Source organism: Lysinibacillus capsici, assembly GCF_003367505.1.
Lineage (GTDB): Bacteria > Bacillota > Bacilli > Bacillales_A > Planococcaceae > Lysinibacillus > Lysinibacillus capsici.
Window position 1 is genome coordinate 1 of the sequence record NZ_PXXX01000022.1, and the last position, 56,389, is coordinate 56,389.

The window sequence follows — 56,389 nt, forward strand, 5'->3', positions numbered from 1 at the left end:
TGGTCTTTTTACTTTTTTTAGCTTACTGTAATATTAGATACATTAAGCCAACTGATAGAGCAATAGCGCCAGCTGAATAGGAATGTAAACGATTTTGGTAATATCCAAATCGTTTAAACCAACCAAAATTACATAGTATTGCTAATACCGTTAGGCTAGTTAGTATCAATAACGTCAAACATAATATGATCATATTGACTGCCTCTTGCATTTTAACACCTCCTTCCAAAGTGCAAAAAAAACACCTAACCGCTAAAAATGCCCATAAATAAATAGACATCTTAACGATTAGGTGCTTCCTAATCCAGATTTAAAAATCGCACTATTTGATTAATTTAATTATTACATAATTAACATTAAGCATCAAGGGTTTTTCCATTATTAGCTCAAAGTTCATCTATTTTGACATGCTTCTTAATGTCGCGAGAAAATTCTCTTTCATACTTTTTAACTTCATCTAAGTATTCAATAGCTGAAACCATTCTTGAAGAATCACTTGTGTCAATTGCTCCCGAAATCTCAAGTAATGCATAATGTAATTTATTTAACATTGTGATTAGTGTTTCATGAGTATCTACTACTTCATCGGCTGCTTTAAAAGATTCAACAGATTCAAGAAGCGCATCATTCGCTGGGATTAATTCGTAAGTAATTAGTAGACTAAAATCGTCAAGCGATATAGTACCTATATTTAACTCTTGCTGGTATTGATCTAGTAATGCATTATTATTAATAATTTGCCGTACTGTTACTTCCATAGAATCATAGTATTTCTGATATTGATATTCTACTGATTTGTTTGATTCTGAAGATGTCTTTTCAACAGGTGGGGTACTTTCTGATTTAGGTTTTGCATCTTCTTCTTTTTCAGAAGTAGTCCCACACCCGACTAATCCCAAACACAATACTAAAGACACGGTATAAATTATCTTCTTCATGTAGATTATCCTCCTATTATGTATGATTTTCATATGATATTATAACTATACCAAATTAACTATAATATGTCATTTATTTAAAAAATAGCGATTTTTTTATACTTCCATAAAGAATACAGTCACTTATCCTTTTCTTCTATGCCAGACAAGAACTCGCTAACAGCATCCATAATTAAATATATATTTTTTTGCCCATACTGGTGATAAAAGGAAGGTGAATCACCGATGTACAATGAAGAAAAATTAAAGAAATTTGCCGCAAATGTTAGTAAGCAAACGGAGAAATATGGACTACCAACTGCTCCAAAAAAGAAGAAGAAAAAGAAAAAAGCCGAGTAGACTATACCTTGTCCACTCGGTTTTATTTTTGTTTGATAAAGGGTATAAGTTTGACGGATGCCCTCTAGCCAAAACGATAATTCTACATACCATTACGTTTTATGACATTTTTGTGACATTTTTTATTTTTCTAAAAAAACAAAAATTAATGAAGAATTCAAGTATTAGAGAAATATTTCACAAAAATTATTACTTTAGTGCCACGAAATAATAGGAGCTACGCCATTTTATGGCGGTTGGTTGGCGTGGATTGGCGTGGATTAATGCATATACCTAAAAGATGTAGTGATCATCACGCCAAAAACTGGCGTGAAGTTACAATTGAATTTCTATTTATGGGAATGTTAGGATGAAATTAACTCGAGGTGCTTTACTTTTTTTCTATCGATAGAGAGGAGTGTTTATTATAGTGAAAGTAATAATTAAAATTATTATCACAATTTTTGGTGCAATCTTAATTTTTACAGACTTAAAAGAAAATAACACGTGGTTATTTAGCTTTTGGATTGCCATTGCATTATATATGATATTTGAAGGGTTTTTTACCAAAAAGAAAAATCCTCAATAATTCTAAGGAGTGTTAATAGTGAACTTAATTAAAAAAGGTGTAGGATATACAGTAATTACTTCTATGTTGTTAACAAGTGCAATGTTGCCTTTCGATAAAGCTTCGGCTAGTGAACTTGAAAATCAAGAAAGCACTGTTGTTATTCAACAACAAGCCAACCCTAGTATTCTTTCTGATTATGAAATCAACTTATTAGATCCTTATGTTAATTTTGATTTTGCTGGTAAAACTTTCTCAATTATTTCTGAAGCTAGTACAGAATTGAGTCCTGAGCTATACACTAAACTTGAAAATCAAATTAGCTTAGCAAATGCTCAAATCCAACAATTAGATTTGAATAGCCAAGCTGAGACTCAGATTCCGCAAGCAATGGCAGCAGCTAAATATGTAAATGGTAAAACTGACATCGATTTTCATTGGTGGGGTGCTACAGTATATTTATCTAGAAATACACTGATTGGATTAGGTGGAGGTATTGCTATTGGAGGTCTTTGGATACCTGAACCAGTTATTTCTAAAGTACTTGGTTCGCTAGGTATTGCTCTAGGTACAGCTGCATCTATCACTGGTGGAGTTAAATTTGACTATAAATATATTGGAGTACTTCCAGCTATGCTTCCGTTCGCAATTTCAAACGTTTCATTCCAATAAAATAATGGTTACATACTAAGTTGTCATATTAAGAAAAAAGCCGAGTAGACTATAACTTGTCCACTCGGCTTTAATTTGTTTAGCCCTTCTTGGCTCCGAAGCCTAATCGTTTCTTGCTTTCAACCTTTGTAATTTGCGGAGCACTAACTCCTTTTTCTGCTAACACTTCGCCTAATAACCGTTTAACACGCTCGTCAAACTGTTCTTCCTCTCGACGTTGCATCTTCTCACGTATTGCATTTTTAAATTGCGTTGCTCTTGGTACATCATGTTTCGCTAGAAATTCGATAATATCAGCATCAGCGTCTGTCAAAACGACCTCAACTCTTAACTTCGTCAACCGCAATCACCTCGTTAATTAATCCGTACTTGTAGTAACCTCTTACGTTTGCAGTTTCGCTATCTGGTACGAACTGAGCAATCTTAATTACACGCTCAAATTCCTCTTTTACAAATAGGTTTGCTGTACCGCCAGTTACATAAATTTTACGCATACGTGCGATTGCTTTATACGTAGATTTAACAGATTGAGCGATTTTGCGTGTGTATCGTTTACGTTCTTTTAATACGATGTTTGTAAGATCGATTGTCTCACGTCCGTTTGGTGACCATGTATACACTTCACGGGCATTTCCATCTCGAACTATACGTTCAACTTCATGATCTGTAATTTTATGTCCAAGTGCGATTACTTGATTGCGGATCTCCGTAAATAGTTCGTGTGATCCATCTTCAAGCTGTACTCGGTTCTTAGTATCAAGATTCATCTTTTCAAAAGCATCAACCAGTACAGTACCGCCTCCAGCGTCTACTACGCCTACATATCCTTCTTCAATATCGTTATCATCAACTATGTTGCCATCTGCTTCAACCATTACATCGATTGCTGTTCCTACTGGCTGCATTAGTACATAAACTTCATGTACGTTAATAACGTAAGTTGTACCATCGATTGTTGCACTGTGAATACCTTTTAACGAGTTAGTGATTTGCGAAATCGTTTCATCTTTCTCATAATCTTCTGTTGGCACGCCCGTTACAACTACTACGTCTAAGATGCCTTTAGAAGCGTCCTTGAAATCGCGAGCTAGTTCAGCTAATGCAAAATCAGCTAATAATTTAAATTCAAGTGTATCGTAGCGTTTATTGAAATCTAACGTGTCCGTCACGTTTTTTCGACTCACATCAAGTCCAGTTCCCCATACATAAGTGAAGTCAGAATCACGTTGACTTACATAATCACTTGTAGTTTTTTCACTTGTTCTTGATAGTGAAATCGCATCTCTTTTTCCATACTCCGTTACATCCACAAAGTAACTAGGTAAGACTTTTGTACCTTTTTCGCTCATTAATTTAACTTGTCGATTCCCCAAATCTAACGCAAATAAGTGCATTCAATCGCCTCCGAAAATGTTTTATACCGTAATTATAACATATTTTTACCGTAATGCAATAGTTTTTATTTATTTTACCGTAATTCATTACGTAAAATTTAACGTAAAATCGTACGGAGTTAACAAAAAAGCGCAACTCAATTTTCAGAGTTGCGCGTAGGGAATAGATGAAGTTTATGCTTGCATTTCCGTTTTTTACAGTGTAAAGTTGTGGTAACAAATACGAACGAAAATAGAAAAAGCCGGCTGTTGTAAGGTGTTGGTCGCACCATACAACCGTCAACCGCGACTCAGACTCGCGACTAACACTTGCCGACTTAATCGTATTACATAAGATACGCCTATTGTATCTTATTTATTCGGTTTCGTCAACGAAAAAAGCGTTATGTCGCTAGTAATTATGCGATGTAACGCTTTTTTCTATTTTCCTATAACGGGAGGCAACTGTTTTATGAAACTATTAAACACTGAATCTACGTACCAAATGTTACAACCATTTACAACGATTGAACAACTTAATGCGAATACGATTGCGATCCGCCAACAATTTGGAAAGCAACTAACAAAAGCAACGCGTGAGGTATTGGACGTGTTACATCGCTATGCTTCAAAATACTATGGTGTTTGCTATTTATCGAAATCGAAGATTGCGAACATGCTAGATATTAGTCGTCGTACAGTTATTCGTGCATGTGAATTACTTGAATCTCTTGGCATCATTGTACAATACGAATTAAAACGTCATAACGGTGACAAACGTCAATCGTCAAATGCTATCGTTTTCTTATCGCAAATTGCAGCGCGAGAAGCATTTGGACAAGTAGATGAACCAATGTCGGATAATATGCGTATTAATAACGATGTCACACCAGCATGTCACAGCATAGACGCTCCTCATAAGGCTCCAGAAAAAAATATTAATAATACATATGACACAGGAGAACGCGCTGTGCTTATTAAAAATGGGCTAGTAAGTAAATTACCAAAAACATTAAAGTACGCATTAGCACCGTTCTTTGATGCGGAAGAATTGTACGAAATGGTTGGTGTAGTGTATAAAGCAAAGGCGTCTGTTGATCGTGATATTCAGATAGAGGATTATGAAAAAGAGTATTATGATACAATTCTAAAAGTAACGAGTTCATACAAATTGGGTAAAGTACGTGACTTTGCTGCTGTTTTGTATGTAGCAATTAAAAAATTGACTCGTAACATAGCGTTCTCGAATTATTTTTTAACTAGTTAAAAAAGACGCCATAATTGGCGTCCATAACTTTTCCTAGTCTAATTCAAATGGGTATCTTTCGATATTTTGAGAGGAATATGCAGGGATTGGTGTAGCTTCAAAAGCTCCAGCCATGCCAGGTAATCTGTTTACTAATGGACTCGAAATACCAAATTCTTCAAATAAAATTTCTGCTTTAATATTATTTAAAGGTATTAACTTTACTCGTGCGATTTGTCCGTCTTTAAATATAACACTAGCATTTCTATAGCGATCATTATCTGCAAGAGCGTAATAATCTGCTATATCTGTGTTACTATCCTTGAAAATAAATGGTTTATTTATGTATGGGGCTATATCGGCATCCATTTCAAATTTTTTCAACACTTCTTCTTTTGTTAAAATTTTAATTTCTGCTGGTTTATTTTTGATTTCTAAATCTTTTGTTGTCTCAGAGTCTTTTTGTACTTTTTCTTCTTCTTCCGTAACTACAATTTCCTTATTTTTATCTTTTTGTTCGGTTGGATCTTTTACAACCTCTTTAACGTCGGATTTTTCTTCTGGCGGTTCAGGTAATATTGCGCCTAGTATGCAAAGTGCAACAAAAACTATTCCGATCCATTTCCAGACTACCTTTTTCTTATACCAAGCCTTTTCCTCATTCATATGATTACCTCCAATTGATATATTTACCTGTAATACATATATTTTACGACAAATTTCATAGGTATTTTGGTTTAATTATAAATAATTTATATAATTTGTTGCATATGACATATAGCTAGTGTGCTTATACAAGTAAGGAGGTTAAATAATTCCAATTTTCACGTTTTAAGTGCGCAGTCTTAAGTAAAGGAGAGAGCTAAATCTAGTTTACTTTGAAGATAAGATAATATTGATTAAGTATGCAATTTAGAAATTTCATGTCTGAATATAGTTTCTAGGTCATGTATAAAAATAAGGAGGTTGAAATGGAGAATCATAAATCTAAATTCGTAATGATTTCACAATCGCTAGTTCGACACAAATCATTAACTCATCGTGACAAAATCGTTTACATGTCGCTTTGTTTATTTACTGACAACATAAGTAAGCAGTCATATCCAAGTGCACAAACAGTAGCAGAAATAGCAAGTATAAGTAGAAGTAGTGTTTTTAGAGCATTGAAATCGTTAGAAGCCGAAGGATATATTCGAAGAGAGCAGCGAACTTTTGGGGACGGAAAACAGACAACAAATGTCTATTATTTGCTTGATAAATAATGATAGGAGTGTCAGGTTGAGTATGCCTTAGGGGTGTCAAACTAGATACACGAACTATACTACTTTCTTTTTAACTAAACTAATATCTTTAAAATATTAACGAGTTTTTATGCTAACGCATAAATCCTCTATGTCGCTATCGCTCCATATTATATATTTCAATAAACGATATTATCGCAATTTAAAAGGATTGCGCCAATAGTAATGATAAGGTGTTTATCATAATGATTAATATAAAATGTAATTTCGTGATTAGAAAGTATAAACTTGTATCCAATATGTTAATCAAATTAGTTGTTATTGAAGGAGGCATGACAAATTGGTAAAGAAATCAACACATTATAACGAAACACCAATCGAAAAATGGAACACCGCACACTTTCAAAAGTATTTACAAGAAAAACACGTTGAACGATACGGAATACATTATGTTAGTACAGGGGGGATAGTGGCAGAGCGTAATTTACTCGCAAAATATATCGGAACAACACGTAAGCCTGGCATGTATAGCAAAGAGACGGTTAAAGCGTTCATAGACGCGTGTTTCACGCAATATAAACCTACGCAACAATATCCTGGATTGTCGTTTTGGTTCATGGTGACGTATATGTCCCGGATGTTACAACAGGCAGAACTATTTGAAAATCGTAAGGAAGCAACAGAACAAGTAGGAGAAGAATATGAGGAAGTGATGGAATGGCTATAGTTCAAAGCTGCATACTTAACGAGCGAAATACAAAAGGCTGCTCAACATGTCCGCCTACATGTCCACATAAGATTGCCCTAGAGGGATTGAACGGCAAAGGAGGACGTATTGCATTAGCTGGCGCACCGCCAAGTTATAGAGGATTGACATTAAAAAACTCGCCTGCCCGTGATTCACAGTCAAAGGTTTATGATTTATTGGAGAAATATATAGCGACTTTTCAACGTATATTTGACGCAGAAAATAACCGTATTAAATCATTATACCTTTTTAGTGAGTCTCCTGGTACTGGCAAGACAACAACGGCAGTAGTCGCTATGAACGAATATATCATAGCAACATACTTAGGTGCGTTGAAACGCGGGATTCAGCCAACACAGCAACCTGCTTTATTTTTAGATGTTAACGAAATGCAAACTAAATACAACCTATCGAATATGACGAACAATGAAGAAGGACTAAATGAAATCAAAATGATGATCAAGCGAGCAAGTGTCGTTGATTTATTAGTCTGTGACGATATTGGAATACGGGGAGCATCCGAAAGTTTTAGATCATTAGTACATGCGATAATTAACGCCAGAACAACCGCAGATTTGCCCACTATTTACACCTCCAATGTAACAATAAATGAGTTGAAAACCGTTTTTGATGAAAGGTTAGCAGACAGGATTAAAGATCAATGTGCTGTAATTGCATTTGAAGGAGAATCTAAGAGGGGTAGACGATAAGGAGGGAGACGCTATATTAACGCAAATAAGTACAGCTATTGAGATATTGTTTATCGTGGTAGCGCTCATATTAATTTTTACAGAACAATATTTAAATTATAAAGATTATCGAAAAAATAATAGTAAAGAATGAATCAGCACCTTGATTGATATGTAAGGTAAATACAAATCTATAGACTCAAAGGAGGGGGATCATTTGAGCAATAACGGAACACTATTATTATCAAAAATACTTGATGATAATGATGTACAAGCACTAGTACGACACAATATCTTTCCAGATCATTTTAAAGTTGATGCGGATCGTAAGGCATACGAATTTATTCGCCAATATGCTGAACAGAATAGAGGGCAAGCACCTTCTTATGCAACAGTTGTCGAACACGTACCAGACTTTTTTTATGTTCCACAAGTAAGTGATAGTTATGAATGGTTAACGCGTCGTTTGTTAAATGACGCTGGACAAATGGAGTTCATAGATTTAGTTCAATCAGGCATACAGCCTTTGTTTGATGAACATAAAAATGATGTCCATACGCTCATTGACAAGCTACAGGAAAAGTTTGATAATATTAAATATAGAACAAATGTTCGGGAAAAAATAGGGACAGATGTCAAAAATGATACTTTAAAATTCCTTGACGAATTTGATCGTCGTAAAGAGGGGAAGTCATTTAAAACATGGAAATCAAATTTTTCAAATATTGGTGAATATGTTAGTGGAAATATGTACGTATTCTATGCTAAATCAGGGCGTGGTAAATCAGTAATTGCTTCAATTGAAGAAACACTTAATATGGCGATACAAGGCGCAAATGTACTCATATGGTCGATGGAAATGCCATGGTTTGAGGTGCTAGTGCGATTATATGTCGCACTCTCTGGACGAAAAGGCTTAACGCAAGTAAATGTCGCAGGAATTGATTTGTCGGGTGGTTTTAATGCAAACGATGTGAGGAACGGAAATATGGCGTATGAGTTCGAAATTGCCTTTCGTGCCTTTTTGGATACTCTTAATGACGAGATATTAGGAAACATTATTGTTCGAGGAGTAGATGATGATGATTTTAGTAATCGAACGCTCCGGCAGTTAGAAACGGATATATTACAAACACAAGCTGACGTTGTTATTGTTGACCCATTCTATTATTTGGATTACGAGAAAAACACCTCTAAAACGGCAGGAGGAGACGCAGCAGAGACTTCCAAACGGTTACGTAGACTTACTGGTACTCTCCAAGTCGTAACACTTGCAATCACGCAAGCAGATGAAGGTAAGGAGTCTAAAAACGAAGATGGTGAGCGTGAATTAGCGTTGCCAGAACGCGAGGCAGTTAAGAAAACAAAAGCATTGCTAGAAGATGCTTCAATGTTAATTGCGATTGATACGGATTATAAACAAGGACGTGGTTTAGTAGGGATTAACAAAGGGCGTAACGGTGGTGAAGGCGAGGTAGTTGAGATACTATATGTACCGCAAGTCGGAGTAGTTAGAGAAATGGAGACTGGTGAAACAACAGTAGAACATTTTAATTTTTGAAAAATATTTTATTAAGTTTAAATTCAAAAAAATAATGAATAGTATATGAAATATATTTGAATCCTAAATTTAAAAGTAAGGTAAGGTGGTACATTGTCAAAAATCAAAATAAGAGGGCGTGATATTTTTATTGACATCCGAGCAGAGTTAAATGAATTTGAATGGTTTAAAGCGAAGTGGTCAGATAACAAGCTTATTGCAGCATCGCCATTTAGATACGATCGTTCACCTTCTTTCTTCGTGTTATTAGAAGAGAAAGGGGAATATCCAGCTGGAACATGGGGTGATTCTGGAGCATATGACGAAGAGTGGAAGTCAGGTGGACTAGTGAAATTACTGTCTTTCCTTAGAAATGAAACTTATGAAGAAACACATGATTATTTACTATCAAAGTATGTAAATTCGCCAGCAAACAAGGATATCACACTTATATTACCAAGACTTCAGAGGGAAACTTTTAAAAGGGTTTTACAACATGATATTGTCGAGATACAAGCATCTCCGTACTTGACTAAACGTGGTATTTCAACCGAGGTACAAGCCGAAGCAAAAGTAGGGAAATCACGTCATTACGGCTTTGTTGCTATTCCTTGGTATTCACCAGACGGACAGTTATCTAATGTGAAATACCGAGCTACAAAAGGCAAAGCATTTTTCTACGAGCGTAACGCAAGACCTATTAGAGAGCTAGTATTTGGAGCAGATTTATACAATCGCTCTTATGACGATTTAATTATTTGTGAAGCTGAGATTGACGCTTTGTCATGGCGTGTTGCAGGATATAATGCTGTTGCAATCGGAGGAGTATCATTTACAAAACAACAAATTGATATAATTCGTAGACTCCCGTTTAAAAGGTTAGTAGTTGCGGGAGATAACGATAAAGCTGGAGTTAGGTTTAATGCAAAGATTATAGATGCGTTAAAAGGACGTCATAAATTAGCCGTTGTACAATGGAGTTATTTCTCGTTTAAAGATGCAAATGAGGTTTTATTAGCAAAAGGAAAAAAAGGTTTGCAATTTTTAGTAAACAGTGTTAAAACGACTAATCTTCCACATGTTCAACTATTTGGTCAATAGAGACTGATAGGTATGTACACAACTTATCTAACACGTGCATAGATACGTATCCATCGTCGTTGTTTAACTTAACAGCAGCTACCGAATCAATTTTTGCAAATTTACGTAAGTGTTGGAAAGATAGATTTCTTTCTTTCATTAAATCTCGTAGGGGTTGGTATGTGAACATAAATAAATCACCTCTTTAATAGATTATAGATAAAGTGGTTTACGTTACAAACCACTTTAAGTAAAATATTATAATATACATTTCCAAATTTAACTTAGATTCACATTTTAGTAATTTATTTTAAAAGATCCTAAGATTTGTTGCAAATTAGGATGTGTTAGTGTGCTTTATATAGTATAAGACGAAAATAGAAGGAGGAAGCAAATGCAAGAACTAACAATTGTATATCGAAATAGGTATATTATGAAATATATCCAGAAAAAAGTTAGTGAAGTATCACACATAATCACAGACACTTGTAAGTTGGAAGGCCGTATATACTCACAATTAGCATCATACTATGCGACTGGAAAGAGAGGATATAAGCACTCATGTTGGTTAGTTAACAGAGAAATAAAATTGGCAATGAATCAGTACAGGAAACAAAATGTAGTACCGTTTGATTTATTAGCAGTAAATAAAAATGATTATGGTGAATCGTTTGAGTTTCAACCGATAGACGCTTTGGCGAGCGTAGAAGAATCGGTAATAGAACTATCCTCTTTAAATGAAAGAATCCGCAGCTTGGCGGCTACGGACTCGGAAAATTTTGTTCTAAACGCTTGGATCGACAAAAAATCTGACAGCGATATTGCCAAGGAGTTGGCGCTCCATTTTGGAGGCAATTCTCGTAGTCTACGCATTTGGGTCCAACGTTTTAGAACGAAGTGTCAGGATCGGTTAGAAAAAGAGTGTGTCGCAAATAACCTCTTAATCAAACACGCATGACTATCAAACTTTAGTAATTTCGACAGACACACGCCTCAGAAACGAAAGTGTCAGTCACGCTAACCACGCGCACATACAGGCGACATTTTAAGTACGTTGTATGTAAATACCTATATTAATTCTATTAAATGACGGTTGCATATATGTATTTTATTTATTTTTATTGCCTATAGTCAACCGTCTTTAAAAAAATTATAGCACGAGTTAAGTATTTTTAAACCTAAAACGAATAAAAACCTATGGAGAGTGATGAAAAATGGGACAATCCTACGACTTGTATGAGAAGCATTCATGGGATAAAGCTACAACTTACAATAAGTATACTCACTTAGCTCAAGTATATTTTGACTATTACGGATGTTTACCAGATTATGAGGATGAAGCAGATCACAAAAGGTTTATGAAGGCAACTATATTAGCGTAAAAATAACGTAAAAACAGTGAAAGTAGGTTAACTTCTGCACGTCCGTCAATGTATCGAAAGAACTTTCGGTTTCCTTTTCATTACCTTCGATACATTCACGGACGGTGATATTCACTGTTCAAAAAAAATAACAAACGAAATGAGGACGATATTTTGATGAACTTTACAACAGGTGCAGATGCTTTGGCTGCATTAAACGCTAGTAGCGAAACAAAAAATAGCAGAGAATTTACTTCGTTAAAATCAGGCAGTAAGTTCATTGTTCGTGTCATTGATAAAGCAGCTGTACAAATGGCGTACAGCTACGGTATTTTCAAGCAAGTCAATTCGTTCGTGGCGAAAGAACCTTCTACTAAGACGCCAAACGGTTTTCCTACGGATAATCTAACTCCATGGGATAAAGCGTACAAATACCACAAGGATAAGTCCAAAGATTTTAACGATGAACACGGTCAAGAAGCAAGTAAATATCGTGCTAAACAGCGCTTTGCAATGGCGTTCTTTGACCTAGATAAAGGGGATTACATTATCGTAGACTTATCGAAAAAACAAGCGCAGTCTATTGCAACTGTAATCAGTAAAAACGAGAGTAAGCTCGGTAAAAAAGCCTTTGAACTTGAAAAAGTAGGTTCTGGAACATCAACGAGTGTTATGCTATCACCTCTAGATTTAGAGGACTTAACCGAAAAGCAACGTACAAACTTTGAAAGTGCTCCTACGGAGTTTGATCAATCCGTATTTAACGGAATATGGTACGAGCAGAATGAGGCCCAAATGATCGAACTTTTAAAGCAAGCAGGATTTGACGTAAGTTTAATAGGATATAATGACGCTTCTTCGACGCAAAACAAAGTTGCTGACGATGATCCGTTGCCATTCTAGGATAAATAGTCGAGGGATTATCTGATGAGTTATACGAGTCTTGATGTTGAGGAGGGAGCGTCACTTGGAACGCAAATTACCTTTAGAAAGACATAGAGAATTATTAGAAAGCACTGCCGAAAAAAGAAAAGGTAATAAAAATAGAGAATTTACTTCTTTATCTTCTCTAAAAATTGATATTCCCCTCGAAATTTACAAAGAAATTAAACGTCAAGAGGACAAGGAAGTGACGTAGAGTTGACGCAAAAGAATAATAGACTTTCTACATCTAGTATAGGTAGACATTCGGAACTTCTGGCGATGGCTGCGTTAATTGCTGACGGATGGGTAGTCCATGAGACTACCACTCCAGAAGCCCATGACTTACTAGCAATAAAGCAAGGTAATACGAAACGTATCCAGGTTAAGACGATAAAGCTACGAGAAAAAGAAAACACTCCTTACTATGTTATTCGTGGTCTGAAAAACAACGGTCAAGTATACGACTTATCGGATTGTGACGCTTTTATTGGAGTAGTTGGCGAACATGTTTATTTAACTGAAAATCGCGCAATCAGCGAATACTGGTGCAAAACAGACGAGGTATCAAAAAAGTGGCGACAATTGCCTCTTAAAATATCTGAAAATGCGTAAGTGGAGGTGTAACTATGCAATTAAAAATACAACTAAAAACGGTGCAACCATCCACGGCATTAAAGGACGCTAGTAAACGTAAAGCTGACGCAAACGAGTCGATTGATGAAGCATGGACTCGCATCCTAACTATGAAGAATAGTGACGCAGATTTACGTAAATTACACGAAGTCAAACAAGCAATGGAAAAAGGCGTTATAGGACGAGAAAAGGAGAGTGTCGCAAAGAGATTCAGTAAGGCGGAGGCTTTACGATTACACGTACTAATTCAACAAGAAAAGATTAATAGAATACGTCAAGACATGATCGAACAAACACCCGACAATTACTGGTTAGTCAATTCAAAGGAACAACTAGACGAATTGTGTAATTTGCTAGATAACGAAACAGAGATTTGTTTTGACGTAGAGACAACTGGAACTGACGTCTACAAAGACTTTATTGTAGGGCAAGTAATTTCAGCAGTTAAAGCTAACATTCATGCATATATACCGACCAAGCACGAAACAGACATACAGCAACTAGACCATGACTACGTTATACAGAAATTAAAGCCTTACTATGAGAAAGAGTCACTCGGTAAAATCGTACATAACGCAAAGTTTGATATTCACATGTTGCGAAATGAGGGTGTCGATTTACGAGGACTTGCATTTGATACACAGGTAGCCTGTCATGTTCTAAATGAAAATGAAGAAAGTAAGGCGTTGAAAGACTTAGCAACGAAATATTTAAGAATACCTTCGTTAAAATACAGTCAATTATTCGGTAAACTGGGCTTTCATCAAGTGCCAATGGATTTAGCTCTTGCTTATGCTGCTAAAGACGGAGACATTACAATTAAGCTTCGAGACTTTCAACGTCATCATTTAGAAAGAACGCAGTTGTATGAGTATTACATGACAGTTGAAAATCCGTTAATTCCTGTTGTGGTGGATATGGAACGTGCAGGTCTGTATTTGGATCAAGAGCGTGCCAAACAATTGGCCAATGAGGAAGAAATAAAATTAGTTAGTCTCGAAGTTCAAATGCGAGAATCTTTCGGAGTAGATAAAGATTTTAATTTTAATAGCACCCAGCAATTAAGGACATTGTTATACGATCAACTAAAACTTGATAAATATTTCAACAAAACAGACTTAAAACGAGGCGATAGTGGTTATTATTCGACAGATAAAACTGCTTTACAGATACTTGCTAATCATCATGATGGTGTAGCGATGTTATTAAAATATCGAGCAGCATCAAAAACTTTTGGTACTTACTTTGACAGTATGCCTCGTCAAGTACAGTCAGATGGTCGTGTACACGGCGAATTTAATCAGGACACTACAGATACAGGGCGTTTCAGTAGTCGAGAACCAAACCTACAAAACTTACCTGCAATTGCTAAGACAATGTTTATTGCTCCACCTGGTTACGTCATTCTTAGTGGAGACTTTTCACAACAAGAACCAAGAATATTAACACATGCCAGTGGTGAACCGTATTTAACGGAAATTTATACTACAGGACAAGACCTATATACAATGGCTGCGTCCAAGTTATTTAAGAAACCGCCAGAAGAATGTGGTGATGGTTCGAAATATCGCAAAATGATGAAAACAGGTATGCTTGCGGTTATGTATGGTACTGGTCCATATACACTTGGAAAGCAGCTAGGTATTACAAAAGAAGAGGCACAGGCGTTCATTGACGATTTTTATGCAGAATATACGTGTGTCCGAGACTTCATGAACGGGTTGGTAACTCACGCTAAAAAGCATGGATATATTCGTATGTTATTTGACCGTAAACGTCGTGTGCCTTTGATTAGATCAAGAGATTACCGTGAAAAAGCACGAGCAGAACGACAGGTTAAGAATAGTTACGTACAAGGTAGTGCTGCTATTCAAACAAAAAAGACTATGATCGAGGTTAGCAAACTGTGTAAGCGTAAAGGTAACTGGTATCCTGCGTTTAGTATTCATGATGAAATTGGCGTATATGTACCAAATACCATTACACCAGAAGAAGTAACAGAGTTTGAAGCTGTAATGTTAAATACCGTTAAATTAAGTGTTCCAAATAAAACAGACCTTGAAATCAGCTTACGTTGGGGAGAAGGTATGTCAGTAAATGAGTGGTTCGAAAACAAGGAGGGATAACGTGAGAATGACGCAAATTAAAATTAGAAAATTATCAAAGCCGAATTGTCGTCCATGCCAAGTATTAGGGTATGCACTTGCCGAAGAGATGGCAGAATTAGAAGCACTTGGAGCTACAGTAATAGAGCATGATATTACCCAGGAAACAGAGCTAGTCGAAAAATATAAAATTACGAGTGTTCCAGTGTTGATATTTGAACGAAATGACATTGAAATGGCGCGCATAAATGGCATTTGTAATATTACGGAGGTTTACGATGCATTAAAACAAGCAAGGGAGGGACGCTGAATTGACGCTAAATAATGACGCATTGAATGTTTTATACGGAAATAACTCACAGTCTTTATTCGATATTATGGAGGAAGGCGAAGAACTAGCACGCTCCTTTATCGAGCAAATGGACGCTTATTATGCGTCTCCATTATCTAGTTTTCAAGACAATATAATAGCCCGTAAATTTTACCAACAAAAGATAAATCATATAAAAATCGTACCGTATCCAATTGACGGTCGTGTAACGTTTGGTGCATCAGGAACGAATAAATGTGATCGGGAAATCTTCTTTAAAAACGCAAAGGTGAAGGTAGAAAAGACGCCAGATATTCCGTTTAGAGGACGTCAGCGTCGCGTAGGTAGCGCAGTTATTGAGTACTTACAGCTGGACATTGCACATATGGAGAAACGGCTTGGTAAAGACGCAATATTTACGTTTGCAACAACTGGAAATGGCGATTATGCGATAGAGGACGCTATGCAAGTACGTCAAGTAATAGAGCATAATGGCGTTAAATTTGCGATTACAGTTAAACCAGACGGAATCTTAAATTATGCGAACGATCCAACTCGTCGTTTTATTTTCGAATATAAAACAAAGGCGTCTGGCGTTGTTGAAATGAACGGAAAGCTCGATTTCGGTGGAGCGCAAGCTGATCACTTACGTCAAGTAACAGCAGAAGCAATTGTTTATGGAATCAACGAGGGCTTTATCGTCTATGAATCAATGCACAAACCATCGTGGTTTAGTGACGAGGAACGTAAATCAGTACCTAAAACACGTAAAACTTGGCACAACGGAAAACCATTGCCTGATTTTCGTGCAATGTACTTCTATATCACAGATGAAATGAAAACAGCTTTACTTGACGATTTAGCTAGGCAAGCTGAACTTGTATATAACGGTGAGATACCTGTAATGAACGTAGAAATGACATCAAAATGTGGTTTTTGTCCGTTTAAGAGTCATTGTAAATCAACCTTAACTAACGCAGAATTAACGCATTTAATCGAAGTAGAAAAGACTATGGCGTCATCAAATATGGCAGGTAAACGAGATCATACGAATTTACGAAACTATTTAGCAGAGGGTGTTTAATAATGATTCTTGCACTAGACACCTCATTAACTAAAACCGGCTGGGCTGTATTGGCTGTTCATGAAAGAAAAGCAACAATAGTTAGTTATGGCTTAATTAAAACTACTGCAAAGTTGAGCGATGGTGAGCGACTACGACAAATCGTAGATGGTATAAATGACCTTCTTAGAAAGTATGAAGTAGCCAAAGTCATACCTCGCGAGGCTGGAATTGTCCGTTTTAATTTACCTACTAAACAGATATTTAAGGCTCACGGAGCTACAGAATACGCTTTAGCTAACTATGAAATAGAAGATGTAAACATTGCAACTGTTAAAGCCTGGGCAAGACGTATTACAGGATCACCAGGGAGGCGTAACGATAAAGCAATGATTGCCGAAGCAGTACGTATTTATCTTAATGATACCAATTTACCCTTAAATAAAGAAGGGGACGAAGCTGATGCAATTGCTGTTGGTATTATCTATTTGAAAAATGAAGGAGCGATTGATTAAAGGAGGCTAATTAATGGCGCCAAAGCAACGCAAGCCTGCGGGCATTATCGCAACTAGCATCGCAGTTATCGGATTAACCCTATTCATCGGAGTTTCATTCGTAGCTGTTCCGTTACTTGCTCTTTTAGTAGGTATGGCTTTAGGTTATGTATTCGAACTATTTACTGGAAACTATTTGGTGCAAGCGTTCAATGCGTTAGGAATGACTAACGTTCAAACAGGTGACTTGCCGAAAGTGTTCGGGTTATTGGTACTGATTGCCGTTATGTTTAGAGGAAATATCAGCAAAGGAAAAGAGTCATGAGAGTCTACTACGCTAGTATGACGGGAAATGTCCGACGATTCATCCAAAAAACTGGATTAGATACAACTGACATTTCATGTAATCCAAATCCGAAAGAGCCGTTTGTACTCGTCACATACACTTTCGGATTTGGCGCAGTACCAAAAGAAGTTGACGCTTGGTTGACGCAAAATTATAAGTTATTAAAAGGGGTAGCTGTTAGTGGTAATCGTAACTGGGGCGATAACTACGGAAAAGCTGGTGACTTAATAGCTCGAAAATATAACGTACCTCTATTACACAAATTCGAGTTAGCAGGTACAGACGAAGATGTACAAATTTTTAACGAAAGGTTGCTGATGGTTTGCGATACTACGAATTAAATAACGAAATAATGCTACAAGGCGATAAAGATATTTACCAATATGAAAAAGATCAAGAAGCTACACGCGCTTATTTTTTGGATTACGTTAATAAAAAGACAATGTTTTTCCATAACTTACGTGAAAAACTTAATTACTTATTTGAAAACAATTATTACGAACAAGAATTATTCGATCAATACACATTTGAACAAGTAAAAGCAGTCTATAAACGTGCTTATGCAAAGAAATTCCGTTTTCCTTCTTTCATGTCCGCGTACAAGTTTTATAATGACTATGCGTTAAAGACAGATGATGGAGAATGTATTTTAGAACGTTATGAGGACCGAGTTGCAGTAAATGCTTTATTCTTTGCGAAAGGTGATCCGCAAAAGGCGATTGATTACGCGGACTTGCTTATCGAACAAGAATATCAACCAGCGACACCAACATTCTTAAATGTTGGACGAAAACGTAGAGGCGAATTAGTGTCTTGCTTCTTAACAGAGGTAGGTGACAGTTTAAATGATATTAATATGGCGGAATCAACTGCAAAACAACTCTCGAAGTTAGGCGGTGGCGTCTCATTAAACTTATCTAATATCCGCGCCAAAGGTGAAGCCATTAAGGGCATTAAAAACGTTGCTAAAGGCGTCGTAGGCGTTATGAAAATGCTTGACCATGCTTTCCGGTATGCAGATCAAATGGGTACAAGACAAGGTGCTGGAGCAGTTTATTTAAATGTATTCCACGCAGACATTAACGATTTTCTTGATACGAAAAAAATTAGTGCTGATGAAGATGTAAGAGTAAAAACACTATCTATTGGCGTTGTTATCCCAGATAAGTTTATTGAACTTGCTCGTGATAACAAACCAGCATATGTTTTTTATCCACATACTGTTGAGAAAGCAACAGGCGAACGGTTCTCCGATATTGACATATCAGCACGATATGACGAATTAGTAACTAATTCTGCAATCCGAAAAGACCGTGTTAATCCTCGTCAATTGCTTGAAAAGATTGCAGCATTACGCTTTGAGTCTGGCTATCCGTATATCATGTTTAGCGACAATGTAAATAAAACACATGCTTTAAATGGCACGATAAAATTCTCTAATCTATGTAGTGAGATACTGCAACGATCTGAACAATCTACTTATACAGATTACGGACAACAAGATGAAATAGGGTTAGATATTTCTTGTAATTTAGGGTCGTTAAATATTGCGAATATCATGCGATTAAAAGACTTCGAACGTGCAGTATCATTAGCAACAGATGCCTTAACAGTTGTGTCAGAATCAACGAATATTGCTAATGCTCCAGCAGTTTCAAAAGCCAATAAGGAAATGCGTTCAATTGGTTTAGGAGCTATGAATTTACATGGTTATCTTGCGAGTGTAGGTATTAGTTACGAAAGTCCAGAGGCGATCGAATTTGTAGATGTATTTTTTGCAGCAGTCAACTATTACTCTATTAAACGATCAATGGAATTGGCAAAACAAAAAGGGTCTGTATTTACTGGGTTTGAACAATCGAGTTATGCAGATGGTAGTTACTTTAAATCCTACTTAAACAATAGTTATTTGCTAAAAGACGAGTATATCAAATCATTATTTGACGGGATCGTGCTACCAACAACGGAGGACTGGCTAGAGTTAGCTTCTGATGTAGCTAAGTATGGCTTATATAATGCTTATCGCCTTGCAATTGCTCCAACAGGTTCAATAAGCTACGTACAATCAGCGACAGCAAGTGTTATGCCGATTATGGAACGGATTGAAGAACGTACTTATGGCAATTCAAAGACATACTACCCGATGCCTAACCTCTCTTATAAAACGTGGGCTTACTACAAAGAGGCGTATGAAATGGACATGCGCAAAGTCGTCGATTTAATTGCAACGATTCAACGCCATATAGATCAAGGCATTAGTTTTACGTTATTCTTACGTGACACAATGACAACACGCGATTTAACAAAGATTGATTTATATGCGCATCACAAAGGAATTAAGACGCTTTACTATGCACGAACAAAAGATACGGGCGCAGATATTTGTCTAGCGTGTCAAGTTTAAGGAGGATTCTACATGACTATTTATACGGCTGCGAACTATGCGGTAGATGACGACTCATTTACCCAGGCTTTTTTAAAGCAGAATCATTCACAATTCTGGCTACCCGAAGAAATATCGCTAACACCCGATTTATTGACTTGGAAAGCTCTTTCAAAAGAAGAACAAAAAGCATATATGCGTGTACTTGGAGGATTGACTTTACTTGATACAGAACAAGGAGTTGGTATACCTCGATTAATTCCTCATATTAAAGGGCATCAACGACAAGCGTTGCTTACCTTTATGTCAGCAATGGAAAACTCGGTCCATGCCAAGTCGTACTCTAACATCTTCTTAACTTTGGCAAATCGTGAGGAAATTAAAGAAGTATTCGATTGGGTACGGGAAAATCAGTATTTGCAAACAAAAGCTGACGTTATTGTGACGCAATATAAGGCAATCAAAAACAATGATGATATTTCACTTTATAAGGCGCTAGTTTCGTCAGTATTCCTTGAATCGTTCTTATTTTACAGTGGTTTCTACTACCCACTGTATATGTACGGACAAGGAAAATTAATGCAGGCTGGGGAGATCATAAACTTAATTATTCGTGATGAAAGCATACATGGTGTCTATGTCGGTTTATTAGCGCAAGAAATCTATAACCGACACTCATCAGATGTACAAAGCGAATTGTCTGCGTGGGTACATGAGACACTCGAAAAGCTATATCAGAACGAGGCGTTATATACAGCAGACATTTATGATGATGTCGGTTTGACATACGATGTACTTAATTTCGTTCAGTACAACGCAAATAAGGCATTATCTAACTTAGGATTTGACGCTTATTACACACATGACAACTTTAATCCAATCGTTTTAAACGGACTATCAACGAAAACAAAATCGCATGATTTCTTTTCAATGAAAGGTAATGGGTATAAAAAAGCAACTGTCGAACCAATTCAAGACTCGGACTTCTATTAGAAAGGAACGATTCTATGGTAAAAGACATCGAGCATCCCGATATAACGCACGCATTGCGAACAGGCCATGATCGGGAAACCTGGCGTAATATACAAAACGCAAAGCTGCTTACGGAATCAGTACCACGTGATTATTACGGAGACATTATTGACTTAAAGAACGACCATTACGTCGTGATTCCGACAGGCTATAAGATATTGCACAGTAACTTACAACGTTATTTGGAAGAAAGAAAAGGCTTCGAATTTAATTACGTATTCAGCGATTAGGAGGAAAACACATGGGACTGCCTAAAGATACGATGTTATACGGATTTGCTGAAAAATTGACGCGAGAACAATGTGAGTATGTCGATAGTATTTTTGATAATCAAGTAACGATTGTAAACGCAAAGGCTGGGAGTGGTAAGACTACACTTGCAGTTGCCTGCGCAGCACTACTCGGAAAACCTCTCGTATATATTTTCGCTCCAGTCGAGGAAGGCAAGATGGGTTTTCGTCCAGGTACTCAACGTGATAAAGAAGCTGAATACTATCAACCATTAATTGACGCTCTATATGAAATCGGCGAGAATCCGTCAAAAGTAATCTATGATGCTGAAAATATCGAAGCACAAAAGCGTGGCGACGTTTGGGTGTATCCTCGGAGTCACATCTTCGCTCGCGGGACGAATATCAAGGATTCGACGGTGATTATAGCTGAGGCCCAGAATTTTACGCGAGGTGAACTTAAAAAGGTCCTTACGCGAATTCATGATAGCTGTACGGTAATTATCGAAGGACATGACGGCCAGAACGACTTGCCAAATCCGAATAAGAGTGGATTTGTACCGTATATCGAACATTTAGCAGCTTATGAATTTGTAAATGTCGTGCGGTTAAAGAAGAACTTCCGAGGTCGTTTATCGACTATTGCGGATGAAATGACTTGGTAGGAGGGGATTTCAATGAAACGGTATACAATTGGCTTAAACGTAAACGATTCGTCAGAATTATTACAAGCAGCTACGGACATTCAAGCGTTCATTGATACGTTAGGTGTCGCAAGTGAGCTAGACATACAAGTGAGTGTTAATCCGTTATTGTCACAATCTGAAAATACTAACGTTATCGGGTTTGCGATGAAAACTGAGGAAGATTACGAGGAGGATGAAGAGTAATGAACGAACAACAAGCACAAAAAATCGAGAGAGTGGCAAAAATGTCGCCAATTAACGATAAACTAACAGAAATGTATGATATGCAAACGAAACTAGACCAACGCATTATTACCGAGCGAGGTATATCAAAAACGACTGACGAGTGGGTGGTCGGATTAACTATCGCAATGGAATCTGAGATTGACGAGATTCGTCGCGAGGTTAATTGGCGTTGGTGGAAAAATAGTAAGCCGATTGATCAAACTGCTTTGCAAGAAGAAATCGTGGACGTGTGGCACTTCTTATTATCTCTTTCTAGAGTAGTCGGAATGTCTCCGGACGATATTCATCGCATTTACATGGAAAAGAACGCTGAAAATCACGCAAGGCAAAGTGGTACTAGCGAAAAGGAAGGGTATGAGGTATCGAAATGAGTGGATGTCCGAATGAATTCGGTATTTACAGCAGAATGGTGACTTTAAAAATGCCAAATCATCTCTTTAAAAAGAACGGTGGGTACTATGTTGATAAAACGGAGTGCGATATTGACCAATGTTTAGTTGATGAAATCCGATTCTTATGGAGTAAAGGAGTTGTCACAACAGGTTCTTGTTGTGGACATGGAATAAATCAAGGAATGATTAATGTGTTAGAGTCAAGCGTAAATAAAATGATTGAATTAGGTTATGAATTACTAGACATTCCAGAGCCTTTCTGGAAATATTCGTTTATACCAAAATCTAAACACAAACAGGAGAAACTCAATGACGAAAATCGAACGCAAAATAAACGTACTAGACGATAAAGGGTATGTAATGATCCACGATGTACTTGGAACAGATTTAACGGTAGCAAATGCGGCTCGCGTAAGTTACGCAAAGAAGTCCGCAACATTGACCGATGGTGATAAGCGATTAATAGACTTTCTAGCGCGGGAGGGGCATACTTCGCCCTTCCGCCACGTGATCGCACAATTCGAATTTAATGCGCCATTGATGGTCGCTAGGCAACATTGGAAATACGTTGTAGGATCGTCAATGCTCGAAGCTACTGGAGATAATATGGATGCTTGGAACGAATCGAGTCGTCGTTATGTAACGGAAGAACCGACATTCTACGTACCACAGCCATATGAATGGCGATCAGCACCAGAAAACAGTAAACAAGGTTCAGGCGATATAGTTCGTTTTGAAATTGGAGAATCTGCAACAAGTGCGCTCATACAACATGTTGATGTATGCATTAAATTGTACGAGGACGCTATTTCTAGCGGAATTTGTGCTGAGCAAGCACGCCTATTCTTGCCAGCATACGGAATGTACGTTAAATACTACTGGACAGCATCGTTACAAAGCGTCTGTCACTTCCTAAATCAGCGTTTAGCTCATGATTCTCAAGTTGAGATACAAATGTATGCGAAGGCAGTTCTTGAACTTATAAAACCGCATTTTCCGATCAGTGTTGAAAAATTAGTATCGGAGACTTCCGAATGAAAAAACTATACGCGTCAGCTATGGCGCTACTCATCGCTGTTACTTTATTTATCTACTTATATAAACCACAAGATCATGAACAGCTTTCCGAAAGTCCCACCGTACGCAATTTAGAACACGTAGAATACAATGGATTTAACGCAATATACACGCAAGTTCTTGAAAAGAAACGCCTACAAGCCGAATCAGAACGAAAAAAGAAACGTCAACAGGCGTTAGAAGAAGCACATAGACTATACCACGCTAAGATTGCAGAGGAAAAGCGTACAAGGCAAGAAGAAAAAAGACGAAATGAACTAAAACGAAAAACACAAGAACAAGTAAGTCGAAATGACGACGTTCAACTGACGCAATTATCGATGATAGCAACGCACTACACGTCGACATGTAATGGGTGTTCTGGAATAACTGCCACTGGCTATGATGTGCGCCAAACCATATATGCCGAAGGATTAAGAGTGATTGCAGTTGATCCGCGAGTGATTCCACTAGGTTCAATAGTGCGCATTGATTACCCTAATGGTACTTCGTTTAAGGCTATTTGTGCTGATACAGGTGGGGCAATTAAAGGACATAAGATTGATGTACTTGTTTCAAACATTAATGAGGCTTACTCATTAGGAAAACAAACAGTAACAGTAACTATACTTAAAAACGGAAAGGGACGATGATACATGGTAAAAGCACAGGAAGGCGATTTGATTCGAATTGTTTCAGTACCAGAAGATTGGTCGTACGATGTTGGAGGAATTTATGAGGTAATTAGTATTTCAAACGAAGGCTATCCTCGATTTTACATCGATGATACCGAAGATATTTATTATGCACTACCTGGACAGTATATGATTCATCGCAAAGCTGGCGAAGAAGATGATCGAGACAAATTAATACCAAGAGAAGTCGCAATTAAAAACGCTGCAGACGCTTTAGGCGACTTAATAATCCGTAAAAATCACGATTACGGAGATAGTTTCTCGCAACAGTACGATAAATACGGACTTATGAGCGCTTTAATCCGAATGGATGATAAACTGCGTAGGTTAGAGACTTTACAGGGCGGAGACAAAGCGAAAGTCAGCGAAAGCATTTCGGATACCCTCTTAGATTTAGCTGGATATGCATTGTTGACATATGTAGAGACGCAGAAATAACGTGAATTAAATATGATTAATAGCCAACCTAGCGGAATAAAGCCGTGATGGTTGGCGAGTTTTGACGTTTAGGGGGACTCATTTTGGTCAGATACATTGCTCAAGATGCGTATAACCAGGCAATATACTTTTCTGGAGAAATAACTACTTGCATAACTACTAACGTAGGGAAACGTGGCAGGAACGGTATAAATATTATAGAGCTTTACGAAATAAATGAAATGGAGGACTTTATAATGCCGTATGTTAAACATAAGAAAGAAAAAGAAGAAATTATTATTAAGTCTTTCACTTACGCATCAGCATTCGCAGGTATCGGCGGCATGACTCTCGGACTTAAACCGTTAGGTGGCGAAGGAGTTATCGCATGGGAATATGATCCGACAGAAAAGCGACGCCAATACGCACAGGACGCTCACAAACTGTTGCATCCTGAAATACCCATACATGGAGACATTTGCGAAGCTAATACAGATGAGTTACCCGACTTTGACGTATTCTGCTTTACTCCGCCATGCCAAGCGTTTTCAGTTGCTGGCAAACGAGGCGGATTCGATGATACTCGCGGTACACTCACATTTGAGGCGTTACGAATAGCACAAGCGAAAAAGCCGAAGATTCTCTTTATGGAAAACGTTAAAGGTCTCGTAAATCATGATAAAGGGAATACGATGGGGACTATTATTCACGCGATTAATGAAATCGGCTATACAGTCGATTTTACCGTTTTAAATTCGAAATACTTTGATGTAGCGCAGAATCGTGAACGCGTCTACTTAATCGCATTTAGAGACGATTTAATCTCGCCAGAGCCGTGGAATGACGTAAAGGGTACTACAATGCTGCCGAAAGCAAAGCGTCGTTATCAGGAAGAGGGCGCAAGAACGTTTAATTTCGATTGGCCAGAGCAAACGGAAGTACTAACTAGGTTGCGTGATTTCTTAGAGCCTATCGTCGATGAAAAGTATTATATTGACGAGGAAAAAACGGCTAAGCTAGTTGCGCAGTTAGAAGAAAAGGCGGATGGAATCGTGATTAGAGAGGCGACTAACAAGGGCTACGCCGTAGCTGCGGAGGGAGACGCCGTTAATATTCAGTTCCCTAACAGCAAAACTCGCAGAGGACGCGTGGGTAAGCAGATGGCTAATACGCTAGAGGCGAATGGGTGCAATCAAGGCGTTGTGGAGCGTATTGAACAGTTCTCTAAAGGAGACGGAATAAGCTGTTGTATAGACGCAAATTATGCGAAAGGTACATCACCTGGAGACGTCGGTAAAGGACGTCGTACACATATCGTAGAAGATTCTCCGATAATGCTCGGTCATATCGACTTAAAAGGTCACGACGCTATTAAGAGGGTTTACAGTCCGACAGGGCAAGGCCCGACATTAACGACTATGGGCGGAGGACATCGTGAGCCAAAAATTGTAGAAGAAATTCGTCCAGTATTAACACCAGAACGCCTTGAAAAACGTCAAAATGGACGTAGATTCAAAGAGGACGGAGAAGAATCATTCACACTCACGTCTATTGATCGACATGGCGTAGCAGTCGGAGAATATCCGAAATATCGAATCCGCAAGCTAACTCCGCGAGAGTGCCTACGTCTGCAATCCGTTCCAGAGGACATTATTGACGCTTTATCAACGCATTTTAGCGACAGTCGTTTATACCACTTTGCCGGAAATGGCCTCACAACAAAGGTAATTACAGCGATTGGCGAACGCTTAATTAAGTATTTATAGTGATAAAGCAGCAAGCGATTGCCTACTGCTTAAAGATAACGACATTCCCACTAAGTGACGCAGTATCGGCGTAAAACGTCTGTCCTTCGAATTTCTCTAAATTAAATTGGTTGAAAAGTTTGGCAGCAGTAATGTCTTTCCGATTACTTACGAAGTAACCTGCGGAACGCATTTCTTCACTCAATGAAGGTGCAGAAGGCTTAACGATAGCAAAAGCCTGATCTACAGGATTGAACGCAATAAGGACGCGTGAACGTGGTTTAATACCTAGTTGGGATAATATATCGCCCTTTAGATATAGCCGATTACGCTTACCAACATAAATTTGTGACATACCTTTATTCGGAACAAACGTGAAGCCAGCGAGCAATTGCGCTTCTTCATCGTCAAACTCCGTTGAAGGAACGGGCTTAAAGTGATATTCGAGTGTTCGGTCAAGCTCCGCACAATATGCGTCAGCTTCTCCAGGCTCGTTAAGAGTAATCATCGGATAAAATTCGTCTTTAAATTCGATACCTGCGATGTAAGTATCTGCGACCGTATCACAATATGATCGTGCTGATTCATCGATTTTAGGCAGTAATTCATCAAGCGTATAAAATTTCGCAACAGTCATAAGTCACACCTCCGTGTTTTTATATGTGAAAGAACGTCATATTTACGTTTTTGATAAGGATATTATATCAAAAAGAAAACGCAATATCAACGCAAAAGGACATCAAAAGCAAGGAGGAAATGGAATATGGGACCGAAAATACCCGCCGTCAGACTTATTTCACTGTATTCCTATCGAAAATAGAGAGCGATATATGGGCAAGTATCACGACATCTTTACTCTAATTAGCCTTATTTATCTAATTTAAGAAAATTAGACTCTTTAATCTAAATTACGCAAATATAAGGAGGAAGTTTATGAAAACACGAAAATCAACCGCAAAAGCGATTTTAACGAATTTGCATGCACTACGACAACGCAGATATGTCGGAGATTTAGATGCTAGCGATACGCTAATTGACTTTGAAAGAGCGTGTCAGATGGCGAAATTGACGAAAAGGCAGTTTGAGGCTATTCGATTTGTATATGACATCGGATTGACGCAGAAGGAGGCTGGTGAGCGAATGGGAATTGGTCAAGACGTAGTAAGTTCTCATATTGATGCTTCTGCGACTAAGCTAGATGAGATATACGAAATGTGGGCATGGATGGACGCTGAATTGACGTTAAAAGGTTTTAAAGGTGTGGGGGAAAATGCTACATGCTAACTAACCAAGACATGCACAACGAAATTTCATCTGCATTTACCCGTTTTAAAAAAAGTAAGACTAACCGTCAAAATCGTATTGAATATGTAGCAAAACTGACTGAAAGATACTTTCTTCAACATGAGAAAATGCCTGCAACACATGTGCTAGATCGCATGGCTACGTTAATATTGCAAGATGAATTGGCGGATATAGACCGTATGAAGATGCGTAACACAGAATACCCACTTCTTAGTGAGACTCAAGAGTTATACCGTAAAAAAGATGAACGTTCACTAAAAGCTGCACAAGATGTAGCAACAGACGGTGTTGATTATCGTATTAGAACACGTGATAGTAATCGTCGTATGCGTGAAGTGTTTGGATAATATTTGGATATAATCGTTTAAGACTACCTTTTGGTAGTCTTTTTTTTGTTGTAAAAATAACTATTTACGGGGATTAATATTTGATATTTATGTTGACGTTAGTTAATAAAAATGGCCATTGAAAGAGTAGTTGCACTAGCGACTTTCTTAAAATTTATTAGCAAATTGGTTAACTTTCAGACAGCATTGATAACAAAAAGCTAAAGAAGTTGAAGAAAGCAAAAAAGACACTACCCCAAAAGAGTAGCGCCCACCAAAAGTTAATAAAATGAAGGTTAAGGCTGACACCCTTAGCCTTCACCCTAAATATAAAATATTTATACATGATAAACAATAAATCATATTTAAAAGAGGATAAAATTATGATGACTGTTACTTTTGTCTTAATTGGTTTAACATGGATAGTAATAGGAGCAACTTTTATTACTATTCGAAAAAATAAACGATAGGTGGCGGAAATTATATGTCTGAAAATTACTCTTTCAACTCACGTGAAGAATTAACAGAGTATATAATAGATGAAATCATTAATACAACTGAAGCATTAGAAATACTTCAATGCTCACGACAAAATCTGAACAACTTAGTGAAACGTGGTGTGTTAACACCAATTAAAGATCTACCGAGAGATAGATTGTTCTTTAAGGAAGATATTGTTAAGCGTAAAAATGATATGGATAAGAAAGCTAAAAATTAGCACATCAAATTGGTGTGCTTTTTTTATCCTATATCCATACTTTATATCGTTTTGTACCTTTACATTATAGGAAGGTAAGAATCAAGCAAACTCACGTAACTAACGCAAGATGTAAAAGGCTCGGTTATATTATGTGAAAAGAGTACTGTTTTAAGGAGGTTGCTGTGGATGACAAACAATAAATTTTACTACGCATATTCACCTAATCTATATCGATATTTAAAGGCGACAGGTTTCCGTTATATTTGTACTGGACTTAATGAATCAACCATGCGTCAGTTCTGGCAATATGAACGCACACCAGAACTAAGCGCAGCCCTTACGTCATATGCGGAGAATAAGCCTTCTAAATAAGGCAGTGCTAGGAGGTTAAGTGGAATGATGGTAAATCAAACGAAACGTGGATTCGTACAGATTTCTAACGCTATATTCACGCACTATAACTTTTATCCGAAGTATAATGGTACTTCAATACAAGTTTACGGGTATCTTACAAAATTAAATAACTCCGATTATGGATATGCATTTCCGACTAATATACAAGTTATGCGAGATTTAGGGATTAGCGATAAAACCTTTAATAATGCGGTAAAGACGCTTGTTGCTTGTGGATTGGTGACAGTTTGTAAACATAAAGGAGCGATGTTTCACAACAACTTGTATTATGTACATGAACCTATAGAAGATATGACGGAGTTTTTCGCTAAGTATCCAGAAGCAAAAGAGGTGTGGGAAGCGAAACAAGCAACGGTTGATAAAGTAGCTAGACGAAAGTCAGTTGATAAAGAAGCGTATAAAGATGCTCAGACAGCAGCAAAAAGTGATGTAGACGCTGTTTTAGAATGGTTATGACAGATAGCACACAGTAGTTTTTACTGTACGACACAGTAAAATTTACTGTAAGGCACAGTAGTTTTTACTGCGTATAAATATTTACCGTATAAATATTTACTTATAAATATTTACTATAAATAATTCCATTTACGATTATTTGCTAACGCAAATAATCGTAGCTATCAATAATAATATATCTTAGTGTAATTCTTTTAAATAATACGATAAAGAAATACACCTCACAGTAATTTTTACTGTGCGCTATTTGCGATGTTATTAATGGTAAAACTAAAGTAAAAAAAGACACCCTAACAATAAATTAAGGCGTCAACAATCATTGATTATTCTATATGTGATTCGTATTTTCTCGGATTTGGCTGGTCTTTTTCAAGTAGCCATACACGACCAATCTTACGACAAAAGACTTCTCGCGGCACTTTTTTAGTCGTTGTTTTCACCTCGTTTGTTGATTATTTCTAGTATGGTGTTAACTATGAAAAGAATGACAATTAAGACGTACAGTGCTATGAAAAAATAGTCTGACGTCGTTAGATTATTAAAGTCTGTTGTCCGAGGAATTAAAATGCTCAGTGCAATGATGATAGCAATGTCAAATATTCGTTTGAGAGTCGTTTGCATATTGTTAGTGGTTACGATAAAATACTAAGTATAAAGGAGGCGCTAACCTCCTTCATATGCTACTTGCGACGTTTTCCTTTGCGATGGGGGCGTCGCTTTTTGTTGTTCTTACGCTTGTTATTCTTTAATTGCTGTATGTTGAGAGCAAATGAAGAAAGTCCGCCTAAGATACCAACAATTGTAGCTATGTGTTTTAGTATAGCTTCGTAATCCACTTGGTTCACCTCCTTTTCTATACTCTTATTATAACATTCGCATTGACCCACGTCTATATAAAATACCGTATTTTTAACGTTAATTTACCGTAAAATTTTAAGAAAGGAACGATGCTAGGATATGACTAAATTAAACGATAAACAAATTGCTGCTATTACGATACTAAGTCAACCGAAACGTGGTGGGCTTACTTATAAAGAAGTTGCAGAGGAAGTTGGAGTAGCAGAGTCAACACTGCATTTGTGGCGCAAAAATGACGCATTTAATGAAGAACTAAAGCGACAGATTATGCGTGATACGATTGATAGATTACCAGAAGTAATGGCGTCTATACCTGATCATATTATTAATGACGGCAATGCAGCGTTATTCAGAACGTTATTACAAGCGCATCAAATGCTAACAGAGAAAGTTGAAGTGTCAGACGGTAATAAAGGTACAGATATTGATGCGATTAAGGCAGAGATTGAACGTATGAGAAAAGGTGAGTGATTGGGAGAAACTCCGAAAAGGGGAATGAATAGTCTATTTATATAGGAAGAAACTATGAATAGTAGACGAATTGGTGTACGAGCGGTTCGGAGTGTGTAGTGTGGTTTATTGGGCAACAGCCGAGAATGGACGCGTACCTAAAACGCTTTGAAAGATAGGGTGTATATGGATAGTATAGAGGCGGTAGGATATGCAGGATTTTATACAAATATAAGAGAAATCGCTATCCGATTACTATTAGTAAGTGTACGTAAATAGAGGGATTATGGCGTGTGTATAAGAATTTGCATACGCTTATTTTACCTACAAAAGACAAACGTTGATATATCAATGGTTGAAGATAAATCTATTTTACATAATTAAGCTTATGGGAAGTTAGAAACGAATAATTATTCACTCACTATTCAATGCGTTAAATAAACGTTAATGATTTGAAATTCTCCCAAGCCGCCTATTTTCAAATCGCTGTTTCTGATGGCAAACAAATCAGCGCACCAAAATTTCACTTTGGTCTTACGGAAAGCAACCGTTAATTTGTATCATTGTTTAACGGTTCTAACGTAGCCTACACGTCGTTCTGCGTAATCAAAAGATAAAATATAAGGAACGTATTTAAAACGCTAAATAAACGCGAATAAACAGCTAAAATGAAAGGAGGCGCTAATATGGCGTGGGTAAATGGAGAATGGTTAGATCGAAATAAACGCGAAGCATTAATCGCAGTGTATCGTGAGTACATCGATACTATAGACGCAAAGTATTCGGATTCAGCCGGCGAAGTCGATATTGACGGCATCATTAGCGCTGGCCTTATCGAAGATTATCACGCAAGGTTGAAAGAGCTTAATCGCCTAGAACGTATCCATCGATGTGAGGACGATTTACTTTACTTCGTCTATCAGTATTTTGCGGACGAGTATAATCCGGAAAACGAAGTCAACTTAATTCCGAAGGGGCAGCGATATGAAGATGCGGCGGAGTTTCACAAGGAATTGTGTAGATTGCTTGATGATATAGCAAAAGGAAAGTCTGCATCAAACGTAGCATGGTCGGTAGGCCGACGCCACGCAAAGACCGCATATTTGTCTAACGCATTTTTATGCCACCAAGTTGTGTATCGCAAACAAAAGTATATCATCGAAGTATCGGAAACTACAGACGTAGCAGCCGATTTCATAAAGTTTACTGCGCAAAATCTAAAGTTTAATGAGCGCTTACGTGCGGACTTTGGCGAACTATTGTTCCAAAAATCACAAGCTAACGAAGTTGATAATAAGCTTGAATTTATTACGACTAGCGGTACGAAGGTCGAAGCTAAAGGGATGGGAACGCAAATGAGGGGACTTCGACACCTTAGCGAACGCCCTGGGCTTTTTTTGCTAGACGATTTAGAAAGCAACTCGAATACCAATACGCCAGAACTTCGAACAAAGAATCTTCACTGGTTTCGTTCCGAAATGATGGAGGCGTTAGGTTTCGGTGGTATTTGTATCTATATGGGTACTATTCTTGGGCCAGATTCATTGCTTAACCACGTAATCACACAAAGAAAAGACTTTATCAGCCGTAAGTTCCCTGCGATTTTATCCTGGACAAAGCGCGAGGATTTATGGGATCAGTGGCGTGAGATTTATAATAGCGACGATGTAGCTTCCAATGAAAAAGCAAACGCCTTTTACGTAGAAAACGAAAAAGAGATGCTACACGGAACTAAAACGTTATGGCCACAGATGTACTCATATAAATACTTTATGGAAAAACGTGAATCAATGGGTGGGAGAGCGTTCAACCAGGAGTATCTCGGAAATCCTACCGACCCGGATTCACAAATTTTTAAACCAGAAGAATTTTCTTATTTCTACGAATCTGAATTAGACGGAATGAAAGTCGATTATTATGCGGCTGTGGACTTTGCAATGGGAAAAGAAAAGGGCGATTACTCTGCTATTATTACGCTAGCAAAGAATCAAGAGACAGGGACTTGCTACGTAGTTGATACATTTATCGAACGAGTACACCCGGATAAATTGCTCGAAACAATCGTAGAGAAGGCACTTAAATATCAATACGCTGGAATTGCGGTAGAGGCACAACAGGCACAAGAGTGGTTCGCTCATAAGGTAAAAGAAGAGTTACATCGAAAAGGTTATCCAGGAAGTACACGAGTAAAGGAAGTTAAACAACGGATGCGAAAGGCGCTGCGCATTGAAGCGTTGTTGCCAGATATACAAAACGGTAATATCCGATTTAATAAAGGGCATCGATTATTAATTGAGCAATTAGAACTGTATCCGAATGCTCGGCACGATGACGGCCCGGATGCACTTGCGATGGCATACGATGTCGCAAGAAGTGTACGTAAGATAGAATTACAGCAAAAGCCATCATGGTTATAAGAACGTAAATATGACGTAAAGGAGGAGACCAAGATCGGACTATTTAGAAAGAACGACAAAGAAATGCAAGAAACGGGAACTGTCACCTACACATATGACGCATTTAAACCTGGCGAACAATTTCCGCCAGCTAACGCAATTGAACGTATAGCAAAGTATCGACGTATGAAAAAGTTATATGACGGAAAACAGTCCGAACTATATGATAGAGCAACAGCGCTCCTAAAAGATACGCCACATGCTAAACAATTACAGTCACTCTATATTGCAGCCAATATTGCCGACATCATTGTTACGAAAGCAAGTGATTTACTTGTCGGAGAACCACCAATCTTCGATAGCGGATTAGCAGACGATACGGAGCAACAATTTGCAATTAACTCCTACGTTGAGGAAAACGATCTTGTTAAGTTAATTCACGAATCTGCGCTTGCTAATGGTTATCGTGGCGATTCATGGATTAAAGTTCGTTACGACTATCGCCAGGACTATAGCGCTCTAACAATGAGAGGCCTACCTATCCCAGACGATGCGGTAATGGAGCCTATTATCGAACATATTGCCGCAGACTGTGTATTCCCAATTACAAGTGACGGTAACGTGAAGAAGTTTAAGTCAGTAGTCATTGCAAGCGTAGAATGGGTAGTTTCTAAAAAGGAAGAAACACCGTACTTAAACGTTGAGCACCACCTGCCAGGCTATATCATTAATGAGCGATATAAACTTACGACTTATGAAGGTGGAGTTGACAACAAATACGGCTATCCAGTACAGCTTTTCTTAATTGATAAAAAGGTCAGCGATAGCGAAATTGTTCCGACAGGAGTTCCGCACTTACTCGTTCATCACATTCCATATAAATCAACGGACGACCAATGGGAGGGTAAAGGAACATTAGAAGTGCTAGAAACGATTTTAATTGCGATAAATGACCGATTAGCGCAGCTCGATTATGTTCTATGGAAGCATAGTGATCCGACAGCGTATGGACCAGAACTAGGGACGCATGGTAACGCAAGATTAACAGGCGCTTATATTCCTTTAACTGCCGAAGATAAAACACCAGGCTATATGACGTGGGATGGACAGTTGAATAGTGCATTTAAAGAACTTGAAACATTGATTGGCATGGCGTTTCAAATCGCAGAAACTCCGCAATGGCTATTCGGTACTGTACTTGGAGATCAAAACGCTGGAGGAACAGGCACATCGCATACAGATGGCGCTGCTATTAAAGCGCGCTTTATGCCAATATTGACGAAAGTAGCTCGTATTAGAACGCACTACGACCGCGCTCTACGAGATGCACTATATAACTGCCAATTGCTTGATATAGCGCATGGCGAAGCTAATTTCGAAGCAGTCTATCCGGTTATTCACTGGCAAGATGGCTTACCTCATTCCGAAAAAGAGCAAGCCGAAATTATGGCAATTCGTACTGGCAATAAGCCGACAATTGACGTAGCTACAGCGATTAAACGTATGGACGGTGTAGACGACATTCAAGCTACCGAAATCATGACGCGGATTGATGCCGATACAGAGCGTGAAGTTGGTACAGTCGATGCTTCCATCTTTAATGACCCTTATACAGAAATGGACGAAGGGACTGACGCCTGATGCGTGAAGTACCTCAGCCAGATTACGATTATGATGTTAAAAAGATACAAAAAGCTTATACAAAAGCATTAAAAGACGTAAAAAATGAACTTAATAACTTATTTCTTACGGATTTCGAGAGCGCGCAGATCATCGCCGTTGAAAAGTCTATCCGTAACATATTATCCGACATTGAAAAATACGGAAATGAATGGTCTGCCGTCGCCATAACTAAATCAGCAACAGAAGGTATCGCATCGACTATTTATACTTTAGAGCTTACTAAGTCTTATGAGGATGCTCTTAAAATTGTAAAATTTAATACGGTAAATAAACGACTTATTGCTGCAGCTATAGCAGATACTCAGTCAGATTTACTCGCAATAACGCAAAACATGGAGCGACAAGCAAAGATAGCAATTAGAAAAGCAACGGCCGAAGCCATGCGCGCTAAACTTACGTCTGGTATTAACGCTACATCTGACATATCAAAAGAGATACGGGAACGTATCATTAATGCCACCGGCGTTGCGATTATTGACTCTAGGGGGAATCGATGGAAAGTTGAAAACTACGCAGATGTAGTCGCCAGAACTAATATGATGAACGCGCATCGCGAAGCAAGTATTAACGAAGCGTTATCGGAAGAGTCTTACTATGGTCGAATTAGTCGTCATGGAGCTAAGGACGCTTGCAGAGAATATGAAGGTAAAATCGTAAAATTAGTAGCAGATGCACCTGGAGATTACCCTTACATTGGCGATATACCAAGAAAAAAACTGTTCCATCCTCGTTGCAAACATTTGGTCAGCCCTTTGCGTGATCCAGAGAAGTATAATAACCCAAACGTATGGGAGAAAAAACCAACAGAATCAACACTTAAACATGCTAATCTAGGAGACTTTACGATAAAACCTCGCACACAAGAGATTTCTAAAATGAAAAGTGGAGGGCATGGTCAAGATAATATTAGTTTCTTAAAAGAAAATAATATTGATTACAATATTGAAAAGATTTTTTCTAACGGAGTTCGCATAGGTAACGTTCCTAGTCATAAGTCTAAAACAAAGAAAACTGGAGTAGGGCAGTCATGGTTTCCTGAAAATTGGACTAAAGATGATATTGAAAAAGCAGGTTTACATGTAGCCAACAATCCTGATAATAAAATTGTTAACGGATTTCAAATATTTGGCGTTTACAAGAATATTGAAATTGGTGTATTTTTAAACTTAGACAATAATAAAGTTATCAGTACTATTTTCCCTACAAATAAGCAATCTCATTTAGAGGAAGGTGATTAGATTTGATTAACACAGGTAACATTACGAATATTATTGAGAAAATGAAAAAATTGCACATAAACGATCCCGCAATCGAAAATTATTGGAATCAGTTGGTTTTAGAATTTAATGATGAAAAAGAAACAATTCATTTTTTGGATACATGTACCGAAGAAGAAGCTTCTTGGATTTCATCAATTTTTGACGACTTGGCACACGTATTTCAAAGTAAAGAATACGCTGATTGCCTCAAAAGACTTGATAAAAAATATCCTAATTTACTAATATCGCTCGATATAGAAATAGCAGAATCTTATCTTTCTTAAAACCGCACTCTGAGAAATAAATGAGTTGCGGTATTTTTATGTCCGAACGGAAAGGACGTTAAATAATAACGGAAACTACAGCCTACGTAGGCTCAAAAAACGGAGGTAATACGCTATGATTAACAAATTAAACGCATTATTAACGCTAAACCTACAATATTTTGCAGAAGACGGCGAACCAGAAGCGCCTGAGACGAATCCAGACGGACAACCGCCCGCTGAATCGCAACTCGAATCGTCTGAGAGCGCAGAAAAGACGTTCACACAAGCGCAAATCAACGAGATGATTACAGACCGAATCAAGCGAGAGCGTAAGAAATTTGCAGATTACGACGATTTAAAAGCAAAACTTGCAGAGTTTGAATCGCAAGCAGAAGAAAAGCGTCAGTCGGAATTAACTGACTTAGAGAAGGCGCAAGAACAGGCGAAACAATTCGAGGCACAATTAGCAGAATTAACGGCACAACTCGAAACCGAACGCAATAATGCGCGTCAACAAGCAATTAAGAACGAATTTATTAAGGTAGCATCAAGCGCAAATATTATCGACATTGACGCAGCTATTGCATTGTCCGATTTATCCGTCGTAGAAATCGGTGAAGATGGCAAAGTTAACGGAGTCGACGACATTATTAAGTCGCTTGTTGAAAATAAACCGTACCTGGTAGCGAAGAAACAGACGCAACCTATAGGTACTGCTACAAATGGCGGCACTGGCGGACATTCCGAAAAGACGGCCGATCAATTACTCGCAGAAGCAGCCGAAAAAGCACGTCGAACAGGCTTACTAAAAGATAAAGCTGCCTATGCACAATTAAAAAAGCAACTTGGTAAATAGTCGTTTAGCGGAATATAGCTAACGGCTTTTTATATTGGCAGTAAACATCAAAAATAAAAAAAACTAAAGGGGTTAAAAATTTATGACAACGTTACAGAATCAAATCGTAGGTAAAAAAGAATCAGTTACAGACGAATTATTACTTTTAAATCCACACCAAACACCAATGATTAGCTTAGTCGGCTTTGGTGAACCTGTGTCACAAGTAGAGCATCAGTGGTTTGAGGACGAAATGTTTGCAGATGAAACAACTGCAACAGCAGCTTTAGTTGATGCAACAACAATCACAGTTGCAGACGGTTCTATTTTCGAGCCTAAGCACGTTGTAAAAATCGGTGAGGAGTTACTTTTAGTTACAGCTATTAATGCAAACGAATTAACAGTTACTCGCGGATACGCAGGAACTACAGCCGCAGCCGTAGTAGATGGTGCTAAAGTAGAGTTCCAATTTGTTGAAGGTGTAGAAGGAGCAGATGCTCGTAAAGCACGTTACAAATCTCGTAAACGTGTATCTAACTTAACGCAAATTTTCGATGAAACAGTATCAATTTCAGGTACAGCCGCAGCAACTTCTGAATACGGCATTGATGATCTTTACGAATACGAAAAACAAAAGAAACTATTAGAGCTTGCATTACAACTTGAAAAAGCAGTAATCAACGGTGTGAAATACGAATCTCCAGACGGTAAAGTACGTCAAACAGGCGGTATCCGTAACTTTATTAAGACAAATGTAATTAATGCTAACAATGCTACATTAACGCTTAATATGTTGGGTGATGCGTTCCAAGCTATTTATGAGGCAGGTGGTTTCGCAACAGGCGGTAACTACAAAATTGTTGTTGGAGCTAAACAAAAGCGTGCTATCTCGGCTGCTGACGTTGACAAGATCAATATCACTCGCCAAGATAACGGTCGTGGTCAAGTTGTGGATCACTTCTTATCAGACTTCGGTTCTGCAGAAATCTTACTAAATCCTAACGTTGGTCCAGACGAAGTGTTTATCATTGACGCTAATCGTACAGAAATCAAGCCGTTAAAAGGTCGCGACTTTGCACATACGTTCTTAGGTATCAAGGGAGACTATCTTGAAGGTCAGATTGTTGGTGAGTTCTTATTAGAGTTCAAGCAAGAGAAAGCGCACGCTCGCATTAAGGGCTTAAAATAATCGCTGTTATGGCGGTCTTGCACCGCCTTTAACGCATTATTATTAACGAAAGGAGCGCAATCATGGCGAAATACGAATCGCGTTATAAATCGTTAGGCTTTTACGCTAATGGCGAGCTAAAGCGATTTAATAACGGCACTTATGTAACGGAAGATAAGGACGAAATTACCGTCTTAGACGGATTAGCAGACGTAACTCGTGTCGATGAAGAACCAAAAACGGAGGCAAAGCCTGTAATTAAAGCGCCAGCTAAACGCACAGCCTCCGCTAAATAATACGGAGGTGTGGCGTGTGGAATGGAATTTAACAGAAGCATCCGAATATGTAACATATAATGCGGTTGATAATGAAGACTTTTTAGCATCTGACGATACGCAGAAGATACGCTTTTTAAACGTCGGTGAACGTACTCTGCGTCGAGCCTTTAAAGGTTATACGATTCCAAACGAAGCGTGTTACTTATTTGCTTGCGTGCTTAACGCTAACTTTAATGATACAACTGTAATGGCGCAGCGAGGCATTGCCGGATTCAGTATCGATGGCATTTCGTTCACCTTCAAGGATTGGGCGAAGAAAGAGTTAGACGATCTTATTACAGATGACATTCGCGACATAATCGCAGAAGCTAATCAGGATATCGACAGCAATAATGGACGCGTAAAGTGGGTGACGCTCTAATGGCGATTGTACCACTAAAACAAAAGGCGTTTGTGCGTAAATACATCGCAGACAATAACGATGGATGGGCGACTGATGATTACGCAGAGCCGGTTGAATATACGGTCAGAGCTACGGAACGCTTCGAAGTTGTTACGAATCAACTTGGTGAAGAAGTTACAACATCTCTTAAACTGCTGTTCGACAAGATGCCAGATGTCAGCTATGATGATATGTTTTCGTTTACTAACGAGTTGGGCCATACAATAGAGCGCAAGCCTATATCGATAAAGTATACACGGATGGTTAATGGTAAAGTTACGTTGACATCCGTTTTCTTGTGAGGTGACGAAATGGCCGAGTTTTATATTGAAGCTAATGGATTAGCACGAACAATGGAGCGATCAATCGACGCTACAGCTCGCGGAATGCTAAACGGTCTCACAGACGTTAAGAACGATTGGAAAGCTGAATCGATTGATATTGCGCCAATTGATACGAGCAATTTACGACAGCAAATAGCTGCGGAAGTGTTTACGGAAGGTAACGAAAAAGGCGTTGAAATCAGCGCTAATGCTACACGTGGAGCAAGACGATTCAATTATGCATACTACATTCATGAAGAAGATGCGGGTGGTGCAAACGTAAACGGTGAAAAGAAATTCCTCGATAAGCCAGCGCAAAACAACAAGGAAAAATGGGCGGAGTGGATCGAGAGGGAAATCGAATCAGAGCTTAGAAGGGCGGGATGGTAGTCTATGGCGGACATAATCAAAGAAATCGATACGATAGGTGATTTACTGGCGACTGTAGACGTCACTCGCTTGTATAAACAAGACTTACCGTTAAAATATATTGCTAATACGCTCGGTATTCGATGGCAAGGCGATAGTGACGACGATTTCACGCAAGCAGCATATGAAATCAACCGTATTTATCAGATTATATACTTCGGTAATAGTGAGATTGATTGTTTAAAAAAATCGAAATTAATCCGTTCAAAATTGAGCGATTACTTATCCAAAAAAGTACAAATACGAGACTCTAACGACTTTATCACGTTTGAGTCTTTTTCTATGTCCGCCCCATTTAAAACGGAAACGGACGGAGTTTATGCGGTTGTTGGCGTGCTTAACGCTTTACTACTTGAAGCATATACGCAACCACAATACGAAAAAATGCGTGAAATTCACGCAGCTATTAACGAAGGAGGAATTTAGATGGCGAATGGAGGAACGTGGGAAGCTACGTCTTTACCAGTCCGTCCAGGACTATATATTAATTTCCGCGATGCAGCACTTGCATCTATAACGGGCGGTTCACGCGGAACAGTAGCAGTACCGATTTTTAATTACACAGGCGGTACAGCAGAGGCAGGAAAATTCTACACAATTGAAACCGTATCAGACGGTATGGAGTTAGTTGGTAGCGCAAATGCAACACCAATTACACGCATTTTACAAGGCGGGGCTAAAGAAGTATTAGTATACGCGGTGCCAGCAATCGGTGAAAGCGAAACAGCGACAGAACAATACGCTAATTTACGAGATACGTTCTCGGTGCAAGACTTTAACGTCTTTGTATATCCTACTGTAATCGATGCAGCAGAACAGACAGCGACTAAAGCATGGGTAGAGAGTTGTCGTGAAGAAGGTAAACACTTTATGTATGTAGCTGGCGGAGATGCAGCGAGCGATGCTGATATTACAGCGGGCAATGCGCGTTCTGTTATTTTGAAGGATTCGTATATTGTCAACTTGGTTACTGGCGTAGTTTTAGCAGACGGAACCGAAGTTCAATCGGCTGATTATGCGCCGTACATCGCGGGACTTATCGCAGGAACACCGATTAACAAGTCTATTACTTATGCAGAGTTACCACTTGCTGACGTTACCCTGCGACTTAAAAACTCGCAAGTAGAGACAGCGTTAAAATCTGGATCACTCGTAATCATCAAAGACGGCAACAAGGTCCGTATTGAGCAAGGCATCACAACGGACTCAAATGCTGGAGAACGTGGTAAAATCCGTACGACTCGCGCTAAACAAGCTGTCGCTACGGACATTCCGTCTACTGCACGCGATTCCTACATTGGTAAAGTCGATAATAATCCGAATGGCCAAGCATCATTAATTGGTGCTATTAAGGCTTATCTCGAATTGATGGAGACGGACAATGTACTAATGAATCCAGAAGTAATGCTCGATTCTCGATATAAGTCAGAAGGTGACAAAGTATTCATCGCTGTTGCTTATACGGAAGTTGACAGTATGGAACGAATTTTCTTGACGATTACTGTTTAGTAGTCGTCTTTTTAAATATAACGCAGGAGGTAATAGTTTATGGTAATGAAATCAACTGATGCCGTATCAGGTACGTTTGGTAAGCTGATCCATGATGGACAATGGCTCACAAATGTATACGGTGTTGAAGTGAACGGCGAAATCAACTACGAAGATGTTAAACGTTCGGGTACTCGCGCAAAAGGTAAGAAGGCGATGGACTTCGAATTTACTGGAACGATTAAGTCTTACAAGATGAGCAACGAATTTGCGAAGAAGATTGGCCAGATTACAGATGATACTAAAGGCGCGTTTGTAACAGAGCTTATTGTCGCATTAGAGGATCCAGAAAATGCGCCAGTTGGTGCGGAGAAAATTCGAATTAAGGGTGTACAATTTACGAATATTCCCGTAATCAACTTTGAGCATGGCGCATTAGTTGAAGAAGAACTGCAGTTTGTTTGTGAAGGTTACGAGTACATCATGATTTAATGCAATTATGACGCAAGGGCTACGGCTCTTAGCGTCTTTTTAAATTCGAAAATAAACTCAACGGAGGTTATCCATACATGGACGCATTACAAGCATTATTAGGCGCAAAGCCAGCAACGGAAATTACGAATCAAGTGAAAATCAAACGTCTAGGAACAGAGTTTACGATTAAGGCGCTTACTGGCGAGGACATTGATAAGATTCGAGATCAAGCAACTGGGCCAATGAAAAACGGTAAAAAAATAGAGATGAAAGTTAATGAGGAAGAAGTTGCACGCTTACTTATCGTTAAATCTGTAGTTGAACCTTCATTTTCTAGCCCACAACTACTAGAACATTTCGGAGCATCTGACGCAGGAGAATGTGTTCAAAAAGCACTACTAGCTGGTGAAATTGCTACATTACAAAACGAAATTTTAATGTTATCCGGCTTTAATGACGAAGAAGAAATCGAAGAAGTAAAAAACTAATAATGGCGGGTGGCGAAGCGTTTTTGCTACACCGCATATGGCAAGATAAACATGTACTGCCTCATGAAATTTACACTCTAGATAGACGTTATAAGAATTTCGTTTACGCATCAGAGTTACTTGTAATTGAGGAAGAAGAAAAGGCGGAAAAAGAACGTCAGAAAGGAGGAAAATAATTGGCTGTAAATTTGACAGCTGTGTTTCGTCTACGGGATCAAGGTTCTTCGCGCTTACGACGAATCACGGATATGATGAATCGAATGAACAGAGCAGGACGTACAGCGAGTGAGGGCATATCGAGAGTACAAACAGCAACTAATCGTCTAGGAAGTACTGTCTCCACAACATCTAATCGTATGAATGGATTTGCGGCTAGTGTAAGTCGTTTGCACGTCGGATCGAATGGACTGAGTGCGTCTTTCGGTGGGTTACAAAGCACTTTAATTGGACTCGCTAGCGCATATATGACTGTACAAGGAGCAGCGAAAGCGTTTGATGCAACAATCGGAGCTGCGGCACGTTACGAGCAATCAGAGGTTGCAGTTAAAGCAATATTTAATGACCCGAAAAAGTCAGATGCTTATTTGAAGATGGTTGATAAGATGGCGATAGACAGTCCGTTGCTTAATAGTGGAGATATGCTAAAGTCGTCTAAAACGCTTGTAGCAATGACAAAAGACGTCGGGGATTTAGGTAAAGCATGGTCAATAATTGAACGTCTGATGGTTCTTGATCCTACGCAAGGAACTGACGGAGCAGCATTTGCCCTTAATTAAGGGGGCAGTAAAAGTGGGTTATATGCTGGAACGAACCTTAGAGCCTAACGTACCAAAGTGTAAAAATCGTTAGGATTGGTCAATCAGCAGGGAAGGCGACAACCAAGCCACCCTCAACGACTATCGGAATATCCGACTATTATATAGGTGACTATATAATAGAACCCCACCGTGTATATCGTGAGATATGCTAATGATATAGTCTGTTCTTTACGTGAAAGCGTAAAGAGTGTAGCAGAAATGACTACACCCTAACTTTAGTGAGTTAGAGTAACAAAAGGCAAAGAGATGTGGCAAGGAGACGCACTTTCGATGGTTGAGCGTTTTGGATTGAATAAAGGTGAGCTAAACGACATTAAAAAAATGGCAATTCCAGAACAAATAGCGGAAATTAATAAAATGCTTAATAAAATGGGTATCACCCAGGAAACTGTAAATGCAATGGGCGAAACTACACTCGGCTATTGGGCGCAGATTCAAGAACGAGTCGGTAAGTTTTTACGGCAAGTTGGTAATCTCGGTAACTCTAAACTTGGTGAGACACTAGGAAAAATCGTTGAAGCCTTCGATAATATCGACCTAGACGGCATGGCAAAAAAGTTAGACGCCAAGCTCGCAGGATTAGTCGATAATGCAATCGCTTTTGGAAAGTTTGTCTGGAAATGGCGAGAGCCAATCGCTTATATTGCAGGAGCACTTACTGCAGCAATGGGCGCATTTGCCATTGTAGGCGTCATTGCAGCGTTAGCAAATCCAGTTACGTTAATCGCTGCAGGAATAGCCGCAGCCGCAGTCGGTTTCAAGGCGCTCTATGATAATAGTAAGGTTTTCAGAGGGTTTATAAACGGTATAAGAAATGCTGTAAAAACGGTTTCAAGGATATTTGAGTCTATGTTCATACTAATTAAAGGTGGCTTCAAGGATTATGGTAAAGGACGAAAAATTTTAGAAAATTTAGGACTGGAAGAAAAACAAATAAAAACAGTTATCCGATTTGCTTATGGCATTAAAGGCGCATTTGATAAGGTGAAAGCTGTTTTCAAAAGTATTTCGTTTATCTTTTCAGGACAACATAAAGCATCTATCGACATACTAAAAAGTGTAGGATTTTCTGATGAAAAGATTACTAGTATACGTAAATTCGGAAATAGCCTAAAATCAGCTTTTGACACAGTAGGAAACATTTTCGGTGGTGTAGGTTCTATATTGTCAGGTGAGGGTTCAGCAGACTTAATAGCTACATTAGGGCTGTCTCCCGAAGTTGCTTCCGTAGTAGACAGTGTTATCAATAAAATTACATCTAAGATAAAATCACTGTGGAAAGCATTTAAAATGAATGGAGTCAGTGGACTCGTCGATGCAATTTACGGAAAAGGTACATTTGAAGCGATTAAAACGAAATTTGAAGAAGTCAAAGCATATATAGCCGAAAAAGTGACGCAATTTAAAGGTGTATTTGATCGTCTAAAAGAAGCGTTCTCTAAAGCGTGGACTACTATTTCTGACATCATCTCAAATGTGTGGTCGATTATTGAGCCGTATTTGAGTGGCTTTTGGAACATTTTACAGGTCATTGGGGATATCGCAATGAAGGTTTTTGACAACATCATCGCTCCAGCAATCTCGTTTCTAGTTCAACTATTTTCAACGCTGTGGTCAATCGCGAAGCCTGTCCTTGAATTATTAGGAATCGCATGGGAGGCGCTCTCAGCAATCATTAAATGGGCATGGGACAACGTGTTGGCTCCGTTAGTTGACTTCATTTTAACTGGCGTTAAAAACGCGTTAGAAGGATTTTCAGGAGCACTATCTATCGTTCAAGGATGGTTCGAAACACTTAGTGGTTGGATTTCGACTGCAAAGGGACATGTAAAGGACTTTATCGATTCAATTTCTAATGTTAAATTACCTGGTTGGATTACAAAGGGAATCAGCGCAGGAATAAACTTTGCCGGTAATTTTATTGGTGTTGGGAATGGGAAGGGTGAGTCTCCGAAATCAAATTATCATGGATTAGATTATGTGCCGTATGACGGTTATTGTATAGCCGCTTAATAGAGAGATCTATTTCGAATAATCAACCAAAATCGGTAAAAGCTAAGTTGTGAAATCTAATTAACCGAAATTTTACAATATGCTAATACCGAGGTAAGCGAGAACATCACTCGCCACCGTAACGCATAGGGGTTGAGCGATATGAGAGCAAAAATATCCCCACGAGTGGTTGACACCTTAACGTTAATTTAATGTAGGTGAAAATGTATGCTGAGCCGGGTACGAATAAGAAATTAGTAAGCGCCTATCGATAAGATATGGTGCTTTTTGACGTACCGTAATGCGAGGAAACTCCCGGAAGTAGAGGATAAAAAGCCTTTACGATAACAAACTGTATTCGGCACGACTACACAAAGGCGAACGCGTTTTAACTGCGCGAGAAAATCGTGATTATTCAGACAGTAACAGCGGTGGTCCAGGCAGTGGTGTTTTAATCACTGGTAACTCGTTTACAGTACGTGAAGAAGCCGACATTGAGAAAATTGCGTACGGTATTGCAAAACTAATCGAAAAGGAGCGTGTTCAGATTGGCTAAAAGCACTATCGGCATATGGCTCAAAGATCGTAACAACGTCTATAAGCAATTTCCAGTCAATCCAGAAGTAATTAATCGCGAGTCTCCTTTCGATTTCACTCCTGTAAAAATTGCAAGTCTCGGCGATATTATCATTCCAGGTGAGCGAGGATTGAAGAAGTATTCGTTTAGTTCGTTCTTTCCTCGCGACTATAACGCTTCATATTGCGAATACGAGGATTTCATGGAGCCGTGGAAGTGGGTTGAGCAAATTGAAAAATGGCGTGATACACGCCTTAATTTACGTTTAATCATTACAGGGACGCCAATTAGCGTTCCTGTATTTATTGAAGCCTTTGATTTAGAGCCAGAGAAGGCTGGAGCACCTGGCGATATTTATTATTCGATAACACTTGTTGAACATCGTCCATTTACTGCGAAAGAATTGATTACGGATAGTAAAGGTAAAACAACAGCAACTCCCGTGAAGCAAACGCAAACTGCTGTGGAGAAAAAGCCTACAACGATAACAGTCGCAAAAGGTGATACATTATGGAAGATTGCGAAATCAAAATACGGTGATGGTGGTAAATGGAGCAAGATATACGAAGCAAACAAAACTACAATCGGCAAGAATCCAGACGTAATTAAGCCTGGTCAGAAGTTGGTGATCCCTACATGAATTTACGAATACTACTTAACGGTTCTTACGACATATCCGAAATGGTCGTTTCTGCCGAGCTATCTGGAGATACTTCGAAATTCAATCGGCAATTAAATGTTAGCGCAATTGTGACGAAAGATGGACGTACTCCTTTATTTCGTATAAGCGAAGGTAGTCGTATTTCATTACGTATCGATAATAAGCTGTTATTTGTCGGTGTAGTATTTTCTCACGAAGTCAATAGTGAGGGAAACGTTACTTTAACAGCTTATGACAGTAATATTTATCTATCAAAATCTACAGACTCTCGTATATTTAAGAACAAGAAAGCGTCCGAAATTATTACGACATTAGCAAAGGAGTTTGGAATTAAGACTGGCAAAATTGCCGACACAGGTTACGTTATTCCTTACTTGCGAATGTCGAATAAAACCCTTTTTGATATGGTTGTAACTGCACTTAGACTAACGCAAGGTCAAACGGGGAAACGGTATTTTATCGGTAACGATGCCGGTAATCTAACACTAACAGAAGGCGCAAAGTCCGAAAGGAAATACGTGTTTAAGGACAGTACGAACTTGATTAGTGCTTCTTTTTCATCGTCAATCGAGGACACAATTACGCAAGTCAAAGTAATTGGCGGTGAAAAAGGTAAAGAACGTACAGTTATTGCTAAAAACGAAAAACTACGCCAAAAGTTTGGTGTTATGCAGGCACTCGAAACAATGGACGAGAAAGCTACAGAATCACAAATAAAACAACGTGCAGATATGCTCATGAAGCAAAAGGGTGTTATTGACGAGCAGTATCGTGTTGAGGTTTTAGGTATTCCAGAGGTGGATGTCGGAACACCTGTTTACATTAAAAATGTAATGACGGGCATTTATGGCGCTTTTTATGTAACAACCATTAATCACACTTATGCAGAAAATCATTTAATGTCGTTAGAATTAAGCCGTACCTACGATTTGCCTGACATTGATATTAATGACGATGATTTGAAACCTGAAACACCAAAGAAGAAAAAGAAAACGTCAAAGAAAGCCCTTGAAGCTGAGAAGAAAAAGAACGAAGCCATAAAGAAGGAGGAAGGTAAATGATGGAAGGAACTGGAGCATCGCGTTTATATCAACTTCTTGGAGGAAATTCAAGCCCATCAGGCGTTGATATAAAACGAGCCGTAATTAAATCTTTACCTCCTGAAATCTCCGTTCAAGTTGACGGAGACTCAATCGATACACCAAGTGAAGGTATTATCGTTGCAGAACATTTACTTGAACATAAACGAACAATTAGCTTTACTGGCGGAACAGTTAGTGGTCAAGTACAAGATACGTACACTGGAGGCGGAGACTTACGTTCGCTTGAAATCATTGACGGAGAATTAACGTTTAAATGTGACTTAAAAGTAGATGACCCTGTCATTGTAGCAGTAGCAAATGACGGTCAAATGATATACGTACTAGATAAGGCGGTGGTTTAACGTGTCATTAACTCCTATAGAATACGAAATTTTAGCGGAAGAAGAAGATGAACTCGACTTAGACACCCATACATTGCCCGTTATAGAAGCGTCCAGCACTTGGCGAATGGACTTAGAAAACGGACGATTACGTACCTTTATCAATGATGAAGATGCTATCCGTCAATATATCCGAAAAGCCCTTATGACGGCACGTAATCGGTACTTAATTTACGACGATACGTATGGAGAAGAACTGCGCGACCTTATCGGTCAGAACTTAACACAAGACCTCATGAACGTTGAAATACCCCGAGTAGTTCGTGAAGCAATCGAAGGTGATGATCGTATTGAGGAAGTTTCTGACGTAACTGTTAAGCAATATAATTCCGATGGAATTTTAATCGAAGTCACAGTAATCACTGTAGCAGGAATATTTATAACAGAGGAGGTGACCGTTTAATGGCAATCACGCCACGATTTAATGACCAAACAGAAGCGAATATCTTATCTCGTATGCTTGACTCAATTCCTCCAGAAGTTGATAAACGACAAGGGTCGATAGCCTATGATTTATCCGATCCAGCAGCACAGGAGTTTGCGCAGGCATATATAGCATTAGACAGAACATTGAGTTACGCATTTTTAAACGAAGATATGCCGTCTGATTTATTGACGTTAGGAGCATCAGACTTCGGTGTTGACCGTAAGCCTTCTGTTATTGCAAAGGGGGAAGTAACGTTTACTGGACCACAGGGTCAATATATACCTAAAGGGACACAAGTACGTACAGACGACGGTGTTTATTTTGTAACCATAAATGACGTTACTTTGACTTCTGAATCTGCGAAAGAATCTGTTGAAGCTGTACTTGGAGGAGTTAGTGGGAATGTCGGTATTGGTGAAATTAATACAATTGTCGGCGATCTTGCAGGCGTACTTACAGTTACAAATGAATTGGCGTTTAATAACGGAATAGATGAAGAAACTGACGAATCATTACTACAACGTGTTTACGATAAAGTCCGAAAGCCTGCAACAAGTGGTAATATCCATCATTACGAACAATGGGCACGGGAGGTAGCTGGTGTTGGTGCTGTACGAGTGTATCCGACTTGGAATGGTCCAAACACAGTAAAAGTCGTTTTGCTTGGTGATGATAAACGTACACCTTCACAAACAATAATTAACGAAGCTACCAAACATATTGAAGATGAACGTCCAGTAGGTGCTAGTGTTACGGTAGTAGGAGCAACGGAAGTATTGATTGATATTACCGCAGATTTGACGCTATCGCCAGATGCAACTATTAGTGAAGTACAGACAGCCATTGAAACAGCATTACATGAATACCTGGAGCCTTTAGCGTTTAAAGATCCTACAGTTAGGTATAACCGTATCGCTGCCATCATTTTAGACATTCCGACTATTGTTGACTATGAAAATCTTACAGTGAATGGCGGTACAGCAAATATCGAGATTACAGACGAACAAGTTGCGGTTTTAGGGACGGTGAATATCAATGCCTTATAATCGTAAGCTGATTGATTATGTACCTCCTTATTACGATGAATTGCTCGAATCAAGCGAGTTATTATCCGCAGAAGATGCAGAGTTTGCACGCCTTAACAGCAGTATTGACGAGTTACTTTTACAGTTTAATGTTAGTACAACAACGTGGGGACTACGAGAGTGGGAGCGTATTTTAGCGATTACACCAAAGCTGAATAGCACAGTCGAAACAAGACGCTCACGTATCTTGGCAAAATTGCGAGGTGTTGCACCAGCAACAGTTGCAAATATGTTATCCATCATTAACGCTCACGTTCCGAATAAAGACGCCACATTAACGGAATTACCTGAGCCTGGAGTTGTTGTAGTTAATATTCCCTTACAAAACGGTATTACTTTAACTGAATTAAATACTGACATTGCAACATATAAGCCAGCACATTTACAATTCGATATTACTGGCACAATCGAGGACTTAATCACACTAAGAGGTTCAGAGTACACATTCGATGTACCCTATCTTATTTGTGGAGAGTTTACAACGGACGATGCAAATGGCGTAGGCATGGGACTTTCTATAAATGGGCAATCACAAGAATATGACTTTAATGTGTCGTATTTAATATGTGGCGAGTTTGAAGCACAGGAGGTGTACTGATGGCAATACAGGCGTTATATAGAAGTGCAATATTAGAGGCAATAAAAAAATTAGGTGCAAAAGCAATCGTAACAATTGGTGGCGTATCTAAAGAATACCCACTTTTAAATACATTACAGACGGATGATACTATTAAACATTTCGTTTACTTAGAGAATGAAGTAGGCTCAATTACTTCTGCAAAACTGGTAGATTCGATGGGCCGCGAACTTCAAACTTACAACACAGTCATTGAAAAGGGACAAGACGGCTTAGTAATAGTCTTTGCAATTAAATTAGAGATCAAGGAGGGCACGCAATGACAGTCTTAGGACGTAAAGCAAATCCTTACAATAAAACGGTATGGTATGACCAAATTAAAGACGTAACAACAGGTCAAATCATACAAGAGGGGACTCGTTTTAATCAAAAGCGAGCTAACAACATCGAGGATGGTATTTATGATGCTTATGAGTATATCATTCAATTGGAATCTACTGTAAAACGATTACAGGCTCAACTAGACATTGATGGTCGCGCTCCAGGTAACGGAGGTAGTTTTTTTGATGCCTTTGACGGAACACCTAGCCGCATGGTGTTAGATAAAGCCTTAACAGACATTATCGAGACTGTAGAGATAGGCACAACTACTTTAAAAGTAGCTAGTGTAGAAGGCTTCACAGCTTTTACACAGGTCACTATTTTTGATGATGTCGCAACAGAAGATGTAGTGATTACAGAGGTAGGAACAAACACAATCAAAGTACAAGCATTAAAAAATGCGTACAAAAAAGGTGCTAAATTAGCGCGCAGTAACGTGGACATTGACTATATCAATGCTGAAATGGGTGTCGGTGATTGGCAGACATTTAACGTTGAGTTAGTGGAGGTGGTATAAGAATGGCAAAGTATTTTTATGATAAATATACAACTGTAGCTACTCAGGTTAAGGCAGACAATGCTCCTTGGCTTAATCATGGTAGTTCGGGATATAACGGAGAATATAGACAAGATTTTAGCATGCTCTATTTAAGTTATACATTCAATCCTGCCACCAACACATATATCGCAGGTCCTAAGTGGAATCCCAATAGTCCAGTAGAAGTTGGTTCAGTTGGTTATGCTATAACTTACGATTCTTCGCAAGGTAGCGCAGTTCAATGGAACCGACTAATGAAATATACAGCATTAGAGGCGAGAAGTGCTGCAGTGGGTACTCTGATATGGGTTGAAATGCAGGAGAGGAAAGCAAGTGAAAATACATCTGTAACAGACTATTCTCGGGGATCACTAGTGCAATCTGGTATTCTCGCAGAGGATGGAACGTATCCAGTAAATGGGCAACATACAGATGGATATTGGTATGTACGAGGTGCAATAAATACACCGCCAACAATGCCAGGGTCATTTACACAACCATCGGGGAATCTCGAAATAGGTGATTCTAAAGTATTTTCAGTTGGAGCTGCTTCAGACGCGGAAGGCAATTTGTCCAAGTACATTTGGGAAGCATCTTTAAATGGTGGTGCTTACTCAAAAGTTGGAGAAACTACAACAAACAATCTAACTTACACAATACCTACAGCTACGAGCCTAAAAATGCGTGTTAAAGCTGTTGATTCAGCAGGGCTCGAAAGTGCATATCGTGAGAGTGGTTTGTATACTGTACAACCACCACAATATTACTATGATAAATATAACGTTGACGCTAAAAGGACTTATCAAGACACCGCGCCATGGGAGTATGTGTATGACGATAGTGTGACACCATCACTCGCGAGAAAAGCATTCGGGTTTAATCCGGCAACAAACAAATATTACCTAGGAGAGTTATGGGGGGAAAATGTCTCTATTACCGACCAAGCATTAATATATAACTATGCGTTTGATGGTTCTTACGTCACTCGTTATCAATTACCTACTTTTAGCGGCACGGGTAGTTCTAGTCACACTTACACAGGTGCAAAAGTATTTTTTAAGTACGCTAGTAAAAACACGTACACTACACAAGACGTACGCGGTTCATTAGTGCAAACGGGAGTTATTGGAAGTGCTACAGCATACCCAGCAGATGGACGTCACACAGACGGTTTTTGGTATGTACGTAAATCACGTGTTAATCTATCCATTGCTTCACCAACACCCTTTACATCACCAATACAAGGCAAAAAATTTAAACCGAGTGAGGTTGCTACAATTACTTTCGGAGCTTCTAACGCTGCTAATCTATCACTTTACGAAGTAGATTACAGATACAACACTACAGGTGCATGGACGCCATTACCATATAACAATACACTTTCTCGTAGTTTAACAATCACTACAGATAAGACACTAAAAACGCTTGAATTAAGAGTGCGTGCTAAAGATACAAGTAATGTGTATTCGGATTACGTGTATTCAGAACCGTTTGAAATAGATCACAATGTGGCACCAACAGTTTCATTAACCGGACCTGGCGATAATACAACTCTATACGAAAATGATTCATATAACATTGCCGGTACTGCATATGACGACGATAAAGACCAATCCGTCACAGTATATTATCAAATCAACAATGAGCCACGTAAAGTATTAGCAACAAATCTAAGTCAGACGCAAATTTCTTTATTAAAGCAACTTACTTTTAAAGCAGGAAAATTATTTGATGGCGATACAGCACTTACTGGAACACTTGCCGAAGGTGTAGCACACACTTTAAAGGTATGGGCAGTAGATAGCGAGAATAGTCAATCGACTACAGTAGAGCGAACATTCTATGTAGTACCTAACCGAGCACCAATTCTAACAGTCAATCCACCTAAACCATCTGGCATTATTAACTCTGATTCTTTTGAAATAAACGGTTCATATGAGGATCAAGATCAGAATGAAACAACGGTAAGTTACCGTATTAACGGCGCAAATCCAGTACAGATTACAAAAGGTACTAGCGGAGTCTTTGACTTTAATGTGTCTTTAGGAAGTCTACAAATTGGCGATAATGCAGTAACCGTTGAAGCAATCGATAGTTACGGAGCAAAGACGACACACTCCGTAAAATTACGCAAAAATGAGGTAGCTATACCTGTCAATAAATCGACAGCTCGCTACAAAATTACACCGCCTACTGGTACTGCTTCGGAAATCCTTGTCTGGATACAACATGACGTTGAATTGACGCTTAAAGCATCGGTAAGCATGACGTTAGCCGGAGAACAGGAGTCATTTACACCTATGACTTTGACTAATACAGCAAGTCTACCAAATGGTCAGGTTGAAGATGAGTTTTACCTAGCTGCTAATGAGGCGAAAGATTCGATTGTACTACAACTTCAACTTGAAAAATCGAATTCTAACGCAAGCAACGCAATTACATTAATCATGGGGGTGCTTTAATGGCGATTGAACGCAGACCACGACTACCAGACGGTACACTAGGCGCAGTAGAAAAGCTAGGGCAAGGCGAAACAGCTAGTGAAAGGGTTGAGCGCTTAGAGGCGGAAAATGCGTCTCTAACGCTTGCTCTTATTGAAAAAGATGTCCGTATAGATACTATTGAAGCGATCCAAGCAGAAATTATACTACAACTATTAGGAGGCGTACCGAATGAATGACGTATACTACAACGCAGCTAAAGCGTACTATCCACGATTTTATACGAAAGATAACGTGAAGTTATTCGTTGTTGCTGGCAAGATTACGGAGGAACAGTATAAAGAGATCACAGGCGATAAGTATACGCCTTTAAAATAATCAGAAGGCGCCTTCCGTATCCTATGCGGAGGGCTTTTATAATGAAGAAAGTAGGTGCTATATGAGTATTGAACTGTCCTTGTTTTTTGGCGCTACAGGTGCCTTTCTAGGTATTGTCGGGGTAATTGTTGCGATGAAAAAAGATAGTAAAAATCAAGGAGCAACGGAAGCAAGCATCTCGTCTAAGGTTGATTATATAGTGCGAGGTGTAGACGACATAAAACTTGATTTTAAAGATCAAGCAAGAAAAATAGAGGCTCATAATGATCGTTTAATCCGTGTAGAAGAATCAAGTAAACAAGCACACAAAAGACTGGATAAGATCGAGGGGAAAGCGAATGAAAATTAACTGGAAAGTACGACTTCAACATAAACAATTTTGGGTATCATTAATTGCATTACTACTTGTGCTTGCGAATCAAATCGCAGGCATTTTTAATGTCGATATTACAATTTACAATGACCAATTTACAGCTATTTCAGAGACGATTCTAAGCATTTTAGGATTACTTGGTATTATTATTGACCCAACCACAAAAGGGGCGTCAGACAGTCTAAAAGCGATGTATTATGACAAACCAAAGGATGATGCAAAATGACGAGCATTACTACTACATGCCGTGATATTTTGGAGTTATTACCTGCTGCACAAACTGCCTGTCGATTGTTGTTTCAGGAGTGTTTTAAAGCAGGTATTAAGAACATTTTTATTACTGAAACATATCGCTCACAGGAACGACAAAAGTACCTCTATGAACAAGGTAGAACGCGTCCTGGTAATATCGTTACTTGGACATTAAACAGTAATCATAATTCACGTCTAGCATGGGATATTGCTGTTGGCCCTCCAAAGTCTTTATATGATGTAACAACATTAAATCGAGTGGGTGCAATTGCACGAAAGCTGGGTATTACATGGGGTGGTGTTTGGTCAGCCCAAATTGACCGTCCTCACTTTGAAGTTAAACCGAATTGGATTATGCCAAAGGGATACAAAATAGAAGGACAAGTGATCATTCCAACAACAAGTAAATATCCAGTGCAATTAATTGTGGAAAGCAATACAGCTAAACCAATAACAAAGGATGATGACGTTATGAAATTTACTAATGAAACACTTAAATCTGCAGTTCGGGATTACCTCAAACAAGCAGTAGACAAAAAACTTATTGATAAATCACATCTTGAAAAATTTGATGCTGGTACATTAACCGATGGTGATTTTAAAGGTTTAGAAATTATCATTGCACAACGTAGTAATTAAAAGGTAAAGACCAAGATAGCTGAATTGCTTTCTTGGTCTTTATTTATTTTGATTCTTCTTTATTATTTTCAATTATTGAGCTTTTTTATCAAAGAATAAATTTAAATCTGTTTTGTCAGTATCTTCAGCTAAAGCTGCGTGTATATATTGGTTTAATTCCTTTATTTTGGTTTTTTCAAAAAATGGCACACTTATGTAATATGGTGTTCCTGATTTCTCTATGTTTAATATCGTTTGAATGCCACTACCAGCAATTCCGACACCAATAATTAGCCAAATTAAACCACCGAAAAAGCTTTCGCCTATAGATGAAAGTCCAAGTAAAGCAAAAAATAATCCAATAATTATTGCTTTGAGATTATATTTTGAAGATAACATTGATCCAGAAATATTCTTCAGAGGTATACTTTGTTCATCTTTACCCGCTGGAATAAATCCTAGAATTGTGTTTGATAAATTGGTTTTTACAAATCTGTTATCAACTTCTACGGCTCCTTTCACCCAAAAAAATAATAGACTGGTTGAAAAACTTATTTTCTTCATGTTATAATTTCCCCTTTTATGTATTAATTTGTGTGGCTAAATATGACTATACCAAATTACCCAAAACATGTCAGTAAAATTTTTTATAAAAACAGACCAATGTGATTAGTTATTTTATTAACTAATAAAACCTAGGACTCATCATACATCACGTAGAGCATGGGATGTTGCAGTAGCGCCACCAAGAAATTTATATGATATTTCAACTTTATCAAAGGTAGGGGCAATTGCTAAAAAGTTAGGTATTACATGGGGAGGATATTGGCAAGCAGGACAGAATGATGCTCCACACTTCGAAATTCCTACTACTTGGAAAATGTCTGCTGGATATAAACTCGAAGGTCAAGTTATAGTACCGATAAGTAGTTCTGTAAGAGTGCAACTTATTGTAGAGGATAAACCACAACAAACTGAAGAGGATGATGACATTATGAAATTCACTAGCACAACTACAAAAGCTGCAGTACGTGACTATATTCAACAAGCAGTCTCTAAAGGGTTAATTGATAAATCTTGGTTGGAGAAATTCGATAATGGCACAATAACAAGTGGTGATTTTGAAGGATTGAAATTCTCATTGCACAACGTAGCGCTTAACAGAAAAGAGCCCAGATACTCAATTATTTTTGAGGCCTGGGCTTACTTTTAGTTGAAG

General features: G+C 38.5%; 75 protein-coding genes and 1 pseudogene. 67 read left to right on the forward strand and 9 right to left on the reverse strand.

Going from position 1 to position 56,389, the window contains the following annotated elements; all coding sequences use genetic code 11:
• Positions 1 to 22: 22 nt before the first annotated feature.
• Complete coding sequence (locus tag C7B89_RS19330; protein ID WP_115674337.1) at positions 23 to 211, reverse strand: hypothetical protein; 189 nt, start codon at positions 209 to 211, stop codon at positions 23 to 25.
• A gap of 175 nt (positions 212 to 386) precedes the next feature.
• A complete protein-coding gene (locus C7B89_RS19335) occupies positions 387 to 938 on the reverse strand; it encodes a hypothetical protein (protein ID WP_115674338.1) in 552 nt (183 codons plus the stop codon).
• Positions 939 to 1,686: 748 nt separating this feature from the next.
• Here C7B89_RS19335 and C7B89_RS22955 point away from each other — a divergent pair.
• Positions 1,687 to 1,845: a hypothetical protein gene (locus C7B89_RS22955; protein WP_158539197.1), complete on the forward strand. Its 159-nt coding sequence runs from the start codon at positions 1,687 to 1,689 to the stop codon at positions 1,843 to 1,845.
• Positions 1,846 to 1,863: 18 nt separating this feature from the next.
• Positions 1,864 to 2,496: a hypothetical protein gene (locus C7B89_RS19340; RefSeq protein WP_115674339.1), complete on the forward strand. Its 633-nt coding sequence runs from the start codon at positions 1,864 to 1,866 to the stop codon at positions 2,494 to 2,496.
• A 79-nt stretch (positions 2,497 to 2,575) separates the two neighbouring features.
• Here C7B89_RS19340 and C7B89_RS19345 read toward each other — a convergent pair whose 3' ends face one another.
• Both C7B89_RS19345 and C7B89_RS19350 read right to left on the reverse strand, forming a co-directional pair.
• Positions 2,576 to 2,836 carry a hypothetical protein gene (locus C7B89_RS19345; protein ID WP_115674340.1) on the reverse strand — a complete coding sequence of 87 codons (261 nt, stop codon included), beginning with the start codon at positions 2,834 to 2,836 and terminating at the stop codon, positions 2,576 to 2,578.
• Positions 2,817 to 3,890 carry a ParM/StbA family protein gene (locus C7B89_RS19350; RefSeq protein WP_115674341.1) on the reverse strand — a complete coding sequence of 358 codons (1,074 nt, stop codon included), beginning with the start codon at positions 3,888 to 3,890 and terminating at the stop codon, positions 2,817 to 2,819. Before C7B89_RS19350 ends, C7B89_RS19345 begins: the two co-directional genes overlap by 20 nt.
• A 451-nt stretch (positions 3,891 to 4,341) precedes the next feature.
• On the opposite strand from C7B89_RS19350, the gene C7B89_RS19355 reads away from it, so the two are divergent.
• Positions 4,342 to 5,136, forward strand: coding sequence for a helix-turn-helix domain-containing protein (locus C7B89_RS19355; protein WP_158539198.1), 795 nt, complete (start codon positions 4,342 to 4,344; stop codon positions 5,134 to 5,136).
• A gap of 33 nt (positions 5,137 to 5,169) precedes the next feature.
• Here C7B89_RS19355 and C7B89_RS19360 read toward each other — a convergent pair whose 3' ends face one another.
• A complete protein-coding gene (locus C7B89_RS19360; protein ID WP_115674343.1) occupies positions 5,170 to 5,781 on the reverse strand; it encodes a hypothetical protein in 612 nt (203 codons plus the stop codon).
• 305 nt (positions 5,782 to 6,086) lie between these two features.
• On the opposite strand from C7B89_RS19360, the gene C7B89_RS19365 reads away from it, so the two are divergent.
• The 5 genes from C7B89_RS19365 to C7B89_RS19385 all read left to right on the forward strand — a co-directional run bounded on the left by C7B89_RS19365 (position 6,087) and on the right by C7B89_RS19385 (position 10,434).
• A complete protein-coding gene (locus C7B89_RS19365) occupies positions 6,087 to 6,377 on the forward strand; it encodes a helix-turn-helix domain-containing protein (RefSeq protein WP_158539199.1) in 291 nt (96 codons plus the stop codon).
• Positions 6,378 to 6,696: 319 nt separating this feature from the next.
• Positions 6,697 to 7,083 (forward strand): hypothetical protein, encoded by a 387-nt coding sequence (locus C7B89_RS19370; RefSeq protein WP_115674345.1) that lies wholly within the window; start codon positions 6,697 to 6,699, stop codon positions 7,081 to 7,083.
• Entirely contained in the window at positions 7,074 to 7,814 is a 741-nt protein-coding gene (locus tag C7B89_RS19375; RefSeq protein WP_115674346.1) for an ATP-binding protein, read from the forward strand. Before C7B89_RS19370 ends, C7B89_RS19375 begins: the two co-directional genes overlap by 10 nt.
• A 196-nt stretch (positions 7,815 to 8,010) precedes the next feature.
• Complete coding sequence (locus tag C7B89_RS19380) at positions 8,011 to 9,354, forward strand: DnaB-like helicase C-terminal domain-containing protein (protein ID WP_115674347.1); 1,344 nt, start codon at positions 8,011 to 8,013, stop codon at positions 9,352 to 9,354.
• A 93-nt stretch (positions 9,355 to 9,447) separates the two neighbouring features.
• Entirely contained in the window at positions 9,448 to 10,434 is a 987-nt protein-coding gene (locus C7B89_RS19385; protein WP_115674348.1) for a toprim domain-containing protein, read from the forward strand.
• On the opposite strand, the gene C7B89_RS23550 is transcribed toward C7B89_RS19385, so the two are convergent.
• Positions 10,400 to 10,603, reverse strand: a complete 204-nt coding sequence (locus tag C7B89_RS23550) for a helix-turn-helix domain-containing protein (protein ID WP_115674349.1) — start codon at positions 10,601 to 10,603, stop codon at positions 10,400 to 10,402. The two genes, C7B89_RS19385 and C7B89_RS23550, sit on opposite strands and share 35 nt — an antisense overlap.
• Before the next feature lie 204 nt (positions 10,604 to 10,807).
• Between C7B89_RS23550 and C7B89_RS19395 the strand changes: the two genes are divergently transcribed.
• From C7B89_RS19395 to dcm, 21 genes are all read left to right on the forward strand, one after another.
• Positions 10,808 to 11,371: a hypothetical protein gene (locus tag C7B89_RS19395; protein ID WP_115674350.1), complete on the forward strand. Its 564-nt coding sequence runs from the start codon at positions 10,808 to 10,810 to the stop codon at positions 11,369 to 11,371.
• 580 nt (positions 11,372 to 11,951) lie between these two features.
• Positions 11,952 to 12,677, forward strand: a complete 726-nt coding sequence (locus C7B89_RS19400; RefSeq protein ID WP_115674351.1) for a hypothetical protein — start codon at positions 11,952 to 11,954, stop codon at positions 12,675 to 12,677.
• Positions 12,678 to 12,741: 64 nt separating this feature from the next.
• Positions 12,742 to 12,912 carry a hypothetical protein gene (locus tag C7B89_RS22960; protein WP_158539201.1) on the forward strand — a complete coding sequence of 57 codons (171 nt, stop codon included), beginning with the start codon at positions 12,742 to 12,744 and terminating at the stop codon, positions 12,910 to 12,912.
• 2 nt (positions 12,913 to 12,914) lie between these two features.
• A complete protein-coding gene (locus C7B89_RS19405; RefSeq protein WP_115674352.1) occupies positions 12,915 to 13,310 on the forward strand; it encodes a group I intron-associated PD-(D/E)XK endonuclease in 396 nt (131 codons plus the stop codon).
• 14 nt (positions 13,311 to 13,324) lie between these two features.
• Complete coding sequence (locus tag C7B89_RS19410) at positions 13,325 to 15,457, forward strand: DNA polymerase (RefSeq protein WP_115674353.1); 2,133 nt, start codon at positions 13,325 to 13,327, stop codon at positions 15,455 to 15,457.
• Positions 15,458 to 15,464: 7 nt separating this feature from the next.
• The gene (locus C7B89_RS19415) at positions 15,465 to 15,746 is read left to right on the forward strand and encodes a thioredoxin family protein (RefSeq protein WP_158539202.1); all 282 of its coding nucleotides are present in this window, start codon (positions 15,465 to 15,467) and stop codon (positions 15,744 to 15,746) included.
• A gap of 1 nt (position 15,747) precedes the next feature.
• Complete coding sequence (locus C7B89_RS19420; RefSeq protein ID WP_244205720.1) at positions 15,748 to 16,830, forward strand: PD-(D/E)XK nuclease family protein; 1,083 nt, start codon at positions 15,748 to 15,750, stop codon at positions 16,828 to 16,830.
• Positions 16,831 to 16,832: 2 nt separating this feature from the next.
• A complete protein-coding gene (locus tag C7B89_RS19425) occupies positions 16,833 to 17,324 on the forward strand; it encodes a crossover junction endodeoxyribonuclease RuvC (protein ID WP_115674355.1) in 492 nt (163 codons plus the stop codon).
• A gap of 13 nt (positions 17,325 to 17,337) precedes the next feature.
• On the forward strand, positions 17,338 to 17,628 hold the full coding sequence (locus tag C7B89_RS19430) for a hypothetical protein (RefSeq protein WP_115674356.1): 291 nt from the start codon (positions 17,338 to 17,340) through the stop codon (positions 17,626 to 17,628).
• Positions 17,625 to 17,990: a class Ib ribonucleoside-diphosphate reductase assembly flavoprotein NrdI gene (gene nrdI / locus C7B89_RS19435; protein WP_115674357.1), complete on the forward strand. Its 366-nt coding sequence runs from the start codon at positions 17,625 to 17,627 to the stop codon at positions 17,988 to 17,990. The genes C7B89_RS19430 and nrdI overlap by 4 nt, the downstream gene beginning before the upstream one ends.
• An 11-nt stretch (positions 17,991 to 18,001) precedes the next feature.
• Positions 18,002 to 20,053, forward strand: coding sequence for a class 1b ribonucleoside-diphosphate reductase subunit alpha (gene nrdE, locus C7B89_RS19440; RefSeq protein WP_115674408.1), 2,052 nt, complete (start codon positions 18,002 to 18,004; stop codon positions 20,051 to 20,053).
• A gap of 12 nt (positions 20,054 to 20,065) precedes the next feature.
• A complete protein-coding gene (gene nrdF / locus C7B89_RS19445; protein WP_115674358.1) occupies positions 20,066 to 21,025 on the forward strand; it encodes a class 1b ribonucleoside-diphosphate reductase subunit beta in 960 nt (319 codons plus the stop codon).
• A 14-nt stretch (positions 21,026 to 21,039) separates the two neighbouring features.
• Positions 21,040 to 21,294 (forward strand): YqaI family protein, encoded by a 255-nt coding sequence (locus tag C7B89_RS19450; RefSeq protein WP_115674359.1) that lies wholly within the window; start codon positions 21,040 to 21,042, stop codon positions 21,292 to 21,294.
• Between the two features lie 11 nt (positions 21,295 to 21,305).
• Positions 21,306 to 21,959, forward strand: coding sequence for a PhoH family protein (locus C7B89_RS19455; protein ID WP_115674360.1), 654 nt, complete (start codon positions 21,306 to 21,308; stop codon positions 21,957 to 21,959).
• A gap of 12 nt (positions 21,960 to 21,971) precedes the next feature.
• Complete coding sequence (locus C7B89_RS19460) at positions 21,972 to 22,184, forward strand: hypothetical protein (RefSeq protein ID WP_115674361.1); 213 nt, start codon at positions 21,972 to 21,974, stop codon at positions 22,182 to 22,184.
• Between the two features lie 41 nt (positions 22,185 to 22,225).
• Entirely contained in the window at positions 22,226 to 22,597 is a 372-nt protein-coding gene (locus C7B89_RS19465) for a dUTPase (protein ID WP_244205721.1), read from the forward strand.
• On the forward strand, positions 22,594 to 22,968 hold the full coding sequence (locus C7B89_RS19470; RefSeq protein WP_115674362.1) for a hypothetical protein: 375 nt from the start codon (positions 22,594 to 22,596) through the stop codon (positions 22,966 to 22,968). Before C7B89_RS19465 ends, C7B89_RS19470 begins: the two co-directional genes overlap by 4 nt.
• Positions 22,928 to 23,656, forward strand: coding sequence for an FAD-dependent thymidylate synthase (gene thyX, locus C7B89_RS19475; RefSeq protein ID WP_115674363.1), 729 nt, complete (start codon positions 22,928 to 22,930; stop codon positions 23,654 to 23,656). The genes C7B89_RS19470 and thyX overlap by 41 nt, the downstream gene beginning before the upstream one ends.
• A complete protein-coding gene (locus tag C7B89_RS19480) occupies positions 23,653 to 24,327 on the forward strand; it encodes a 3D domain-containing protein (protein ID WP_115674364.1) in 675 nt (224 codons plus the stop codon). The genes thyX and C7B89_RS19480 overlap by 4 nt, the downstream gene beginning before the upstream one ends.
• Before the next feature lie 3 nt (positions 24,328 to 24,330).
• A complete protein-coding gene (locus tag C7B89_RS23325) occupies positions 24,331 to 24,807 on the forward strand; it encodes a nucleotide modification associated domain-containing protein (protein ID WP_244205723.1) in 477 nt (158 codons plus the stop codon).
• Between the two features lie 236 nt (positions 24,808 to 25,043).
• Positions 25,044 to 26,552, forward strand: a complete 1,509-nt coding sequence (gene dcm / locus C7B89_RS19490) for a DNA (cytosine-5-)-methyltransferase (RefSeq protein ID WP_158539203.1) — start codon at positions 25,044 to 25,046, stop codon at positions 26,550 to 26,552.
• Positions 26,553 to 26,574: 22 nt separating this feature from the next.
• On the opposite strand, the gene C7B89_RS19495 is transcribed toward dcm, so the two are convergent.
• On the reverse strand, positions 26,575 to 27,168 hold the full coding sequence (locus C7B89_RS19495) for a hypothetical protein (RefSeq protein WP_115674366.1): 594 nt from the start codon (positions 27,166 to 27,168) through the stop codon (positions 26,575 to 26,577).
• 296 nt (positions 27,169 to 27,464) lie between these two features.
• On the opposite strand from C7B89_RS19495, the gene C7B89_RS19500 reads away from it, so the two are divergent.
• From C7B89_RS19500 to C7B89_RS19520, 5 genes are all read left to right on the forward strand, one after another.
• Positions 27,465 to 27,815 carry a sigma factor-like helix-turn-helix DNA-binding protein gene (locus tag C7B89_RS19500; RefSeq protein WP_115674367.1) on the forward strand — a complete coding sequence of 117 codons (351 nt, stop codon included), beginning with the start codon at positions 27,465 to 27,467 and terminating at the stop codon, positions 27,813 to 27,815.
• On the forward strand, positions 27,809 to 28,183 hold the full coding sequence (locus C7B89_RS19505; protein ID WP_115674368.1) for a hypothetical protein: 375 nt from the start codon (positions 27,809 to 27,811) through the stop codon (positions 28,181 to 28,183). The genes C7B89_RS19500 and C7B89_RS19505 overlap by 7 nt, the downstream gene beginning before the upstream one ends.
• Before the next feature lie 463 nt (positions 28,184 to 28,646).
• The gene (locus C7B89_RS19510; protein WP_115674369.1) at positions 28,647 to 28,880 is read left to right on the forward strand and encodes a MerR family transcriptional regulator; all 234 of its coding nucleotides are present in this window, start codon (positions 28,647 to 28,649) and stop codon (positions 28,878 to 28,880) included.
• Positions 28,881 to 29,048: 168 nt separating this feature from the next.
• Positions 29,049 to 29,234: a DUF5659 domain-containing protein gene (locus C7B89_RS19515; RefSeq protein ID WP_115674370.1), complete on the forward strand. Its 186-nt coding sequence runs from the start codon at positions 29,049 to 29,051 to the stop codon at positions 29,232 to 29,234.
• Positions 29,235 to 29,258: 24 nt separating this feature from the next.
• Positions 29,259 to 29,732 (forward strand): helix-turn-helix domain-containing protein, encoded by a 474-nt coding sequence (locus C7B89_RS19520; protein WP_115674371.1) that lies wholly within the window; start codon positions 29,259 to 29,261, stop codon positions 29,730 to 29,732.
• A 680-nt stretch (positions 29,733 to 30,412) separates the two neighbouring features.
• Here the strand turns inward: C7B89_RS19520 and C7B89_RS22965 are convergent.
• Positions 30,413 to 30,568, reverse strand: coding sequence for a hypothetical protein (locus C7B89_RS22965; RefSeq protein WP_158539204.1), 156 nt, complete (start codon positions 30,566 to 30,568; stop codon positions 30,413 to 30,415).
• Between the two features lie 121 nt (positions 30,569 to 30,689).
• Here C7B89_RS22965 and C7B89_RS19525 point away from each other — a divergent pair, with 121 nt between their 5' ends.
• The 31 genes from C7B89_RS19525 to C7B89_RS19675 all read left to right on the forward strand — a co-directional run bounded on the left by C7B89_RS19525 (position 30,690) and on the right by C7B89_RS19675 (position 55,191).
• Entirely contained in the window at positions 30,690 to 31,061 is a 372-nt protein-coding gene (locus C7B89_RS19525; protein ID WP_115674372.1) for a phBC6A51 family helix-turn-helix protein, read from the forward strand.
• Between the two features lie 992 nt (positions 31,062 to 32,053).
• Positions 32,054 to 33,457 carry a phage terminase large subunit gene (gene terL, locus C7B89_RS19530; protein WP_244205724.1) on the forward strand — a complete coding sequence of 468 codons (1,404 nt, stop codon included), beginning with the start codon at positions 32,054 to 32,056 and terminating at the stop codon, positions 33,455 to 33,457.
• A gap of 63 nt (positions 33,458 to 33,520) precedes the next feature.
• Positions 33,521 to 35,077, forward strand: a complete 1,557-nt coding sequence (locus C7B89_RS19535) for a phage portal protein (RefSeq protein ID WP_115674374.1) — start codon at positions 33,521 to 33,523, stop codon at positions 35,075 to 35,077.
• Positions 35,077 to 36,357 carry an EndoU domain-containing protein gene (locus C7B89_RS19540; protein WP_115674375.1) on the forward strand — a complete coding sequence of 427 codons (1,281 nt, stop codon included), beginning with the start codon at positions 35,077 to 35,079 and terminating at the stop codon, positions 36,355 to 36,357. Before C7B89_RS19535 ends, C7B89_RS19540 begins: the two co-directional genes overlap by 1 nt.
• Before the next feature lie 2 nt (positions 36,358 to 36,359).
• Complete coding sequence (locus C7B89_RS19545; RefSeq protein WP_115674376.1) at positions 36,360 to 36,662, forward strand: hypothetical protein; 303 nt, start codon at positions 36,360 to 36,362, stop codon at positions 36,660 to 36,662.
• A 115-nt stretch (positions 36,663 to 36,777) separates the two neighbouring features.
• The gene (locus C7B89_RS19550; RefSeq protein ID WP_115674377.1) at positions 36,778 to 37,500 is read left to right on the forward strand and encodes a phage scaffolding protein; all 723 of its coding nucleotides are present in this window, start codon (positions 36,778 to 36,780) and stop codon (positions 37,498 to 37,500) included.
• An 82-nt stretch (positions 37,501 to 37,582) separates the two neighbouring features.
• Positions 37,583 to 38,668 (forward strand): SU10 major capsid protein, encoded by a 1,086-nt coding sequence (locus C7B89_RS19555; protein ID WP_115674378.1) that lies wholly within the window; start codon positions 37,583 to 37,585, stop codon positions 38,666 to 38,668.
• A gap of 62 nt (positions 38,669 to 38,730) precedes the next feature.
• Entirely contained in the window at positions 38,731 to 38,943 is a 213-nt protein-coding gene (locus C7B89_RS19560) for a hypothetical protein (protein ID WP_115674379.1), read from the forward strand.
• Between the two features lie 16 nt (positions 38,944 to 38,959).
• A complete protein-coding gene (locus C7B89_RS19565) occupies positions 38,960 to 39,346 on the forward strand; it encodes a hypothetical protein (protein WP_115674380.1) in 387 nt (128 codons plus the stop codon).
• Positions 39,346 to 39,669: a hypothetical protein gene (locus C7B89_RS19570; RefSeq protein ID WP_115674381.1), complete on the forward strand. Its 324-nt coding sequence runs from the start codon at positions 39,346 to 39,348 to the stop codon at positions 39,667 to 39,669. Before C7B89_RS19565 ends, C7B89_RS19570 begins: the two co-directional genes overlap by 1 nt.
• Before the next feature lie 9 nt (positions 39,670 to 39,678).
• The gene (locus tag C7B89_RS19575) at positions 39,679 to 40,080 is read left to right on the forward strand and encodes a hypothetical protein (protein WP_115674382.1); all 402 of its coding nucleotides are present in this window, start codon (positions 39,679 to 39,681) and stop codon (positions 40,078 to 40,080) included.
• Positions 40,081 to 40,083: 3 nt separating this feature from the next.
• On the forward strand, positions 40,084 to 40,545 hold the full coding sequence (locus tag C7B89_RS19580) for a hypothetical protein (RefSeq protein WP_115674383.1): 462 nt from the start codon (positions 40,084 to 40,086) through the stop codon (positions 40,543 to 40,545).
• Positions 40,546 to 41,628, forward strand: coding sequence for a phage tail sheath subtilisin-like domain-containing protein (locus C7B89_RS19585; RefSeq protein ID WP_115674384.1), 1,083 nt, complete (start codon positions 40,546 to 40,548; stop codon positions 41,626 to 41,628). It begins immediately after the preceding gene.
• Positions 41,629 to 41,667: 39 nt separating this feature from the next.
• Positions 41,668 to 42,099 (forward strand): phage tail tube protein, encoded by a 432-nt coding sequence (locus C7B89_RS19590; protein ID WP_115674385.1) that lies wholly within the window; start codon positions 41,668 to 41,670, stop codon positions 42,097 to 42,099.
• Between the two features lie 77 nt (positions 42,100 to 42,176).
• On the forward strand, positions 42,177 to 42,569 hold the full coding sequence (locus C7B89_RS19595) for a phage tail assembly chaperone (RefSeq protein WP_115674386.1): 393 nt from the start codon (positions 42,177 to 42,179) through the stop codon (positions 42,567 to 42,569).
• A 176-nt stretch (positions 42,570 to 42,745) separates the two neighbouring features.
• Positions 42,746 to 43,345 (forward strand): hypothetical protein, encoded by a 600-nt coding sequence (locus tag C7B89_RS19600; RefSeq protein ID WP_115674387.1) that lies wholly within the window; start codon positions 42,746 to 42,748, stop codon positions 43,343 to 43,345.
• 288 nt (positions 43,346 to 43,633) lie between these two features.
• Positions 43,634 to 45,400 (forward strand): phage tail protein, encoded by a 1,767-nt coding sequence (locus C7B89_RS19605; protein WP_147291544.1) that lies wholly within the window; start codon positions 43,634 to 43,636, stop codon positions 45,398 to 45,400.
• A gap of 527 nt (positions 45,401 to 45,927) precedes the next feature.
• The gene (locus tag C7B89_RS19610) at positions 45,928 to 46,596 is read left to right on the forward strand and encodes a LysM peptidoglycan-binding domain-containing protein (protein ID WP_115674389.1); all 669 of its coding nucleotides are present in this window, start codon (positions 45,928 to 45,930) and stop codon (positions 46,594 to 46,596) included.
• Positions 46,593 to 47,678, forward strand: coding sequence for an XkdQ/YqbQ family protein (locus C7B89_RS19615; RefSeq protein WP_115674390.1), 1,086 nt, complete (start codon positions 46,593 to 46,595; stop codon positions 47,676 to 47,678). Before C7B89_RS19610 ends, C7B89_RS19615 begins: the two co-directional genes overlap by 4 nt.
• Positions 47,675 to 48,061 carry a DUF2577 family protein gene (locus tag C7B89_RS19620; protein WP_115674391.1) on the forward strand — a complete coding sequence of 129 codons (387 nt, stop codon included), beginning with the start codon at positions 47,675 to 47,677 and terminating at the stop codon, positions 48,059 to 48,061. The genes C7B89_RS19615 and C7B89_RS19620 overlap by 4 nt, the downstream gene beginning before the upstream one ends.
• A gap of 1 nt (position 48,062) precedes the next feature.
• The gene (locus tag C7B89_RS19625) at positions 48,063 to 48,503 is read left to right on the forward strand and encodes a DUF2634 domain-containing protein (RefSeq protein ID WP_115674392.1); all 441 of its coding nucleotides are present in this window, start codon (positions 48,063 to 48,065) and stop codon (positions 48,501 to 48,503) included.
• A complete protein-coding gene (locus C7B89_RS19630; protein ID WP_115674393.1) occupies positions 48,503 to 49,573 on the forward strand; it encodes a baseplate J/gp47 family protein in 1,071 nt (356 codons plus the stop codon). Before C7B89_RS19625 ends, C7B89_RS19630 begins: the two co-directional genes overlap by 1 nt.
• The gene (locus tag C7B89_RS19635; protein ID WP_115674394.1) at positions 49,563 to 50,210 is read left to right on the forward strand and encodes a putative phage tail protein; all 648 of its coding nucleotides are present in this window, start codon (positions 49,563 to 49,565) and stop codon (positions 50,208 to 50,210) included. The genes C7B89_RS19630 and C7B89_RS19635 overlap by 11 nt, the downstream gene beginning before the upstream one ends.
• The gene (locus tag C7B89_RS19640; RefSeq protein ID WP_115674395.1) at positions 50,210 to 50,512 is read left to right on the forward strand and encodes a hypothetical protein; all 303 of its coding nucleotides are present in this window, start codon (positions 50,210 to 50,212) and stop codon (positions 50,510 to 50,512) included. Before C7B89_RS19635 ends, C7B89_RS19640 begins: the two co-directional genes overlap by 1 nt.
• Positions 50,509 to 51,087 (forward strand): hypothetical protein, encoded by a 579-nt coding sequence (locus C7B89_RS19645; RefSeq protein WP_115674396.1) that lies wholly within the window; start codon positions 50,509 to 50,511, stop codon positions 51,085 to 51,087. The genes C7B89_RS19640 and C7B89_RS19645 overlap by 4 nt, the downstream gene beginning before the upstream one ends.
• 2 nt (positions 51,088 to 51,089) lie before the next feature.
• A complete protein-coding gene (locus C7B89_RS19650) occupies positions 51,090 to 53,570 on the forward strand; it encodes a hypothetical protein (protein ID WP_115674397.1) in 2,481 nt (826 codons plus the stop codon).
• A complete protein-coding gene (locus tag C7B89_RS19655; RefSeq protein ID WP_115674398.1) occupies positions 53,570 to 53,788 on the forward strand; it encodes an SRPBCC family protein in 219 nt (72 codons plus the stop codon). Before C7B89_RS19650 ends, C7B89_RS19655 begins: the two co-directional genes overlap by 1 nt.
• Entirely contained in the window at positions 53,781 to 53,927 is a 147-nt protein-coding gene (locus C7B89_RS19660) for an XkdX family protein (protein WP_115674399.1), read from the forward strand. Before C7B89_RS19655 ends, C7B89_RS19660 begins: the two co-directional genes overlap by 8 nt.
• A 61-nt stretch (positions 53,928 to 53,988) precedes the next feature.
• The gene (locus C7B89_RS19665) at positions 53,989 to 54,276 is read left to right on the forward strand and encodes a hypothetical protein (protein ID WP_115674400.1); all 288 of its coding nucleotides are present in this window, start codon (positions 53,989 to 53,991) and stop codon (positions 54,274 to 54,276) included.
• Entirely contained in the window at positions 54,266 to 54,526 is a 261-nt protein-coding gene (locus tag C7B89_RS19670; protein ID WP_115674401.1) for a phage holin, read from the forward strand. The genes C7B89_RS19665 and C7B89_RS19670 overlap by 11 nt, the downstream gene beginning before the upstream one ends.
• Positions 54,523 to 55,191 carry a M15 family metallopeptidase gene (locus tag C7B89_RS19675; protein ID WP_115674402.1) on the forward strand — a complete coding sequence of 223 codons (669 nt, stop codon included), beginning with the start codon at positions 54,523 to 54,525 and terminating at the stop codon, positions 55,189 to 55,191. The genes C7B89_RS19670 and C7B89_RS19675 overlap by 4 nt, the downstream gene beginning before the upstream one ends.
• A gap of 72 nt (positions 55,192 to 55,263) precedes the next feature.
• Here the strand turns inward: C7B89_RS19675 and C7B89_RS19680 are convergent, their stop codons facing one another.
• Complete coding sequence (locus C7B89_RS19680; protein ID WP_115674403.1) at positions 55,264 to 55,734, reverse strand: hypothetical protein; 471 nt, start codon at positions 55,732 to 55,734, stop codon at positions 55,264 to 55,266.
• Between the two features lie 124 nt (positions 55,735 to 55,858).
• On the opposite strand from C7B89_RS19680, the pseudogene C7B89_RS23575 reads away from it, so the two are divergent.
• Positions 55,859 to 55,975, forward strand: a pseudogene (locus C7B89_RS23575) (hypothetical protein); the annotation flags it as partial.
• A gap of 135 nt (positions 55,976 to 56,110) precedes the next feature.
• On the forward strand, positions 56,111 to 56,383 hold the full coding sequence (locus C7B89_RS23335; protein ID WP_244205725.1) for a hypothetical protein: 273 nt from the start codon (positions 56,111 to 56,113) through the stop codon (positions 56,381 to 56,383).
• Positions 56,384 to 56,389 lie beyond the last annotated feature (6 nt).

Coding starts and splice junctions, on each gene's coding strand:
- C7B89_RS19460 (WP_115674361.1), top strand. CDS start 21,972: ATGAAACGGTATACAATTGGCTTAAACGTAAACGATTCGTCAGAATTA.
- C7B89_RS19630 (WP_115674393.1), top strand. CDS start 48,503: ATGGCAATCACGCCACGATTTAATGACCAAACAGAAGCGAATATCTTA.
- C7B89_RS19580 (WP_115674383.1), top strand. CDS start 40,084: ATGGCGGACATAATCAAAGAAATCGATACGATAGGTGATTTACTGGCG.
- C7B89_RS19425 (WP_115674355.1), top strand. CDS start 16,833: ATGATTCTTGCACTAGACACCTCATTAACTAAAACCGGCTGGGCTGTA.
- C7B89_RS19655 (WP_115674398.1), top strand. CDS start 53,570: ATGGCGATTGAACGCAGACCACGACTACCAGACGGTACACTAGGCGCA.
- C7B89_RS19570 (WP_115674381.1), top strand. CDS start 39,346: ATGGCGATTGTACCACTAAAACAAAAGGCGTTTGTGCGTAAATACATC.
- C7B89_RS19640 (WP_115674395.1), top strand. CDS start 50,210: ATGGCAATACAGGCGTTATATAGAAGTGCAATATTAGAGGCAATAAAA.
- C7B89_RS19515 (WP_115674370.1), top strand. CDS start 29,049: ATGACAAACAATAAATTTTACTACGCATATTCACCTAATCTATATCGA.
- C7B89_RS19670 (WP_115674401.1), top strand. CDS start 54,266: ATGAAAATTAACTGGAAAGTACGACTTCAACATAAACAATTTTGGGTA.
- C7B89_RS19575 (WP_115674382.1), top strand. CDS start 39,679: ATGGCCGAGTTTTATATTGAAGCTAATGGATTAGCACGAACAATGGAG.
- C7B89_RS19395 (WP_115674350.1), top strand. CDS start 10,808: ATGCAAGAACTAACAATTGTATATCGAAATAGGTATATTATGAAATAT.
- C7B89_RS23550 (WP_115674349.1), bottom strand. CDS start 10,603: ATGTTCACATACCAACCCCTACGAGATTTAATGAAAGAAAGAAATCTA.
- C7B89_RS19480 (WP_115674364.1), top strand. CDS start 23,653: ATGAAAAAACTATACGCGTCAGCTATGGCGCTACTCATCGCTGTTACT.
- C7B89_RS19360 (WP_115674343.1), bottom strand. CDS start 5,781: ATGAATGAGGAAAAGGCTTGGTATAAGAAAAAGGTAGTCTGGAAATGG.
- C7B89_RS19615 (WP_115674390.1), top strand. CDS start 46,593: ATGAATTTACGAATACTACTTAACGGTTCTTACGACATATCCGAAATG.
- C7B89_RS19415 (WP_158539202.1), top strand. CDS start 15,465: ATGACGCAAATTAAAATTAGAAAATTATCAAAGCCGAATTGTCGTCCA.
- dcm (WP_158539203.1), top strand. CDS start 25,044: ATGCCGTATGTTAAACATAAGAAAGAAAAAGAAGAAATTATTATTAAG.
- C7B89_RS19455 (WP_115674360.1), top strand. CDS start 21,306: ATGGGACTGCCTAAAGATACGATGTTATACGGATTTGCTGAAAAATTG.
- C7B89_RS19470 (WP_115674362.1), top strand. CDS start 22,594: ATGAGTGGATGTCCGAATGAATTCGGTATTTACAGCAGAATGGTGACT.
- thyX (WP_115674363.1), top strand. CDS start 22,928: ATGACGAAAATCGAACGCAAAATAAACGTACTAGACGATAAAGGGTAT.
- C7B89_RS19660 (WP_115674399.1), top strand. CDS start 53,781: ATGAATGACGTATACTACAACGCAGCTAAAGCGTACTATCCACGATTT.
- C7B89_RS19510 (WP_115674369.1), top strand. CDS start 28,647: ATGTCTGAAAATTACTCTTTCAACTCACGTGAAGAATTAACAGAGTAT.
- C7B89_RS19585 (WP_115674384.1), top strand. CDS start 40,546: ATGGCGAATGGAGGAACGTGGGAAGCTACGTCTTTACCAGTCCGTCCA.
- C7B89_RS19650 (WP_115674397.1), top strand. CDS start 51,090: ATGGCAAAGTATTTTTATGATAAATATACAACTGTAGCTACTCAGGTT.
- C7B89_RS19500 (WP_115674367.1), top strand. CDS start 27,465: ATGAAAACACGAAAATCAACCGCAAAAGCGATTTTAACGAATTTGCAT.
- C7B89_RS19520 (WP_115674371.1), top strand. CDS start 29,259: ATGATGGTAAATCAAACGAAACGTGGATTCGTACAGATTTCTAACGCT.
- C7B89_RS19560 (WP_115674379.1), top strand. CDS start 38,731: ATGGCGAAATACGAATCGCGTTATAAATCGTTAGGCTTTTACGCTAAT.
- C7B89_RS19330 (WP_115674337.1), bottom strand. CDS start 211: ATGCAAGAGGCAGTCAATATGATCATATTATGTTTGACGTTATTGATA.
- C7B89_RS19465 (WP_244205721.1), top strand. CDS start 22,226: ATGTCGCCAATTAACGATAAACTAACAGAAATGTATGATATGCAAACG.
- C7B89_RS19555 (WP_115674378.1), top strand. CDS start 37,583: ATGACAACGTTACAGAATCAAATCGTAGGTAAAAAAGAATCAGTTACA.
- C7B89_RS19680 (WP_115674403.1), bottom strand. CDS start 55,734: ATGAAGAAAATAAGTTTTTCAACCAGTCTATTATTTTTTTGGGTGAAA.
- C7B89_RS23325 (WP_244205723.1), top strand. CDS start 24,331: ATGGTAAAAGCACAGGAAGGCGATTTGATTCGAATTGTTTCAGTACCA.
- C7B89_RS19665 (WP_115674400.1), top strand. CDS start 53,989: ATGAGTATTGAACTGTCCTTGTTTTTTGGCGCTACAGGTGCCTTTCTA.
- C7B89_RS19675 (WP_115674402.1), top strand. CDS start 54,523: ATGACGAGCATTACTACTACATGCCGTGATATTTTGGAGTTATTACCT.
- C7B89_RS19540 (WP_115674375.1), top strand. CDS start 35,077: ATGCGTGAAGTACCTCAGCCAGATTACGATTATGATGTTAAAAAGATA.
- C7B89_RS19550 (WP_115674377.1), top strand. CDS start 36,778: ATGATTAACAAATTAAACGCATTATTAACGCTAAACCTACAATATTTT.
- C7B89_RS19590 (WP_115674385.1), top strand. CDS start 41,668: ATGGTAATGAAATCAACTGATGCCGTATCAGGTACGTTTGGTAAGCTG.
- nrdI (WP_115674357.1), top strand. CDS start 17,625: ATGAGAGTCTACTACGCTAGTATGACGGGAAATGTCCGACGATTCATC.
- C7B89_RS19335 (WP_115674338.1), bottom strand. CDS start 938: ATGAAGAAGATAATTTATACCGTGTCTTTAGTATTGTGTTTGGGATTA.
- C7B89_RS19645 (WP_115674396.1), top strand. CDS start 50,509: ATGACAGTCTTAGGACGTAAAGCAAATCCTTACAATAAAACGGTATGG.
- C7B89_RS19535 (WP_115674374.1), top strand. CDS start 33,521: ATGCAAGAAACGGGAACTGTCACCTACACATATGACGCATTTAAACCT.
- C7B89_RS19505 (WP_115674368.1), top strand. CDS start 27,809: ATGCTAACTAACCAAGACATGCACAACGAAATTTCATCTGCATTTACC.
- nrdE (WP_115674408.1), top strand. CDS start 18,002: ATGCTACAAGGCGATAAAGATATTTACCAATATGAAAAAGATCAAGAA.
- C7B89_RS19605 (WP_147291544.1), top strand. CDS start 43,634: ATGTGGCAAGGAGACGCACTTTCGATGGTTGAGCGTTTTGGATTGAAT.
- C7B89_RS19350 (WP_115674341.1), bottom strand. CDS start 3,890: ATGCACTTATTTGCGTTAGATTTGGGGAATCGACAAGTTAAATTAATG.
- C7B89_RS19620 (WP_115674391.1), top strand. CDS start 47,675: ATGATGGAAGGAACTGGAGCATCGCGTTTATATCAACTTCTTGGAGGA.
- C7B89_RS19400 (WP_115674351.1), top strand. CDS start 11,952: ATGAACTTTACAACAGGTGCAGATGCTTTGGCTGCATTAAACGCTAGT.
- C7B89_RS19635 (WP_115674394.1), top strand. CDS start 49,563: ATGCCTTATAATCGTAAGCTGATTGATTATGTACCTCCTTATTACGAT.
- nrdF (WP_115674358.1), top strand. CDS start 20,066: ATGACTATTTATACGGCTGCGAACTATGCGGTAGATGACGACTCATTT.
- C7B89_RS19595 (WP_115674386.1), top strand. CDS start 42,177: ATGGACGCATTACAAGCATTATTAGGCGCAAAGCCAGCAACGGAAATT.
- C7B89_RS19410 (WP_115674353.1), top strand. CDS start 13,325: ATGCAATTAAAAATACAACTAAAAACGGTGCAACCATCCACGGCATTA.
- C7B89_RS19525 (WP_115674372.1), top strand. CDS start 30,690: ATGACTAAATTAAACGATAAACAAATTGCTGCTATTACGATACTAAGT.
- C7B89_RS19495 (WP_115674366.1), bottom strand. CDS start 27,168: ATGACTGTTGCGAAATTTTATACGCTTGATGAATTACTGCCTAAAATC.
- C7B89_RS19430 (WP_115674356.1), top strand. CDS start 17,338: ATGGCGCCAAAGCAACGCAAGCCTGCGGGCATTATCGCAACTAGCATC.
- C7B89_RS19450 (WP_115674359.1), top strand. CDS start 21,040: ATGGTAAAAGACATCGAGCATCCCGATATAACGCACGCATTGCGAACA.
- C7B89_RS19365 (WP_158539199.1), top strand. CDS start 6,087: ATGGAGAATCATAAATCTAAATTCGTAATGATTTCACAATCGCTAGTT.
- C7B89_RS19355 (WP_158539198.1), top strand. CDS start 4,342: ATGAAACTATTAAACACTGAATCTACGTACCAAATGTTACAACCATTT.
- C7B89_RS19375 (WP_115674346.1), top strand. CDS start 7,074: ATGGCTATAGTTCAAAGCTGCATACTTAACGAGCGAAATACAAAAGGC.